Below are 57,671 nucleotides of genomic sequence, written 5' to 3'. Positions count from 1 at the left end.
ACCGTTTTACTGGTGCTGTTGTTTGGTCAAACACGGTTGATTTTCTCCATGTCACGTGATGGTCTTTTACCCGTTTTTTTATCTAAAATAAATGCCAAAACTCAAACACCGATTCGAAGCACTTGGCTGGTAGGTAGTATTATCGCATTGGCTAGTGGATTGTTCCCGTTACATGCACTGACCAATTTGACGAGTATTGGAACCCTGTTCGCTTTTGCTGTGGTATCGGTAGGGGTTATCGTTCTGCGCAAGAAACGCCCTGATTTGAAAAGAGGCTTTACTGTGCCGTGGGTTCCGTTGCTCCCGCTTTTAAGTGCGTTGGTTTGCATCGGTCTGATGCTTCAGCTTCATATTAGCACCTGGATTGGATTCATTGTGTGGCTCCTGCTTGGATTGCTGATCTATTTCTTCTATGGATACCACAAAAGTTTGTTGAACCGTAAATCCTAATAAATTTTAGTATAAAAAGCCGGCATCCTGCACTTTTGTGAAGGGGCCGGTTTTTTTTGTCATTACGCGAAATGTGTCACATAGAGGTGTTTATGGTATAATTCTGTTTCAGATAAGCTTTTGGCACGTGATTACAGCATGCCATCGAGGGAGGATTTTTATATGAAACTGCGCTGGCGTGCGCTCTTGGGGGGAGTACTACTGCTGATAGGTATTCTGCTGACTGCCTGTTCTGCTGAAGCCCCAGAAACGTTAACAAAACCTCCGATTGAGGAACCTGATGATCAGGGTCAGACGATTACTATTAATCCACCAGTGACTCCAAAGGTGGGCGATCCCAACGCCAAATATGTAGTTCAGACGCGAATAGCGGATTTTCATTTGATTGATAATAATAAAGGGTTAGTTTGGGGAGTTACCCATAATGAGCTCCGACTTTATGATACTCATGATGGCGGAAAGACATGGAATAATATTTCCCCCTCCGAAAACGTCCAATTTCAAGACAAACTTGAATATGGAAAGGACATCAGTTTCACTGATTCGCGTCATGGTTGGGTTGTCCGCCAAAATTTGGACAAAACAGCAACCGTCATTCTGAGAACAGCAGATGGAGGACAGAGCTGGGATGTTTCAGCGCTTCCAAGCGGGGATCATGTGAGCTCGATCCAATATGTAAATCCAACTACTGGCTGGATCATGGCATATGTAAAACTGAATGAGCAGGATCAACAAAAACTGTTGTATCACACCACTGACGGTGGAGCCACGTGGAATAAAGTTGCGCAAAGTTCTGGTATGACATCCAACAAATCAGGCTCAGGTTTACCCGATCGGGGCAGTCTGGCCGGGATGAGCTTTTCTTCCAACAAGCAGGGATTTGTAGCGATCAATCTAGATAACAGTGTTAAGTTGTACAAGACTTTGAATCAAGGGAAAACCTGGACGCCGGTAGCTAACAGAATTCAGGGCTGCCCTCAGGCCAAAGCAGAAGCCCAGCAGTCTCTGAAAGGGAGCAGTACCTCGTATTGGATTCCAGTTCTTTGCTCTGGGGTTAACGGCACAAAATATAATGGACTGTTTACAAATGATACAGGGGCCCAATGGAGCGATGTATCTTTGGGTCTGAGTAGCAACATTAATTCTATTATCCCTGGCCGTACGTTTCTAAACGAAAAGGAAGGGTGGATCATAACCGAAACCGGATTGACCCGTACATTGGATGGGGGGAAGACGTGGACAAGTCTCACAGGCAACAAAGTGCTACCCTTGAAGCTAAAAGACTACCCACGATCGGTCAAGCTCCGTTTCGCCTCTTCTTCGGTGGGTTGGCTGCTTCTGGAACGCCTTGATGACAAGAAGTCACTGCTGCTGAAAACGACGGACGGCGGTGCGAACTGGAGAATTTTATAATCGCTATAAAGGTGATTGCCCTGGGGTATTTTTCTCAGGGCGTTTTATTTTTAAAAAATTTAAATTTTATACGACTATATGTGAAAAAAATCACAAACTAACGAATAAGCCGCTGTTATACTAAACCTGTAAACAACGATAGGAGTGATAATCATGAGAGCGAATCAGGATCATATGTTAACCCAATACTACCTACAATTTTGTTATACTTGCCAGGATGCCTATGGTTGCACGACTGAAGAGGACTGCAAGCAGTGTGCAGAGCGTTACGCTGAAGACGAAGATCATGAAGCTCTGGATGAAACACAACGTTATCTCCAGCTTGTACATGTGTAAATCAATGAATCATTCTGATATCGCCATATCTTGAGCCTCCCGGATTATTCCGTGGGGGCTCTTGGCGTTCTTGAGGGTTGCTATCAAATTTGGGCAGGAACATACATATACTGTTATGGAAAGCTTAGGTCAGGTCAGGATGCCCGGTCGTTTCCCTGTGGAATGCCTGGCGGAGAGGAGTGCGGTGCATGGGTTTTGAATCATTATGGATGTTCGATTGGCTGGGCACGGTACTGCCCGTATTTTTCGTTGTCGTGTTGGGTATTGTCGTGTTGTCTGCAGGCAGGGAAGTCATGGAATGGAGTCGGAATAAAAGGCAGCCTGTACTGACGGTCGGTTCCCGAATTACGGCCAGAAGGACACATCTCCAACAGAGGCGGCAGGAGGAACAAGGGACTCGCACCTATACTTTCTATTACGTAACCTTCGAAGTGGAAAGTGGCGACCGGATGGAGTTTAAGGTATCTGGGGAAGAATATGGTCAATGCGCTGAAGGGGATGAGGGACGGCTTACTTTTCAGGGTACAAGGTATATCGGGTTTCAGCGTCTTAATCGCTATAGCTTGGAACAGGTTAAAATGTAGAATTCAGTCTAATTATTTTTGGATTCATTTACAGCCTTCTGTAAGAAACCAGGGTAGGGGGCTGTAGATGTTTCTTGTTCAGCACATTTTGGTACATATATACTAGAACAGAGTAGTTCAGAGGAGGAATGATTCGTGTCATTTGAGGGACAAGTTGTTATTGTAACAGGAGCGGCGCATGGCATTGGGAAAGAGGTCGCTTTTGCCTACGCTGCTCAGGGTGCCCATGTTGTATTTGCGGACTACAATGAGGAAGAGGGTGCCGCAGCCGCTGCAGTAGCCCGGAACGAGGGCTATCAGGCCATTTTTATTCCTTGTGATGTACGGAAGGAAGAAGATATTGTGGCGCTAATCCGTGCCACGGTAGAAGAATACGGCACGATTCATACGCTAATTAACAACGCAGGCGTATCCAAATGGAAATCTCCATATGAGTTAACGCTAGCAGAATGGGATGACATTTTGAATACTAACGTACGCAGCTGTTTTATTGCCACTAGGGAAGCAGCTAAGGTGATGAAACGAAACGCAGAAGGTGGCTCTGTGGTCAATATGACCTCTACACGAGCTTTCATGTCAGAGCCGAATACAGAAGCCTACGCGGCATCCAAAGGAGCCATTGTGGCTCTTACGCACGCGATGGCCATATCACTAGGAAAGGACGGGATTCAGGTCAATTGCATCAGTCCAGGGTGGATTGAAACCGGGGATTATGAGCAATTGCGTACAGAAGACCATCAACAGCATCCGTCTGGGCGAGTAGGAATCCCTAAGGACATCGCACGGGCCTGTCTGTATTTGACACAACCCGGCAATGATTTTGTAACTGGTACGAATCTGGTAATAGATGGTGGCATGACGCGTAAAATGATTTACGAGCCGTAGTAAAAGCCTAAATGAGTAGTCCCAATTTTGGGGCTATTTTTTTTGTTTTTCTGGACTGTCACCCATTGGGCATTTGTACCATATGATAGGGTATGTGATGGAGAAGCGAGGAGGGGACGCGTTGGCTGTAATCAAGACCAACTCAGAGGATGTAAGGACACTCGCCCGATTGATGCGGGCAGAGGCCGAAGGAGAAGGAGAGCAGGGGATGCTCATGGTTGGCAATGTCGGAGTAAATAGGATTTTGGGCAATTGTCTGGATTTTCAGGGGATTCGCCTTATGAACGATATGGTGTTTCAAAGTCCAGGCGGATTTGAAGCTACCCAAAAGGGGTACTTTTATCAAAGAGCCCGTGACCGTGACATTCGTCTTGCCCGTCGTGTCATTAATGGGGAAAAAATACGCCCGGCGTCCAATGCATTATGGTTTTTCAGACCGGCAGGAGACTGTCCGAACACCTGGTATAACCAGACCAATACCGGACGTTTTAAAGCCCATTGCTTTTTTAGCCCGTCTGTACAGGATTGTCCTGCCGTCTATTAGAACGCTTCAACATGAGTTTGAATAATTTAAAACCATTTTAGGAGGAATTTACATGATTTCACAGCAAGCTTACCGTCCTGTTTCTTATCCTGCTGGTAGCGGGTATCCCGAATGGCCCAGAGGGATGAATCCGGTCGGAACTATGCAGCCCATCAGCACCTTCCCCCCTCAGGTTAACAGCGGTAGTGCGATGACACCGGCTGGTATGGTGGTACAGAGCCAGACTCCACAATTTGAGCAATCATATATTGAAAACATTTTGCGCTTGAACTTGGGTAAAACAGGTACCTTTTATATGACGTATGAAAATAACCGGGAATGGAATGCGAAAATATTCAAAGGTATTCTGGAAGCAGCGGGTCGTGACCACATTATTATCAGTGATCCGGCTACGGGCAAGCGGACGATTTTGCTGATGGTGAATCTGGACTATGCTACTTTTGATGAGCCATTGTTGTACCAATATCCCGGCGTCATCGGGAATCCGGGTGCATCCCCGGTTCGCTGATGCCTTTATATATATGAGTCTACATCCTCTGCCAGACGGCAGGGGATGTATTTTGTTTATAATCTTTCTTAAATATAGTAGCTTTCTTGGTGGTAAGCGGCGAAAACGAGAGCTTTACGACCTAAATGATAGTGGAGCTGTTTTTTCTGACATTGCTTGTGGTTTGACTGTATAGAGTATAGTTATATAATTAAATATAAGCTGATGAATAATCTAATCATTTATGCGGAATATGGCTTTGGAAGCCGGAAGGAGTGAATGTGTTGGGAAGTTGACGCTGCTTATGATGTGTTATCGTTCTGTCTATGATGAAACTATCCGAAGGAGGTGCGCCTGTCTGCCGTAATGACGGCTGATGGGGAGCATATTGAGTGACCCTTTACCGAGTATGTTTAACTTATTTATTGTTTTTGCATTAGTACTATTGAATGGTTTTTTTGTATCTGCGGAATTTGCCATGGTGAAGGTCAGAGGCAGCCGTATTGAGACTTTGGTGGAGGCGGGCAATAAAAAGGCCGTATACGCCGCCAATATGTTACACAACTTGGACGCTTATTTGTCTGCCTGCCAGTTGGGTATTACACTGGCATCGTTGGGACTAGGATGGATCGGAGAGCCGGCCATCGCACATTTGATCGAACCTGTATTTACAGCCGCTGGATTAGGAGCGGTATATGTGCACGGTACTGCCGTGGTTATTGCATTTATTGTTATTACGATTCTGCATATTGTGTTGGGTGAATTGGCGCCCAAAACGATAGCTATTCGTAAATCTGAGACCATTACGCTGTATTCAGCCATGCTGATGACTTGGTTTTACAAGTTGATGTATCCATTCATATGGGCGTTAAATGGAATGGCGAACAGCCTGCTGCGTTTATTCCGTCTGGAGCCGGTATCCGAGAATGACGATTCCGCGCATACCGGAGATGAAATACGCATTCTGATGAAAGAAAGCAATAAGAGCGGACTAATTGATAATACGGAATTGGCGCTTGTTGATAATATATTTGATTTTACCGACACGACCGCCAGGGAAATCATGATTCCGCGAACTGAGATGATCTGCTTATACAGTAATGAGTCCACAGAAGAAAATCTCGCGATTGCGACGGAAAGCATGAGAACCCGTTATCCAATCTGCGCCGAAGATAAGGACCATATTATCGGCTTTATCCATATTAAGGACCTTCTGCGGGCGAACACACTGGATACCCGTACGATGATTCGACCGATTCTTGCTGTCCCTGAATCTACGCAAATTAGTGATCTGCTCAAACGCATGCAGCGTAGCAAGACGCAAATCGCAATTTTGATTGATGAATATGGCGGTACATCGGGTATGGTAACGCTGGAAGATATTATGGAAGAAATCGTTGGTGAAATTCAGGATGAGTTCGATCAGGAACGTCCGAGTTGTGAGCAGATTAATGACGAGGAATTTTCCATTGACGGCATGTTATTAATTGATGAAGTGAACGACCGCTTTGGGCTGGATCTTGATCATGAGGATTATGATACGGTAGGGGGCTGGCTATACTCACATGTCGAGGTTATTCCCCCACAGCCTGGTCAGACTGTAATGTTTGAGGGATGTATGTTCACGGTAGAAGAAGTTGAAAACAAGCGGATTTCACGTATTCGGCTGATAAAACAGCCTATCGTCGTGGAAGAAGCAGGAGTCTCATAACGGAATAAACCTAGAGAGCGACCTTGAACGATGTGGGGTCGCTTTTTATTTTGTCTCCTTTACAGAATGGACATGAATTGATATGATGTTCGTGTGATTGTCAACCTAATTATAATTATTTGGGTTGACAATAAAAAAGGAACTTCCTCTTCGTTGAAAATCTTATCCATTTACATGATCATTAAATTTTGGGAGGCAAGAAGGTATGAATTTACTAAACGAGGTTATAGATTGGGGCTCGTTGGCTGAAAAAGCAATACACGGCAGCCGTGTATCGCTGGAAGAAGGCATAGCGGTACTGGAAGCCGATGATGAGGAGTTATTACCGATTATGCAAGCTGCATTTCGAGTACGACACCATTTTTACGAAAAAAAAGTAAAGCTCAACATGATCATGAACGCCAAAAGTGGCCTGTGCCCAGAGGATTGCGGTTATTGCTCACAATCTATCGTATCCACGGCGCCTGTGAACAAGTATAGTATGTTGGACAAGGAATCACTGTTGGCTGGAGCTAGGGAAGCAGTTGCACGGAGAGCAGGGACGTATTGCATCGTAGCTTCGGGCAAGGGCCCAACAGATCGGGAGCTGGATCAGGTGATTGAGGCTGTACAAGAAATTACTCATACAATGCCACTCAAAATTTGCGCTTGCTTAGGGATTCTCAAGGGAGATCAGGCACGGCGGTTGGCAGAGGCTGGGGTACATCGATACAATCATAATTTAAATACAAGTAAGGCCAACTATCCCTCGATTACAACCACACATACATACGATCAACGCGTCGAAACTGTGAAAATGGCACAATCTCACGGAATGTCTCCATGCTCTGGCGTTATTATCGGGATGGGGGAAACGAATGAGGAAATCGTTCAAATGGCTTATGCCTTACGGGAGTTGGATGCTGACTCTATTCCGGTTAACTTCTTGAATCCAGTCCCCGGAACCCCATTGGAGGGAGCAAAGCGAATATCACCTATCCAAGCTTTGAAAGTGCTGGCACTGTTCCGATTCATCTGTCCATCCAAAGAAATACGCGTTGCAGGTGGACGAGAGTTGAATTTACGCTCATTACAACCGTTATGCCTGTATGCAGCGAATTCAATTTTTGTTGGAGATTATTTAACGACAGAAGGCCAAGAGGTCACATTTGATCATCAAATGATTGAAGATCTTGGTTTTGAAATTGAGATGTGTGCCCTTTCAACCGTATAATAGAAATTGTACAAACTTGGAAGGGAGAGTTAAACAATGAGCGAAAAAGTATTTATTAGTCCAGGTAAATATGTGCAAGGGAAAAATGTGATTGATAAAACAGGTGAGTATGTTAAGCCATTAGGCCGTACTGCCTTGGTTATTGCGGACAAGCTGGTTTGGGAGATTGCAGCCGACCGCGTGGTAAAAAGTCTGGAACTGGCTGATATTACAGCAGTTAAAATTGAATTTCAAGGGGAAGCCTCCAAAAACGAAGTCAACCGTATTGTGGATCAGGGACGAAGCGCCCAGGTCGACATTGTCATTGGTGTAGGTGGCGGTAAAACGCTGGATACCGCTAAAGCTGTAAATGAACTTCTCGGTTCCTCAGTTGTGATTATTCCAACGACTGCTTCTACAGATGCTCCTACTAGTGCACTATCCGTTTTGTACACCGACGAAGGTGCATTTGATACGTATTCCTTTTTCAGTAAAAATCCGAGCCTGATCCTGGTGGACACAAAAGTCATATCTCAAGCACCGCCCTTATTCCTCTCCTCAGGCATTGCAGATGCCATGGCGACGTGGATTGAAGCCCGTGCGGTCATTGAAGCTCGCGCAACGACAATGGCTGGTGGTTTGCCAACCTTGGCGGCAGAAGCCATTGCGTCCAAGTGTGAGGAAGTTCTTTTCGATTACGGACTGCAGGCATACGAATCCGTGAAACGTAAAGTCGTTACACCTGCGCTTGAAGCGGTAGTGGAGGCGAATACGTTGCTAAGCGGTTTGGGCTTTGAAAGCGGCGGTTTGGCAGGCGCACATGCGATTCACAATGGTTTTACCGTTCTGGAAGGAGATATTCATCACCTAACACATGGTCAGAAGGTAGCTTTTGGCACCTTAGTCCAGCTTGCCTTGGAAAAAAGACCTTTGTCCGAGGTGGAGCGGTATATTGACTTTTATCTAAAACTCGATCTGCCTGTCACGCTGGAAGACATTAAGCTACAGGAAACTTCCCGAGAGGATTTGTACCGGGTAGCTCAGGCTGCTACCAAAGAAGGCGAAACTGCTCACAATCTACCATTTGCTGTCACAGCGGATGATGTGCTTGATGCAATTTTAGCGGCTGACCAGTATTCACTTGCCTATAAGGCCAAAATTGGACATAGAAACTAACTCCATACGAAATAAAGTAGATTCAAAGGCCGCTGATCAGCGGCCTTTTTTCCATTATTTAACTTGCAACTTATGTTATGATTTTTATGGTACATAATCAGGAAATGCCGGGAGTATATTTAGGGCTCCCCTAAAATTTGAGAGGAGTTTAGCGATGGCAAAATGGAACGTAGAAGATCAAGGTATTCAATATACTATTGAGTACAAGCGTGGCTTAACTGGCGGGAGAATTATTGTGAATGGAAGCGAGCAGAAGGTTAAAAGCCAGAATGCATTTTTGAACTTGATTGATTTTCCTATTAAATTGAAAGAAAAAGCTGTAAATGTTGTTGTCATTGGTAACAAAGCGGATTTAGCTGTGGACGGTGTATATCTTGGGTCCAATCAACCTTATGTTCCTGTGAGTAAAGTTCCGGGCTGGAGTTGGGCTTTTGTCGTGGTCAGCTTGGTTATAGGATTGCTATTTTCGGGGATTTTCGGTGTGTGTATAGGAATATTGGGCAGCATGTTTTACGTGAAATCATCTTTATCCATGCATCAAACCACCAATCGAAGAGTTGTAAATTGCTTTATTGTCTTTTTCATCATCAGCGTGATACAAATTGTTTTTGGAATTGCAGCGAATTCTTGGATTAACACGTTGTAAAATAGATCAACTTAGCCTAAGGTTGAAGCAAGAAGGCTCTCACGCATGAAGCGGTGAGAGCCTTTTGCTGTGTTAGATCGCCCAATTTCCTTTACGGAAGATAGGTTCCTCAGTACCGTCCTCAGTAACGCCGTTGATGTCCATTTCACCTGAACCGATCATAAAGTCGACGTGAGTCAGACTGGAATTCAGGCCGTTGGCAGCCAACTGCTCTTGAGTCATATCCTTGCCGCCTTTAAGGTTAAATGCATAAGCATTACCGATGGCCAAGTGGTTAGAGGCATTTTCATCAAACAACGTATTATAGAATAAAATATTTTTATCAGAGATAGGTGACTTGTGAGGTACAAGAGCAACCTCACCCAGGTAGTGTGAACCTTCATCCATTTCTACGAGATGCTGAAGAGTTTCCAAACCGGTTTCTGCCTGTACATCGACAATACGTCCATTTTCAAAAGTCAGTGAAAAGTTGTCGATGATATTTCCGCTGTAGCTAAGTGGCTTGGTGCTGCTGACCTTACCGTTCACTCCCGTTTTAAGCGGAGCTGTAAACACTTCCTCAGTAGGCATATTGGCTACAAAAGTATGTCCCTGTTGGTTGACGCTTTCAGCCGCTACCCACAGATGATCTTTTGCCAATTCGATGGTGAGATCTGTGCCTGGAGCCAGATAATGCAGCTTTTTATAGCGTTTGGCATTTAAAATATCAGATTTACTGGAAAGGGTTTTCAAATGCTCTTTCCATGCCTCCACGGGGTTATCCAGATCCACACGCACGGTGCTGAAAATGGCATCCCACAGTTTATCCATTTGCTCGGAAGCTGGCAGATCAGGGAATACTTTGGCAGCCCATTCTGCAGAAGGATAAGCAATCAGAGACCAACTGAATTTGTCAGCCATTTGATATTCGCGGTATTGACGTAATTCATGTGACCGCACGCGCTGAGCAGCAGTAATTCGGCTGGACGGAATCCCCTGAAGCAAATCCGGATTTTCTGCAATGACATGGAGGACAGCTGCGCCATTTTCGACCTCTTCAGTCATTTCGGCTGCGTACCATTTGGGAGCAATATTAAAAGTTTCATCAGGAGCTAGTTCATACTGTAATCGAGTAATGGTCTCATCACTCCATTTTACTGTAACCAGCTTGGCTCCGGCAGTATACGCTGATTTGACGATAAGTCTCACGAGTTCGGCGGACAAAATTGGTGCATGAACGATGAGTGTCTGCTCAGGATGGACATTGGCGCCGACCCGAACGGCTAACTCGGCATATTTTTGCAATTTTTGTTGAAAATCTGACATGTAACTTTCCTCCATTTCACGAAAAGCCTTAAATAAGGCTTGGGTAACTTGCACAGTTTTTTTGCAAATTCCACACATAGCTTATATATTGTACAATGTAACGAAAAGGTTCACAAATTAGTTTTGGTACTATTTAGTGAAAATGAAAGGGCGGATAGATGAATGACAGAGCAAAATTCACCTCAGGAAGTGAAAGAAGTACATATTCAACAGGCACAAATGACAAGAGATGAGAATGGTGCTTATTTGGGCCAAGTGGTATTTGGAGTAGACGGGCAGAGTTCTGTATATGAAATCACATTCCACAGTAAAAGGGGAAAGGAATGGGATTACAGTCTCCATTTTGCGGGAGAGCCACGGGTGGAGGAAGAGATGCTGCAAATGGATAGCTGGATTGAAGAGAACGATGATTTATTCGACTATTTGCTAGATACGGCATGGAGCAAATTACCCGAGTAATGTAAACATGGTCTATTTTCGTGACAAGCGGATTATATTTAGCAGTGTCCGCATAATCTGCTGACATGGGGGAAGCCTAAAGGTCGATATTAACAGTAAATTCCATGTGAATAGGAGGGTGAAGCTTTGGCAAATCATCTGTTCACCGAAGGAATGACGGCAAATGAAGAGGCTGCTCCCGATCTCCTGAGCTTACGGACGCTATTTGTAAATATGTGTTTTATTGGGGAGCCAGGAAGCCGTTCCTGGGTGCTGGTGGATACGGGGATGACAGGATTTACGGACTCGATTATACGCCTGGCAGAGGAACGGTTCACTGGCCCTCCGATCGCTATTGTGCTTACACATGGTCATTTTGATCATGTAGGTTCGGTTATTGAGTTGGTACAGCATTGGGGTACACCTGTTTATGCACATCCTTTGGAATTACCTTATTTGACGGGAATGAAGGATTATCAAAAACCTGACCCTAGTGTAGGGGGAGGTTTAATGTCGGGCATTTCCTTCTTATACCCCAGTGATGCTATAGATCTCGATGATCGCATCACCTCCCTGCCCCAAGATGGCAGTGTCCCTGGTGCCCCTGGTTGGAAGTGGCTGCACACGCCAGGACATACGCCTGGTCATGTATCGCTTTTTCATGAGCGAAGAAGGTTAATGGTGGCCGGTGACGCTTTTATTACGGTGAAACAGGAATCGGCACTGGCCGTTATTTTACAGGAAAAAGAAATACACGGGCCTCCTGCGTATTTTACAACAGATTGGCAAGCTGCGCAGCGCTCGGTGGAAATGCTGGCCAAGTTAAAGCCTGAGATTGCAGTTACAGGACATGGTCATTACATGCATGGTGCTGAGCTGACAGATCAGCTAGAGCGACTGGCAGGAGATTTTGAGCACATGGCTGTACCCAAACAAGGGCGTTATGTGTAGTCATGTGTGAAGGACGATGCCTTGCGGGGCATCGTTTTTTTTGTGGACGTGGAATTTTTTTGCTCAGCATGGTATAGTCAAGCCAAAAGCTAAACGCTTTCATTAAACATCGTCATTTCATCAAGGAGGATTTTTTGATGACACAACAACATGCTGCAATTGGTGATCTTTATTATGGAATACCGGCGATTCGTCTTAAATTTGGACGATATGAAGCGGTTGCCCTGCCGGGAAACGGCGCAAATCTGATTTCTTTTCGTGACAATGAAACGGGATATTCTTTTCTGCGTGAGCCAGATGCTGAGAGCATAGAGGCTTTTAAGCAAAGCCCGTCCGTTTACGGAATTCCTTTCCTGTTCCCTCCGAATCGGTATGAGGATGGAAAATTCCTGTGGAATGGTGTTACATATGAGCTGCCGATAAATGAAGAGGCGACCCACAACCATCTGCACGGCTTTTTACACACTGTTCGGTGGGAGGTCGAGGACTACGGTTCCGGGGAGCAGGGCAGCTATGTGGTAATGAATCAGCATGTAAGGGAAGGACATCCCATGTTCCGCTATTTACCCTTCACCTTTACCATGAAACTAACGTACAGTCTGGACGAATTTGGCCTGCATCAGCGTTATGTGATCCATAACGAGGGCGATCAACCGATCCCCAATTTATTTGCCTTTCACACAGCGATTCGCGTTCCGTTCGTACCCGATAGCTCGCCTGAGGACTACAAGATTAAGGTCACAATCGGTGAGCGTCGTGAGCTGACGGAACGGTTGTTGGCCACAGGTCAGTTCCAGCCTTTATCTCCGGAAGAGGAACTGCTGAAGACGACGGGAGTTAGTCCTTATTTTGCCTCTATGGATAATCATTACACGGCAGCTCCGCAAAATGGACGCAACTACATGGAACTGACACACAGTAAGACAGGTGCTACCCTCGTATACGATGTAGGTACAGCTTATAAGCATTGGATGATCTGGAATAACAAAGCGAACAAGGAATTCGTCTGTCCTGAGCCGCAAATGAACATGATCAATGCACCGAATCGTCCGGACTTGCCTGCGGAGGAGATCGGATTGATAGCACTGGCTCCAGGCCATATTTTTGAAGCAACCAGCCGTTTGTATTGTATTACACCTAATAAATCGAAATCCTAGCATTTAAATTTATCCTTATAGGCCTGTATCGTGTCCAACGGTGCAGGCTTTATTTGGGGTTGTAAAGCACAGGTAAGGGCCAATGGGGAAGGAGGACGAAAAAGGTTGCAGAATGCCAAGCAGTCATAGTATGATACGAAACAGGAGATGATCAGATGAATTTTCCTTTTCAAGCCGTCAAACGCAAGCAAATCGCCGATGAAGTAGCTGAACAGCTGCAACGAAAAATTGCTGCTGGTGAATGGGATGTGGGCACTAAGATTCCAAGCGAACCTGAGCTCATGAAGCTATTCGGAGTCGGGCGATCTACAGTACGTGAAGCGGTTAGCGTTCTGGTGCATGCCGGTCTATTAGAGAAAAAGCAAGGACACGGAACTTTTGTTTGCCAACCGACAACTTCTCATGAGCCATTGGATTACCGTCTAAGCCGTGCTGAAATTATAGAGGTTTATGAAGTGCGGAGTGTGTTGGAACTAGAGATTGCCAGATTGGCTGCGTTACGTCGTAAAGACGAGGATCTACGCTTGATGCGTGAGGCGCTGGATCGTCGTGCTGCAACCCTGGCCGCTGGAGATATGAACGGGTATTTGGATGCGGATATCACTTTTCACTTGGCTGTTGCCGGAGCTACACGCAATAAGGTGCTTACAGATGTATATGGCAGCTTTGTAGAGGCCATTCGCAAGGCGTTGAACAATCTCATTACCGATCCGGCGATGCAAAATCATTTTACTGTGCAGCATGAAAAAATATATGAAGCAATCCGGGATCAGGATGGCAAGGCTGCCGAGCTGTATAGTATTCAACATTTGGACGGCACCAAGCTGGAGCTGCAAAAGCATATGGGAAGTTCATAATTTTTTTACTTTTAAACATCAGATGATCTGATGAATAAAATCTTTAACCTTCTACTTGAGCATCTCCTAAAATCAAACCAAAGGTGGTATCTGTATGCGCAAAATATGGGTGTTGGACACAACGTTAAGAGATGGAGAACAATCACCAGGAGTTAGCTTAACTAGCACGGAAAAGGTGGAAATTGCCCTTCAGCTGCAAAAATTAGGCGTAGATCGGATTGAGACCGGCTTTCCAGCAACCTCGCCTGGTGAGATCACCAGCATGCAGGAGATTGCCAAACAGGTTACCCAAGCGACACTGGTTGGTTTTGCGCGCTCGAAAGAACAGGATATTGATGCGGTCAGAGAGGCGCTACGAGGAGCAGAGGATGCCTGTCTTCATTTGTTTCTGGCTACCTCACCTATTCACCGCCACCATAAGCTTCGAATGGATAAAACGAAAGTATTAGAGACCGCTGCTGCTGCCATTCGTTATGGACGCAAGTATTTCAGCAAGGTAGAATTTTCAGCAGAGGACGCCAGTCGTACCGAACTGGACTTTATTTGTGAGGTCGTAGATATGGCGATTCGTGCTGGAGCGACAGTCGTCAATTTACCGGATACGGTGGGATATGCCTCGCCGGATCAGTTCGGTGAAATGTTTAGAATTGTAAAACAACAAGTGCCCGGTATCGAAAAAATACAACTTAGCACACATTGTCATGATGATCTTGGTATGGCAACAGCTAACACGCTGGCGGCCATCCGTAATGGTGTAGACCAATTTGAAGGTACCATCAATGGCATCGGTGAGCGAGCCGGAAATACACCTATCGAAGAAGTTGCACTGGCCCTTGACACCAGAACCGAGCTTTATGGTGCACAAACGAGTCTGGTTTTGGAGGAACTGTATGCTACCAGTCGCCTGGTGAGCAAACGAACGGGGATGTCGGTGCCGGGAAACAAGGCCATTGTTGGAGCCAATGCGTTTGCTCACGAGTCTGGTATACACCAAGACGGAATGCTTAAAGAGCGTACAACATATGAGATCGTGTCCCCTGAGCGTATTGGTCTGAAGACGAGTAAACTTGTGTTGGGCAAGCACTCGGGTCGACATGCATTTAAAGAAAAACTGGCGGACATGGGCTTTGATGCTTTGACGGAGGAACAGCTGCAAGAGACGTTCCGCAAATTCAAAGCATTGACGGATAAGAAAAAACAGGTGTTGGATGAAGACTTGCTCGTCCTGATGGACGAAAGCCGCAATGCCTCGCCTCAAATGTACACACTGGATTCCATTCAGGTGTCTTATGGTAATCAGTCGGTTCCAGTCGCATCCATTCGATTGGGTAAACAAGATGGGACAGCAATTGATGAAGTGGCAATGGGTAACGGTTCTGTAGATGCGATTTTCCATGCTATAGACAAGGCCAGTGGTGAAGAGGTGGAGTTGGAGGATTATTCGATCCAATCTGTAACTTATGGCAAAGACGCATTGGGGGAAGTGCACGCCATTTTGAGGCAAGGAGAGTACACAGCTCTGGGAAGAGGCACAAGTACTGATATTTTGGAAGCTAGCGCCAAAGCTTACATCGATGCGCTGAACAAGCTACTGGGCAGAAAAGAAGTGCATGCCAAAAGCAATATCACCATTAGTTGATCCTAGTGGTCAGGCTTGTAGACGAATTTTCCTTCTTCCTCCTCTGGACTCATCGTAAAAAAGCGCTTGCAAAATAAATGATAACATTTGAAATTTAATGTATAATAGGCAAGAGAGATCACCATATTTTGTCTGAATTACATAGGCCAAGAGGAGGAAATGAGTTGAACTACCGCATTGAAAAGGATACGTTGGGCGAAATCAAAGTACCGGCAGACCGTCTGTGGGGAGCGCAAACACAGCGCAGCAAGGAAAATTTCCCGATTGGCTCGGAGAAAATGCCATTAGAGGTCATACAGGCGTTCGCGGTGCTTAAAAAGAGCGCGGCGATCAGTAACTATAAGCTGGGTAAGTTATCACAGGAGAAGCAGGACGCCATTATTTATGCAGCGGACGAGATTCTCGCAGGGCGGGTTGATGACCATTTCCCGTTGGTTGTATGGCAGACAGGGAGCGGAACGCAGTCCAATATGAATGTGAATGAAGTGATTGCTCATCTGGGAAGCCAATGGTTACAAGAGCAGGGAAAAGATACGAAGCTGCATCCCAATGACGATGTTAACATGTCGCAAAGCTCAAATGATACGTTTCCTACGGCGCTTCATGTAGCGGGTGTCATTGCAGTGGAGGACCGTTTGTTGCCTGCTATCGATAAGCTCAAAGAGACTTTTCAACAGAAGTCAGAGCAATTCAAGGATATTATAAAAATTGGGCGAACCCATTTACAAGATGCGACACCGCTTACGCTGGGTCAGGAAATAAGTGGTTGGTATGCAATGTTAGACAAGAGCAAGCGAATGATAATCGACACGGTGCAATACATGAAGGAGCTGGCGATTGGCGGTACAGCGGTGGGGACTGGAATTAATGCTCATCCAGAGTTTGGCTCCCGAACCTCAGCGGAAATTTCCAGTTTCACTGGCAAAACGTTCACTTCCGCACCCAATAAATTTCATGCACTGACTAGCCACGATGAAGTGGTGGCCGTACATGGAGCAGTCAAAGCGCTCGCTGCCGATTTGATGAAAATCGCCAATGATGTTCGTTGGCTGGCAAGTGGTCCGCGTAGTGGCTTGGGCGAAATCACGATTCCTGCTAACGAGCCAGGTAGCTCCATCATGCCCGGCAAGGTAAATCCGACCCAGAGTGAAGCACTGACGATGGTCGCTACGCAAGTCATGGGTAATGATGCAGCTATCGGCTTTGCAGCAAGTCAGGGTAATTTTGAACTGAACGTGTTTAAGCCAGTAATCATATACAATTTTTTGCAGTCTGTTCATCTGCTGGCCGATTCCATCATTGCTTTTAATGACAACTGTGCCGTTGGCATTGAGCCTGATCTCACGAAGATTGAGCACAATTTGAATAATTCACTGATGCTGGTGACGGCATTGAATCCACATATCGGATATGAAAATGCCGCTAAAATCGCCAAACTTGCACATGCAGAAGGGCTGTCCCTAAAAGAAGCGGCACTCCGCAGCGGACTGTTGACTGAAGAACAGTTCGATCAATATGTTGTACCTGCGCATATGATTCATCCTAAAGCCTAAAGCACGACGATTGTCTCTGCTTAAGCCTTATAAAAAATATACAAACCAGCTCATGGAGTGCGATTTAGCACAAACCATGAGCTGGATTTTTTATTTTATTATATAATTTTTTGTTTAGAATTAGTATTCTGTGTGATTTGAGGGTATATAGATAAAAGGCGAAAAATTGAACATCTATTTTCAAGATAGGAGAAGCCGTATGGAACAGACAACCGTTATTAATTTTATTGTGCTTTTGCTGTCCGGCTTGCTGCTGGTCGGTGTGCTGACTACCAAATTTTCCAGCCGTTTCGGTATGCCTGCGCTTGTTTTGTTTATTGCCGTAGGCATGGTGCTCAGTCAGTTTATTTATTTTGATAATGCCTTTATCACACAACTAGTTGGCATTCTCGCGCTCATTGTAATCTTGTTTGAAGGCGGGATGCAGACAAAGTTTGCAGATGTTAAGCCAGTTATTCGACCTGCGTTGTCATTATCAACCTTGGGGGTCATCATTACGACTGTAGTCATTGGCGTCTGCGCCAAGTTTATTTTAGGCGTAAGCTGGATGGAATCCATGCTGTTTGGCGCTATTGTTGGTTCGACGGATGCGGCAGCCGTGTTTTCCGTTCTAGGAGGTAAAAACATCAAAAAGCGAATTACCTCGACGCTTGAAGCGGAATCCGGTAGTAATGACCCGATGGCTGTATTTCTCACAGTAACATTGATTGAGCTGATACATCACCCTGAGCAATCCATTTGGATACATATCTTGTTATTTTTATGGGAAATGGGCTTTGGTTTAGCCGTTGGTTTTGTACTCGGACGCTTAGGTGTATATGCCATTAATAAAATGAATTTTGATTCATCCGGTTTGTATCCTGTGATGGCATTGGCATTTGCGGTCTTGACGTATGCGGCGGCATCGTTACTAGAGGCAAGCGGATTGCTGGCGGTGTATGTCATGGCGATTGTATTGGGAAATTCCGACTTGACCTACAAGCGATCTATTATTCATTTTAACAATGGCTTTGCCTGGATGGTGCAGATTATGATGTTTGTCCTGCTCGGGTTATTGGTCTTTCCCGATCAATTGCTGGGCATTGCATGGCAAAGCTTGGCGCTCTCCTTCATCCTCATGCTCGTGGCTCGTCCAATAGGCGTGTTCCTAAGCTTGCTTTTTTCCAGGTACTCTGTGCGCGAGAAAACACTGTTATCCTGGGCAGGACTGCGTGGGGCGGTACCTATTGTACTCGCAACCTATCCTTTACTGGATGAGATGGATGTAGGACCTTTGTTTTTTAATGTTGTATTTTTCGTCGTGCTCACTTCTGCAATTATTCAAGGTACCACTATTTCGTGGCTAGCGGTGAAGCTTGGCTTGATGGACCCTAACGAGACGTCGTCTCCATCACTGCTGGAATTAGTTTCTCTGGGAAAAACTACTTCGGAAATCAACCACATTCAGGTACAAAATGGGATGTCGATAGCGGGCAAAGCGATTCAGGATATACAGTTGCCTGAAGATATTTTATTCACAGCCATCATTCGGAACGAGCAAATTATTGCCCCGAGAGGCACGACGGTGATTGAACCGGGCGATACTTTGTACGTGCTTAGTCCCAAACTCAAGCGACAGCAGATGAAAGAGCTGTTCATGCTGCTCGAACCGGAGGCTGCTCCGTAAATAGGATATCACCCCTACATTTCAGTCCTTCACATTTATGTGAAGGGCTTTTTAATGTATTCTTTTTCAGAGTGGATGAATCTGTTAAAAAATTGACACTATCATTCTACAAAATTAGTTTATGATATTGTCGTTAGATGTCGCAGCCTATCGTTACGGATCATTTGATGGGCAATAGTGATGAAATACGATAGAAGTCACCAAACAGGAGAGATGATAAATGAAACCGGAAGTCTTGCCACAGCGTGCAGCAGCTCGCAGGCAGAAAAATAAGAAAAAGAAACGAAAAGGAAAATTTGGTCGCTTTATGCTGCGACTTTTTATTGTATTCCTGTTAGCGGGAATTGGGGGTGGTGCATGGTTGTTTTTAACCCCTTCTGGCAAGGACATGCGCTATCTGGCTGCGGACACGCTGATTACGACTCAGCATCGTCACTGGGCGAAATATTTTATCGGCGAAGCAGAAGCGAAGAAACGAGTGGCTGAATATTCAGCCCGGTTCGAAGAGATGGGTGAGGAGAAGGATAGACATACAATCAACTTGCCTGATCTGATACCCACCAAAGTACAGCAAACGCCGTTGGTTGAAGTGGAAGAAGTGTCGGGTCGTAACTATCATGGCTATGTTATGACGGTGCATGACCCCACTAAAATTAGGCTCGGGATTCCAGCTAAAGTCGGCCGGGGAGAACATGTATCTAGCATGGTCGAGCGTTTGGGGGCTGTTGCTGGCGTAAATGGCGGTGGCTTTGCTGACCCCAACTGGAATGGGAATGGTTTTAAACCGATTGGCGTTGTCATTTCCCAGGGTAAGATATACTACAATGATATGGGGAGAAATGCCTCTGTTCAAATCGTAGGTATTGATAAACAGGGGAAAATGATAGCCGGTCACTATTCGTTGTCCGAGTTGTCCAAAATGAATGTGCAAGAAGCGGTTACTTTTCAACCACGTCTAATCGTGAATGGGAAAGGTCTGATTCGCAATGCAAGCGAGGGGTGGGGAATTGCCCCCCGTACCGCAATGGGGCAAAGAGCTGACGGTGCCATTATATTCGTGACCATCGACGGTCGTCAGCCTGGGTACAGCATTGGTGCCAACTTGTATGATATGCAAAATATTTTGCTTAAACATGGAGCAGTTATCGGTGCTAATCTGGATGGAGGTTCTTCAACGGTGCTAGTCAAGGATAATGCCATTGTAAACAAGCCTTCTTCTGAATACGGAGAGCGGTATTTGCCGACTGCGTTTCTCGTATTTGAGCATCCAGAGACCGTTAGTATCCCGAACATATGGGAAGGTTTGAATCCTGGAGACATTGACGCAGCCAAAAAGAGATAGGTCAGGAATGAACAAGTTCATTCAGTGAACGGAGACTGATGATGAAGCTAAAACGAGCAGGATTTCAGCGATTGTTTGTCGCCTTGTTAATGCTATCCTTACTCTTGACCACAATGCATCAGGCGGCTGCCGAAGCTACTAAACAGGGTGCCATAGCGTCTCAATCAACGCAGTTCATAGATATTGTTATAAACGGACAACCTATTGACAGCAAGGCTAAACCTCTATTGATCGACGGGAAGCTCATGGTTCCGCTTAAATCTTTAGCCGAAGCTGTAGGTGCAACCTACCACTGGGATGTCAAAAAGAAGCAGATTACGCTACAAAAGTGGGCAGAACCCTTGGTTCTTAAGGAGCGGTCACGTAAGAACCAGCAGCAACTTACCTTTGAGGTTGTAAGTGAAGAAGTATATATACCTCTGAGAGATGTTTCGCTTGATTTAGGTTATACGTTGGAGAAGACAAATACACAGATTCAGATTCAGCCGCCGATTCACGGTAAACTAAAAGAACAAATATATGAGGGAGATCTCGTGGCAGCACGCGAAGCGTTAATCCGCATAAACAGAAGTTCTGTCCATCCTTATATAGAACCACACCGTCCTAACACTGAGCTTCTGTCCAGTGTCTACATGTTCCCCCAAGGTGAAGCATTACGGTATTTTACAGTGAACGGGGATGTGCTGAGTCTGATTGAAGTGAAGGACGGTTTTCCGATTGTCACCTATCAAGGGTATGTGGGAGCTCCCTTTGATAAAGAATTTACAATGGAATACGACCCGCTGGGGCGTTTTTTGGAGAATAAAGCCAAAAATCAGTGGGGAACTTATCCGAAAATAAATAAGCCGCTGATCTACGAGTTCACTACAGGATGGGGAGACAGCAGTACCACTTTCTATGGGCGTATTACTACGGATAAAAAAGAAGAACTGCTGGGTACTACTGGTGATCCGATAACTGGACTCCCGGCTAATACCAAACAAATTATGAAAACCTTCAAGCTGCCGTGGGAATCGCGTACAGATGCCCAGCAGGTGATGGAATAAGTTAAAAGCAGCAATAGCAAATGAAAATATAAGTAGCGCGGATCGTTGAAGTAAAGATACTTCCGGTACGCGCTTTTTTCGATAGGATTTGTACTTTTGTTGCTTCGTGCTTGCGTAAATATCTATTAAGCATCATTATCTGCTTCGAGAAACACGGAGATCAGAATTCGGGCGTTGTTTTCTCCCACATTTTTGACATAGTGGGGGATGGCTGCTCTCCAGCTAAAGGAATCTCCTGCTTCCAGGGTAGCTGTATCCTCGCCTTGCTCCACGTATACCGTGCCCTCCAAGATAAAATGAATCTCATCCCCTGCATGAGCATGCTCTTCTTCTGTAGATGAGCCGGGCGGCATTTCAACGAGCATCATTTTGACGTTACCCTGCCCCCCCAAATGATCGACCTGGAGCTTGTTTTTACCATATAAGGTTTTACGGCGCTCGTCCTTGCGAATCACTTGCATCCGTTCCTCATCTTTAAGAAGCAGAAAAGCGAGAGGTACGTTTAGCGCATTAGCGATGCTGTCCAATGTAGCGATGGAAGGGGAGGTTTTATTATTTTCTACTTGACTCATAAACCCTTGCGATAGTCCGGTTCGTTCGCATATTTGCTGAATGGATAAATTTTTACGTTTACGAGCAGCGCGTATGTTGCATCCTATACTCATAGAGCGTTCCTCCTATAAGGAAATATAATATATACTAATGTAATATTTATCATACCAAATATTTTGTTGACAGACCACTGTTTCTTATGATAAATTCACATTACAAAATAATTATTTCTATTACTAATAATTCGACTTTGATTCACAGTCATGTGTAGCGGCATAGATTCAGACAGTATTATTTTTTCAACCAAATTATTAGTAATATAAATTAATTATTCATATGCACTTGTGTGAGTGTAATAAACAAACAGAATGGAGAGATAAATATGAGTTCAGCAAGCAAAAATATTTCTACAATTATGCGGGTGGCACTGGGAATTTTGTTTTTGGCACACGGAATTGCTAAATTCCAAATGGGGTTGGGTAATGTAGCAGGCTGGTTTTCCAGCATTGGCGTTCCAGGATTTTTAGGTTATGTCATTGCGGTGATTGAGTTGGTCGGCGGAATTGCATTGATTCTTGGATTACTTACCCGCTATGTATCTGGGCTATTTGTGATTGTTTTGATCGGCGCTATTTTTACAGCAAAATTGTCCGGCGGGTTGATGGGGAATGGCCAAGGAGCTGGCTATGAACTGGATATTGCTTTTATTCTTGTAGCACTTCATCTGGTATTTGCACCAACGACTCGCTTGTCTCTGGATTCGTTGATCGGCCGTCGTGAGTCAACCGAACAATAATTTTTGAATAGCTTTAGTCCTCCAATCCATGTAGAAAGAGGGAAATCTCATGACAGCACATATTCATGACAACACCAAAATCGGGCAGGTTTCATTAAAAGTAAGCAACTTGGAACGTTCTATTCAATTTTATACAGAGGTCGTTGGTTTTCAGCTGCTGCGTCAAACGGCGGATACCGCTGAATTGACTGTCGATGGGAAGCATGCGTTACTGATCCTTAACTATATTGAAAATGCAGTTATTCTGCCGCGCCAGTCCGCAGCCGGATTATACCACTTTGCTATTCTTCTACCGAACCGTGTAGCTCTGGGCCTGTCTTTACGTAATCTGCTGGCTCATGAGATTGAAATCGGACAGGGAGACCATGATGTAAGTGAAGCCCTATATATCCATGACCCCGATAATAACGGAATTGAAATCTATACAGATCGTCCCCATGATCAGTGGAAAAAGGATGAAAATGGATTTTACATGATGGGAACAGATCCCGTGGATGCAGAAGACTTGGTTGCGATTTCCGAGAATTTACCTTGGCAGGGACTACCTCAGGGAACGGTAATCGGGCACGTCCACTTCCATGTGTCTAATTTGCTCAAAGCACAGCAATTTTATTGCGATGTGCTTGGCTTTGACATTACGTGCCGGTATGGCTCTTCAGCCTTGTTCGTTTCCGCAGGTGGTTACCACCACCATATGGGCTTGAATATATGGGCAGGTGAAGGAGTCCCACCAGCTCCTGAGCACGCTGCCGGACTGGATTATTTTGAATTGATCGTACCAGATCAGAATGAATTGAATGCCGTTGTGGCTCGTTTAGAGGCAGCAGGCTATGGGGTGCAAGAACGCGATGGCGCCAAGTATGTAGCTGATCCGTTCCGCATTCAAATTAAACTGGTTAACGGTCAAATCTCGTAACATAGAAGGAACTCAACAGAAACAGAAAAGGGTATTCCTATAAGCCGTAAAGGCTGGGAATACCCTTTTTTCGTATACCTAGAACAAGCTCCAATCCAAATCCCGAGACATCGTCTCCAGCAAGTGTACACCAGCTGTACTGTTTCCCATACGGTTCAGAGAAGGTCCAACCAGTCCAATGCCATAGCGTCCAGGTACCATCGTCATAATACTGCCTGATACGCCGCTTTTGGCAGGTAGTCCGACTTGAATGGCGAATTCCCCTGAAGCGTCATACATGCCGCATGTCGTCATAAATGTTTTGGCGATCTGTACATAGCGGCGGGGAATCAGCGGTATACCTGTCACCGGATCACGGCCGTTGTAGGCTAGTACAAGTCCCATACGTGCTAAATCTGTACAGTTCAATTTGACAGCACAATGTCTGAAATAAACTTCAAGCACATCCTCCACATGACCTCTTAAAATACCTTTTTCCATTAGAAAATAAGCAAGAGAACGGTTCAAATGGCCTGTAGCTGATTCTGAGTCGTAGACATCCTGATCATATTCCAATGTGTCATTGTGGGTAAGCAGGCGGAAAAATTGGAGAACACGGGCAAATTTCTCTTCTGGACTGTTTCCGCGAATCAGAGAGGAGATCGCGATTGCCCCCGCGTTAATTAGTGGGTTAAACGGAATCCCCGGCTCAACCAGTTCTAGTTTCAACATGGAATTAAAACGGTCTCCGGTAGGCTCCATACCCACCTTAGAGAAGACAACGTCCTCTCCATTATCCATCAAGGCCAGAATGAGCGTAAATACCTTTGAAATACTTTGCATCGTAAATTGGATTTCCGTATCCCCGGCTACCACGGTTTCACCTGCACCGTTCATTACAACAACACCAAGCGCGTTGGCCGGGGCTTTGGACAGTTCGGGAATATATGCTGCTACCTTGCCATGAATATACTCATGACGGCTTTGTTCTACCCATTCCGGCAGTTTGGTCTGTAATCTCTGCCACTCCGATGTCATTTCTTTTCCTCCAGTCGAGTAACCAATCTGTGGTATTTTATTGTAGAGCAAAAAGTAGCTATATACTTATTTTAAAGAAATTTTCAGTCAAAAAACAAGCTCTGATGTCATTTCTTTTTCTCCAGTTAAATACCCAACCTAATGTAATATCGGGATTATAGTTTATCCCCTGTAGTCTTCATTCTCTTCATCCAACTGCCTATCCAGAAATCACTTCTAAGTGGCACATATACCTTTTTTAGCATTGGTTCATAAGAAAGTTTCCCATCTTTAAAAAAGTTAATAGGAGAAGGAGATGAAGTGAAGCATGGTACACGGTATGTTAGCGGATTACCCGCGTGAGAAAACGATTCATCAACTGTTCGAAGAGCAGGTTGAGCGCACACCGGATCACATAGCAGTTGTATTTGGGGACAAGCACTTGACGTATGCTGATCTGAACAAACAGGCTAATCAACTAGCACATGTTTTGCGGGCTAAAGGTTTAGAACAAGACGAGGCTGTCGGAATTATGGTCGAATGCTCATTGGAAATGATCATCGGAATTTTCGGGATTTTAAAAGCTGGGGGAGCCTATGTTCCGATTGATCCTGAATACCCGAGGGAACGTATACGCTATATGCTGACGGATTCTGGTGCAAATCTCCTGCTGACCCGGCTTCCAATCCACCAGCAAACAGAACTCGCCAGTGTTGTACTGGATTTGATGGACGAGCGGAACTATGGGAAAGAAACAGGGAATCTCTCATCTAAGCAAGGTTCCGACACCCTTGCTTGCATTATGTATACGTCTGGCTCTACAGGCGTACCTAAGGGCACCCTGACGATGCACTACAATATTACACGTGTTGTTAAAAAGCCGAATTACATCCAATTCTCGACAAAAGATAGGATATTACAAGTGGCCAGTTTTTCGTTCGATGGTTCTACATTTGGTATTTATGGAGCTTTGCTTAACGGAGGCACTCTCGTTTTGAACTCACAAGATCAAACCATGAATGCACGTGAGCTATCAAGCGTCCTACGGACACAAAAGATCACGAAATGCTTCGTCACGACAGCACTTTTTAATGCATTGGTGGATGTGGATCCCGATTGCTTTGCAACAATTGAAACCTTGCTATTCGGTGGTGAGAAGGTTTCAGTCAGCCATGTGCGTAGAGCGTTTGCCCGTCTAGGTCCGGGCCGCTTAATTCATGTCTATGGACCGACGGAGAGCACGGTATTTTCTACTTATTATCATATCGATCATTTGGACGAAAATGCAAATACCGTACCGATCGGCAAACCCATCAGCAACACGAAGGTTTACATCTTGGATCAAGAGCAGCATCCTCTGCCACAGGGAGTTGCAGGTGAACTGTACATCGCTGGCGATGGATTAGTTAAAGGTTATTTGAATCGTCCAGAGCTGACAGAAGAGAGGTTTATTCAGTCTTCATGGGTACCTGGAGGCAGGTTGTATCGAACCGGAGATTTGGTGCAAGAGCAAGCGGACGGAAACATCGAATATATCAGCCGGATCGACGATCAAGTGAAAATACGGGGTTATCGAATTGAGCCTGGGGAAATAGAGTCGCATTTATTAAAAGTAGATGATATACAACAAGCGGCAGTTATTGCCCGTGAAAAGGAGGCCGGTCAAAAGCAACTGGAAGCATACTTTACGGCGACCAAAAAACTGACAGCAGATGAAATTAAAACGGCTCTCTCTATAAAGCTGCCGAATTACATGATTCCATCTTTTTATATACAACTAGAACAAATGCCATTGACACTGAATGGTAAGCTGGACCGCAAGGCACTGTTGGCCCTTGAAGAGAATATGCATGGTGGAGCAGAATATGTGTCTCCTAAGCCAGGACTGGAAACGAAGCTGATGGACATCTGGCAGGATGTATTGGGTGTGCAGCAGTTCAGTGTTTTAGATAGCTTCTTCGACCTCGGTGGGCATTCTATTCATGCGCTTACATTAATGTCGAGAATGGAGCGTGCAGGATATCACGCCACTTTAACAGACATTTACCACTATAAAACGATTCGGGCACTCGCTGATTATCTTCATTCAACTCAGAATAATATTGTAGGGTCCGAAAAGCAACAGGACATCATAAAAACAACTCAAGAGTTGATATCTTGGCTTCACCAAGAAACAGATGGTGTTTACGAGCTGGTGAAATACCAAGTAAGGGATTTTATTCACGAAGTTAGAGATATTCAGGTGCTTTACTGCGACACGGTGGCTGACGTTAACCATATCATGCGGATCATGGACGGGAAAATAACTCAAGAGCTACTGCCACACTACATTGTACCACTGCATCAAAAAACTAAAATGGCTGATCTATACTGGACCATGGATGAAGAGGTATTTTTCCAACGTCTGGGCTTAAAAAGCATGGATCTGGATCAGGTGGAAGGTTTACGCAAGCTTCTGGAAAACGATTATTTGAAAAAAGATCAGTGGATTAAAACAGGAGCAGTGGCACAAGAATATCCGCTAAGTGGAATTCAGCAAATGCAAATTTCGTTTGATACACCTCCAAGTTTAGGTATATTTAGGCTGGATGAGTGCGTGAATTACGATTTTTTGGATCAGGCTTTCGCTCATTTTGTACAAAGTCAAGGATTACTGAGAAGTGTCCCGGTCCAAAGAGATGAATGGACTTATTGGAGGGAATACGTACCTTCTAGCGATGGTTTACCAAAACTCAACATCATTGATGTGTCGGATTACAACCCATGTGGTCCCATTACGGACATGATAAATGATTATGTTACGAACACCCGTTTCGCCGAAGAACATACTTTGTTCCACATGTTTGTGCTGAAACGAAACCTTCGTGAACATTATGTCATAACTATTTATCATCATGCGATATGCGATCGGGTGACCTCGGAAGTAGCTGAAAGACAGTTGGTTGCTTACTACAGGAGTCTGCTTCAAAATCGACCCCTTCCTACGGATGAAGTGAAGCCCTATGTGGAGTATGTCAATCTAATCCAAAGTGGACCGAAAGGAATTACGGAACAAGAATTGATATCAGCCTTTAATCTGGAAGCGTTCCAAAAAAGCAAGCAAAATGTCTTCCAGGCACCAAATCTTCGAACGTGCACAGAAGCCTACCTGTTTAACGTAAGCATCCCTGCTGAAAATCCTTCTTTGGAGTTTGCGCTTTCTGTCTATACAAGGGGCTTGCAAACTTATTTAGGTATGGATAAGCTACCATTGTTATTTTTATATGATGGAAGAAGGTACGAGGAGGCGGCTTATTATAACACGGCCGGTGAATTTATTGATTTTGTACCTATGCTGATCGAACTGAAACAAAATCCGGATGAAATGATGCAGTCTGTCAGAAGCAGACTGGAATTATTAAAACACCATACGATTAATTTTATGCATCTTCTTACAAGTCCTGATTACAAAGACAAGTGGGAACGTGCCAGAACATTTGCACAGTTTGGGAAGCAGTACGAGCAACTAGACTTATTCATGTTTAACTATTTAGGAAACAGCGCTAAGGCAGACTCAAAATACAGCAATTATTATGATGAAACTATCATAAAGCAACCCAATCCGCTGCCGATCTATTCACTGTTCAATTGCATTGCTTCTTCCTACACGGACGGCCTTATTTTTTCTATACGATGCAGTTACGAGATAGAGGTTGAGGAAGTCAGGGCTGCATTTTATCAAGCTGCCGGTATGGCATCCCGGATAGGGGAGGTTTAATAACGTGATGGAATCAGCTAATACATCTAATCAGAGTAGTTCTGATAGGCCGCGACGTTACTTGCCTTTATTTTCTCAGCAAAAAGGAAATGCCGGATTGCCCAAAGGCGATGATCAAGCACTTTACAAGATTCGTTTGGGGACAAGACAGGTCAAAACGATTATGGGTTTTGTACAGCATCATCAGTTGGGTATGCCTTCTTTTATAACAGCCATATGGTCCGTACTGCTATCCCATTACTCCAATCAATACGCTCTGCCTGTTTTATATTCCGTGGTATCAGACAAGGAAGGGAAAGAATGTCGTCTGGATTATCCATTACTCATTCATATACAGAAGGAAGATCATCTTCTCTCTTTGATACAAAGGATACAAATGGAATGGAACAAACAACATAGTAGCGACGAATTGAGAGAGGATTTTTCGCAGCAAACTAAAGTTGATCCTCCATCAGGGGCAGGGAAGGATTTCTTCAATGTGTGTATCGCAGAGATTTATGGTGACTTTCCTTCTCCAAGTTTAAATGCGGAAAAGTCCCCTCCCCTTTACGGTATAGATCAGCCAGAAATCGCGCTCTGCTACCGGTATGACCCGGATATATTGGAGTGCGCAATACAGTATGATGGCAGCCGTTTCGGAAAAATGCAGATCGCTAGATTCGCAGGCCATTTCAAAACACTGCTGGCAAATGCACTCCTTCTTCCGGAGAAGACGGTACTATTTCACCCCATGCTGACCACAAGAGAACGCAGACAGATGCAACAATGGAATGATACGGAACAAGCCTATCCTTTGGATAAAACTGTGGTTCAATTGATCGAGGAGCAGGCTAGCCGAACACCCGATGCAATCGCTTTAGAGTTTGGAGAGCAGAAGCTGACCTACTATGAGTTAAATCACCGGGCAAATCAAATCAGCCGCATGATTTTAGAGTCGTATTCGATACAGGGGCATGACGTTCTGCCGACCGGCACGCTGATTGCCATCGTCTTGGATAGAAGCGCAGATGTGATCCCGTCGATGTTTGGAGTTATGAAAGCGGGCGCTGCTTATCTTCCGATCGATCCCCAATATCCTGGGGAACGGCTGCGATTTATTTTAGAAGATGCACAGGCCCAAATGATTATAACGCACAGCCAATTAGTAAGTAGGCTAAATCCATATATTTCTCAAATGGGTAGGGGAGCATATTCGCTGATTTGTGTGGATGAATGCTTGGTGCAGCAGGACTACTATCCCTACGAAAACTTGAAGATCAAGGTTACACAGAATGATCTCGCTTATGTCATCTACACATCCGGTTCTACTGGAAAACCGAAGGGAACCCTTATTGAACACGCGGGTCTGGTTACGTTGATCCCTTATCTTGTTGAAAAGTTTGGAATCACCTCAGATTCAAGAGTCATGCAATTCGCCTCCATTAGTTTCGACGCTTCAGTCTATGAATGGATCGGCACGCTATCAGTAGGCGGAACAGTGGTTGTTCTGTCAGACGAGGAACTGCCTCCTTATGCAGACATTTCAGATATTCTTGAAGAGAAAAATATCCACGTTGCGATGCTAACGCCATCTGTGCTGCGAACGATGAAACATAGAGAACTGCCAAGGTTGCGGACAATTGTATCTGCTGGAGAACCCTGTACGCCTGATATTGTGGACTATTGGGGAAGAGGAAGACGATTCGTGAACGCTTACGGGCCGACCGAAGTGACGATTATTTGTTCTACTTCCGTCTGCAGACCGGGAAAAGAAATTACAATCGGCAAACCCGTCTATAACAAACGTTTATTCGTTTTGAATCCATTCGGCAGTCCTGTGCCTGTCGGCGTTCCCGGTGAATTATGGGTGGGCGGCATAGGGCTTGCCAGAGGATATTTGAATCGTGAAGAACTGACTCAGGAACAGTTCGTTCACAAAGAGGTTGTAATTAGCAGTGAATATCCGCCACACAGTGAGCGGCTATATAAAACCGGGGACATTGTGAAATGGACGCCGGATGGTGAATTGGTTTTTATCGGCCGTAGTGATGAACAAATTAAAATCAGAGGGTATCGTATCGAGCTAGGTGAAATAGAACATCAGCTCCGCCAACATCCTGACATCGGTCAATGTGTCGTTCAAGCCTGGAAGGACGGGGCCTACCATAAACTGGTGGCCTATTATACTGCTGTAGAAGAGCTGAAAGAGGCCGATCTGACACAGCACTTAAACTCTGTATTACCAGCTTATATGGTTCCTTCATATTTTTGTTATCTGGAGTCAGTTCCAGTAAATACAAACGGTAAAGTCGACCGTGGAGCTCTCCCTGATCCGAGGGGTACCTTATTTAATCAAGCTGATGAAATTGTGGAAGCAGACGAGGACGGTTTCGAAAAGCGCTTGCTTTGGATTTGGCGGCAGATTTTAAAAAGAGGAGATATCGGGGTTAACGACCATTTTTACGCGGTTGGGGGAGACTCAATTCTTGCCATTCAGGTCGTATCTATGGCCAGGGATCATGGTATCATGCTTACTCCAAGACAAGTTGCGGAGTATCCAACCATTCAGAAATTAGCTGCTGTGGTTACTTGGACAGACAATGATCAAAAGGAAGATCTCAGCATTGACTTGACAGGCGAATTTGGTTTGACACCGATCCAGCACTGGTTTTTCGAGCAACAGTTTGTAGAGCCGCATATATTCAACCAATCCCAGCTGTTTGTACTCCGTGATTGTGATCCTGTGAAGCTGGAAACCGCCATTAATCAATTGATTCGATTACATCCAGAGCTGTCGATGGAGATCGTAGTCAAGGAACATGCGTATTCGCAGCGCTACCGAAAGGATGCTTCCATTCAACTGGCTAGCTACACCCTTCAACAAGTCGATTATCCCGAATCCGAAATTTCAAGCATATGTGATACGTGGAACAGACAATTGAATTATGAGACGGGCGCCATGATGTATGCAGGAGTAATTCAAGGCCACCCTGACGGTAAAGCCCGTCTGTTTATGACTATACATCATCTGGTCATTGATGGAGTGTCTTGGAGAATATTGGTTCAGGAATTGTATCAATTGTATCAGGGTACAGCGTTGCCTCCCGTTTTAAATCCATACAAGAAGTGGCATTCTGCATTGATGAGTTATTCTAGACATAAAGATACTTTACGTCATATTGAATATTGGAAAAAAGTACAGCATCAAACTACAGCATTTGTACTGCCAGTAGACCATTACCCGGATCGTAAAAAGAGCAGTGAGTCTTCGGAATTAGTTACAATGCTTACTCCTGACGATACGGAACTGCTTTTGCACCATTGCTCTCAGGCTTATCATACCGAGATTAACGACCTGCTACTTACAGCCTGGTCCCTGGCGCTCTCCGCTTGGTCTGGGCAGAAGACGATTTCGTTTCGCTTAGAAGGCCATGGACGTGAGCACTTTGTATCCGATATAGATCTGACAAGAACCATCGGTTGGTTTACCTCCATGTTTCCGGTATGCATTCAGATTACGGACAGTTCCCCCTTGGGAGCGACGATTAAATCTGTCAAAGAGCAGTTGCGTTGTATTCCTCACCGCGGCATGTCATATGGCGCTTTGAGATACTGCCATCCGAATACAGAAGTCCGTTCCGAGTTATCAGCTTCTGAACCTCAGGCTCTTTTCAATTACTTGGGCCAGTTTGATCAGGGGAATGCGAGCGAATTAAACCAGTGGTTAGGGTTTACAAGTGACGCAGCACAGGATTATAGCTCGCCGCTTAATCATGGAACAAGCCTATTGGAACTCAACTGTTCCATTGTTCATAGCAAGCTGCATTTGTTTATGAAATATAGCAAACGTCACTATGAAGAAACCACCATTACTCAGTTGTTAGATACTTTTATAACACGTGTGCTTGCTATTATCGAACATTGTAGCCGGACTGAACACCAAGAGTTCACACCTAGTGATTTTCCATCCGTGTCACTGGAACAACATTCGCTTGACGAGATCGTAAAGACATATCATTGGCAATATGGTTTGGATAAAATGATGTACCTAAGTCCCTTACAAGAAGGACTGCTGTTCCATTATTTAGATCATCCTAGTTCCGATCAATACTTTGTGCAGGTTAGTTGGAAATATCATGGTAGGCTAGAGGTTGACCGTTACCGGGAAGTCTGGAACAGCATTATTTCTGAAAATGATAGCTTGCGGACTTGCTACATTTGGGAGGCGTTGGACAAGCCCATACAATGTATTATCCGAAATGCAGAATGGGATTGGACATTTTTGGATTTTGAAGTAGAGCAACCAGAGCAGCAACAAGAGTGTATCGAACGCTGGATGACAATGGATCGTAATCGCCGTTTTGATCTGAGTCAGCCTGCATTCCGCATAACACTGATTCAGACTGCTTCAAACGAATGGACGATGATCTGGAGCTACCACCATATTTTGCTGGACGGTTGGAGCCTGCCGCTACTAATAAATCGAGTTCATGAGCTCTATGCTTGTAGCCTGCAAAACCGGATGCCACAGCGCAGCTTGACCCGTTCTTATGAAACTTATATTCGTTGGTTAAACAATAAGGATCGCACAGAGGCCGAGTTATTCTGGAAGGCATATTTAGCCGACGTAACGGAGCCAACCCAACTACCGATAGAGAAGGGCATACTTCCCGAGGCACATCAACCGATTGAGAACCAGCAGATCGAGACTCTTTGTATTGATCCGAGACGAACCAAGCGGATCGCTGATTTTGTTAAGCAAGCGCAAGTTTCGCTAAATACGTTGGTGCAGTTTGCATGGGGTAAAGTGCTACAAGTCTATCAAGATGCGGATACAACCATATTTGGTATGGTCGTTTCCGGAAGGGGATCGGATCTTGCAAAAGCGGATCAGATCACAGGTATGCTGATTAATACGCTGCCTTTGGTCATGCACTGGAATGTCGAGCAAACCATCACTGAATATGTACAAAAGCTGCACCAAACCATTCAGAAACTAAATGACTACAGCTATGTGAGTCTGAATGAACTGAAGAGCTGGACTGGTATTCAAGGACATGTCATGTTTTACAGCATCGTAGCATTCGAAAATTATTTGAACGACTATCGGCAACCAGAAAATGAATTGAAGATGTCAGCTATGGAGGAACGAGAGAAAACGAATTATCCAATGACGATCACCGTTGCCAATGACGGGGAACAGATCACCATCAAGTTTATGTATGATGCAGATCGATTGAACCAAGAAACGGTTTGTCGACTAGCAGAGCATCTGCTAAATACGCTGGAATATGTGCTGGAATACCCGAATTACAACGTCAGAGACGTTTGCTTCATGAACAAGGATGAATATGAACGAATCGTCTACGACTGGAACAATACGTATACAGCATATCCCAGAGAGTGTTCAATTATTGATCTATTCCAAGAGCAAGTGGAGCTGCGGTCTTCACAGCCTGCAGTAATTGCGCACAATCAGGTTATGTCCTACCACACCCTAAACCTCATGTCCCAGTACGTTGCCAAGATGTTAACGGATGATGCTGATGATAACAATCATGGAAAGTTTATTGGAGTTTACTTGCCGCGCTCTCTTGAATTCATTGTCTCCATCCTGGCGATCATGAAAGCGGGATATGCCTATGTTCCCATTGACCCCGATTTTCCGGCAGCAAGAACCCGCGAATTAATCAAGGACGCTGGACTGGACACCATTATCACTTCACAGGAAGGAGCGGAACGTATCTCGGAAGCCTGTAAGGGAATCCGTTTAACACTGATGGATACAAAGTATTTTGACCAAAATGGAGTTGTGGAACAAGAAGAGAAGGAGAACATGATTGCTCCCAATGACCTTGCTTATCTAATGTATACATCCGGATCGACGGGAAAACCGAAAGGCGTTATGGTGGAACATCGCAATGTCATTCGCTTGGTCAAAAACACCTGTTATTTTCTGTTTTCTTCTGATATCAGATTGCTTTATACAGGTTCGCCTGTTTTTGACGCTTCTACGTTTGAAATTTGGGGGACGCTGCTGAATGGAGGACAGCTGTTTGTAGTTTCAAAAGATGATCTTCTAAATATACATGTGCTGGAGCAGCGGATGAAGGAGTGGAGAATTAATACACTATGGCTAAGTTCTGCACTGTGTAATCACTGGATTGAAGAAAATGAAAAGATATTTGCTGGAATCCAATGGTTGCTCATAGGTGGGGAAGTTTTGTCGGTTAAGCATATCAATCGTATCCGTCTTGCCAATCCGGAACTTTCGATTCTCAATGTATACGGTCCTACGGAGAACACCACCTTTTCGACGAGCTACCGGATCGAAAAGCCTTTTGAGCAGAATATCCCTATTGGCAAGCCCATTAGTAATTCAACTTGTTATATTCTGGACAAACGGGGCCGTGTTCAGCCTGTCGGAGCAATCGGGGAATTATACATGGGAGGAGACGGGGTTGCAAGGGGTTATTGGCGGCAAAACCAAATGACACAGCAGGCGTTTTCGCCGAATCCATATCGTTCTGCCAAAGATGGTGAAAGAGGTACGAATTCAATTCTATACCGTACGGGAGATCGGGCAAGATGGCTGCCAGACGGGAATATCGAGTATATCGGACGGGCTGACGATCAGGTAAAACTTCGCGGCTATCGAATTGAACTCGGAGAAGTCGAGTTCCGTCTTAGCAGCTATCCTGTAGTGAAAGAATGTCTGGTCTTTATCCGGGAGGTTTATGGCGATTTGCGGATGATCGCTTACTATACAGCGGAAGAGGAGCAACGAGTGGAGCAGCTTCATACTTTTATGGCCGAAGGTCTTCCTTCTTATATGTTACCGTTTCGTTACGTTTGGCTGAAATCGTTCCCATTAACGGCTAACGGGAAAATCGATCGCAAAAGTCTTCCTTTACCTGAAATCCATAGCAGCGATAAGGAAGCAAATGCTGGACCGAAGACTGAACTGGAGCAAACCATAGAAGCAGTTTGGTGCACGGTTCTGAAGCTTGATTACATTGGCAAGGCTGAAGATTTCCACACGTTGGGAGGACATTCGCTCCATGCACTACGCATAGCCAGCCTGTTGCAAAAAAGTGGATATCCGGTTACGGTCAACCAAATATTTCGCGAACAGACGATCGAACGTTTGGCCCTCTCATTGATCAATGCAATGACGGATACAGCAACTGACCTTTGTCCGAACATGGATATCCCATATCAGTCTATAAGAAAAGAATACCCGGATGACGGATTTCCGCTGTCTGCTGTACAAAAACGTTTTTTCCAAAGAGATCTCGTGAATTATAACATGTTTAATGTACCTTACTTGGCTCGGCTCAAGAATTACATTCCTACAGAATTGCTGAACGCGTCGATTGAACCACTATTGAACAAACATGCGGCGTTGCGGCTGTCGTTTGCTCAACTGGATGATGAATGGTATCAGTTTGAGCAGAAAATAAGTGCAGGACAGGTAGTTTCTTACGTAGATTTGCACATGGTCTCAGGGTCACATGACGCCTACATTTCGGAATACTGCTCGAAAGTGCAGCATGAATTCGATATCAAGGAAGGACCTTTATGGAAAGTTGTGTTGTTTGATCATTATTGCGAAAAGAGACAACAGGTGATATTACTTCTGTTCCATCATTTAATTTTTGACGGGATTTCCATAAACATTTTTTTAGAAGAGTTGAGACATCTTCTCTTGCCGGGAAAAAGGAGTGATTTGGCGTTACATGCGGAGGAGAAGGAAAGCAGTTATCGGGATTGGTGCATAGCGTTGTCGCAATATGCGGCAAAGGACCCTTTTCCTAAAGCATCCACTTTCTGGAGTAAGGTTGTGGAAGGCGGCCAATCTTTACAGGTTGACAGGGAATCGGAGATACAGCCTCTTCACCGACACATGAGAACTATAACGTATGATTTACTTGAAGGAGAGGAGCATATTCTTCTTCTAAAGGCATTGGCTATGAAGCATCATACTACTCCACTGAGCATCTTACTGACGGCGTTGTCACAAGCTTGTTTCCAATTGAAAAAGCAATCGGATTTGCTGCTGCATGTGATGTCTTATCAACGTGAGTCTTTTTTGCCGGGTATTATGATTGATCGTACTATCGGTTTTTTTGCCGGTGCATACCCCCTTCGAATTCAGATCCCAGAAGGAGAACTATTGGGGAATTGGGAAACGGCACTGAGACATGTCACACATACGTTGCGGCATATTCCATCTGAAGGCTTGGATTATTTTATTTTACGACATATGATACAGGGAATTTATCTAGATAAGGAACCACTAAGGGACGGAACACACATGCTTTTCCATTACCAATCAGAGGAAATGAACGGGATAGCTGATGATTTGTTTGAGCCTTTACCCATATCTTACGGAAATACGAACGCGGCGGACAATCCCTCTGCTTACAAGTTAAATATGACGGCAGGTCTTAGATGCGACAGATTAAGTTTAACCTGCTATTATAGTTCACTGCATTATAAGGATCAGACGATCGCTGAGCTAATACGCCTCATATCCGGACATCTGTGCCAAAGCATCAGTGTTCGCCCATATACCATGATAGCGGAGGTGAGCTTCAGATTATGAAAATATATGAATTTTGTCCATTTTTCAATGAAAATCGCATTGCAGATATTAAAATAAAAGAAAATTCCGGCTGGATTGATGAGTTGCACGTGATCGAAGCTAACAAGACGTTCAGCTATTTAGATAAGCCTCGGAACTTTAATCCAGATTATGTTGGTCCCAAGGTCATTTATCATCCATTTCATGCGGATCAACTGTTTCGTGAACCTGAGAAGCACTCATTGTACTTTGATGTGGATAGCTGCGGTGCGGACAACTTTGACCGCTGGTACTGGCGTCTGCTCAGCCATAACAGTGCGTTTCATAATGAGGCTTGCCAAAGAAACAAGAGTACCTCTATCTTGCAGGATAAGGTTGAGGATGATGATGTGATCATTTTGGCTGATTTTGATGAGATCATTGATAACCGGATGGCGGATCGTATTGTTTCGGAAGTGAAGAAACATCAAGTTATTACAATTAAAATGCACTACTCTGTATTCTTCCTGAATCTTTTTTGCCAATCTAATCACGGTGCTCCTTATTGGAGCTATCGCGTGTTTGCCATGACCGGCCGGTACTTCAAAAGTATGCCTTTCTTACCCGACTATCTCAGGAAGAAAGGGATTGCTGAAGCGCTGTATCATGACATTTATTGTCTGGAGGAGCCAGCTGGATTCCATCATTCATGGCTTGAATATCAGAAAACCGCGCTTCCCAAACTGCAAGCTTTTGCCGCCAATGTAGAAGATAAAAGTATTTTAAATGCAGAGTATATTGATCAATGCTTACATGATAAAAAGCTGTACTATATTGATACTGAACTTTATGTTGATAACTCAAAATCGTTTTTGAGCAGTCTACAGGAACTTAAAACAGATGATCTTTGGTACAATTAAAGGGAAAAGAGATCAAATAAAAACTGCCGACGGGGTCGGCAGTTTAGTTTAAAGACCTTCTGATGTATCAGATTGATTTATCGGAAGGTTGTTTTGCTATGTACTTGGAATCAATAGTAGCTGCTTGAATTCAATGAACTTATGAGTGCAGGCAACAGAGCAACAGCCATAATGATATAGATCACGATTACAATAGCGGCCCAAAGAAGGCCTGCTTTAGCGTAATTAGCTTTGCTCGGATTAGTCGAGCCGCTAAATGCCCACACAAACAGCATGATAAGTCCAACTACCGGTATAGCCATCAGAAGTAAACTGATCATCCATTCCTTGAATGAGACTGGAGGCGGGTACACAGGGGCTGGTCTGGATGGTGCTCCTTGTTGATTGTTTTGCGGATTAAACTGGTTAGACAATTGGATCTTCTCCCTACGTGATTAGTATGTTGTGTTTCCTATATTGACCAAAACATCATACATGATATGACAATAAGCAACAAGTAAAATTCAGTAAACAGTCTAATAGTACTATCAAACGATTAAAAATAGGTCTATACACCCTATTGACGAAGCAGTTTTTATATATTATTGTATTGATATTAACATTTTGTTTTTATCAATTGATTCAAATTAAAAGTTACATAGAGCATTCGCCACTTTTGACTCAAAAGCGATGAAATACCCATATATGAACAGGTAGGTGACGCAAGTGACAGATGGATTGAAACATAATTACAGTGGCTTGACGGAAGAGGAATTTTTGGCCGCTTATGATGCGAGTGAATATGAGCGCCCATCCGTAACGGTAGATATGCTGCTATTTACGGTAATGGATCAGCTCCAACAAAATTACCGTAAGCTACCGGAGAAGACCCTACAGCTTCTTTTGATCCAAAGAGGGGAGCATCCCTATATAGGACAATGGGCGTTGCCAGGTGGTTTTGTAGGCATAGATGAAAGTCTGGAAGAAGCTGCACGACGCGAGCTTAAAACGGAAACGAATGTGGATCAGATTTATATGGAGCAGCTATATACTTGGGGAGATGTGGCACGTGATCCACGTATGCGGGTGATCAGTTGCGCTTACATGGCTTTAGTTGACCACGATTCCTTGGAGGTACAGGCGGGGGATGATGCCGCTGATGCCCAATGGTTTGAGCTGGATTACAGCGTAGCTCAGGAGACGCGGACGAATCAGCCGGAAGGTTACACATGGGAACAAGACATTGACATCACATTGAAGCATGGGGACATCCATCTGTCAGCCAAAGTAAAAATAACTGAAATTCTTAAGGGAAGAACCATTGAAATCAAGCGAGAAGTGCTGGAGTCACAGGGAATTGCTTTTGATCATGCCAAAATTATTGCGTACGGTATAGAGCGTCTGCGCAGCAAAATAGAATACACAGATATCGCATTTCACCTGATGCCGGCTCTATTTACACTAAGTGAGCTTCAGCAGGTGTATGAAATTATTCTAGGTAAGGAGCTGTTGGCCGCAGCTTTTCGTCGCAAAATAGCTGATCTCGTGGAAGAAACCAATGAGTATAGAAAAGCGGCCGGACACCGTCCATCCAAGTTATACCGATTTAAGCCTCGGTCGCGTTTTATGTAACATAAGGAATATGAAATGAGGAATCATCATGGAAAAGTTTACGTTTTTTTATCGCAGTCATTCGCCATTTTCGCAATGGTATCCTTCTGATTTTGTCGTGGATGGAATGGAGTTTAACTGTGCCGAGCAATATATGATGTTGAAAAAAGCACAGCTTTTTGGGGATGAAGAGGCGGCCTTGAAAATTATGCAAGCCCCTACTCCAAGGGAACAAAAAGCCCGCGGCCGCAGTGTGCGCGGATTTGACCAATCCTTGTGGGAGGCCAATTGCCGGCAATTTGTGTATGACGGTAATTACGCCAAGTTTACACAAAATCCGAATTTGCTCAAGCACCTGCTTAAAACGAAAGGAACCACTCTGGTTGAGGCTAGTCCAACCGACACCATTTGGGGTGTAGGCTTAGCTGAGAACGATGCTCGTATACGGAACCGCAAGCTATGGCGTGGCACGAACTGGCTAGGAGAAATATTGACGAATTTACGTGAGGATGTATTGCAAAAGGAGGAATCGTCATCATGAAAAATACAATGAATTCCCGGAGCAACCGAGATGCCCGGTCGCATATGGCGCAGGAAACACTATCCATTTTGGAACATGGGTATTATACGAATAACAAACAGGCTCAAGTAAATATGACAAATGACATAGGGAATGCGGTCACAGGCTCGAAGTTATATACACCTTCTCAGCTGGTAACTGTAAAACAAGAGGCAGAGCAAAGATTAAAAAGTATATTGGAGCCTTCTTCTCGCATAGACGAACAGAGGATCATTGCAAAATTGGAGGTTACGGGAGAAAGCACGTTACAGGCGGCATACAGACTCCAGGTAGAGGAGAAGCTGACCCACGTGGCGTGTTTGAATTTTGCATCAGCCAAAAACCCGGGAGGTGGATTTCTCGGAGGCAGCCAGGCTCAAGAGGAAAGCTTGGCTCGTTCGTCAGCGTTGTATCCTTGCATTTCACAAATGGAAGAGATGTATGGACATAATCGGAAGCTGCGGAGCTGTTTTTATTCAGATTATATGATTTATTCGCCTGAAGTTCCGGTATTTCGGGATGATCAGGGAACATTGTTGGAGAAGCCGTATCAAGTCGATTTCCTGACCGCACCTGCTGTAAATGCTGGAGTGGTGCGAGAACGGGAGCCAGAGCAGGTGAATCGGATTGGTGAAGTGATGCTGGAGCGAATCCGTTACATTCTTGGAATGGCTAAGCAAAACGGCGTAGAACATCTTGTGCTGGGAGCCTATGGTTGCGGGGTATTCCGCAATAAGCCGGAAGAGGTTGCCCTCTGGTTCAAGCAAGTGCTTGTAGATGAAGGATATGGCTTGCTGTTTGACCGGATTGTTTTTGCAGTGTTGGATCATAAAGCAGAGCAACGTACTTTAAACAGCTTTAAAAATGTTCTATCCTGAAGCTGGAGCTGTGCATAAAAACTGTTTACTATAATATCTCATGAAAAAGGAAGGTGCTGAATGAATCCATCTTCGAATATAACCTGGCATGTGTCCGATGTTGATAAGCAAGCGCGCCAGCTTTTGAATGGCCATAAAAGTCCGGTGCTTTGGTTTACGGGGCTGTCTGGTTCGGGAAAATCAACGGTATCCTCCACACTTGAAAAAGCGTTATACGCACGAGGCATACGCACGTTTATTTTGGATGGGGATAATGTTCGGCATGGTTTAAATCGGAATCTAGGTTTCCTGCCCGCTGATCGTAAAGAAAATATCCGCCGTATTGCTGAAGTTGCAAAGTTAATGGCACATGCGGGTGTTCTAACGATTTGCGCCACCATTTCCCCTTATCGTGAAGATCGTGAAATGGTAAAGGAGATTTTACAGCAGGAAGGTTGCTATGAGATTTATATTCAGTGTAGCCTGGAGGAATGTGAGCGACGCGATCCAAAAGGAATGTACAAGAAAGCGCGTGCTGGAGAAATTCATCATTTTACGGGGGTTGATGCTCCCTATGAAGCACCGCTGGAACCTGATCTAATCGTATCCACAGAAGGCCGGGAGGTAATCCAGTCAGTTGAGGCTATCTTGGATTTTCTCGATAGGAAGCAGCTGCTTTTATGATTTTATGATGAATTCTACATGAATATTGTCTGAAAGCCTCAATGGCAAAACTTCGAGAAGTGATCGAAGTAATCATCACAGAACGTGAAAGTTGAAGCATACTTATTAGTAAATAAATACAGTAGTGCATATACGGCAAGCCTTATAGGGCTTGCTTTTTTATTTATGATTTTAAACTAATTCTAAATCCTAAATTATAATAATTATAAAAAAGTATTGATTTTTGTTTGTGCACAATTTATAGTGAAAGGCACATAGTCAACCAATTCATTCAAGAGGTGATTTCAATCATGAGTAACCAACCAACGAACCTGACTACAAGCTGGGGCGCTCCTGTTGGAGATAATCAAAATTCGATCACAGCAGGCTCGCGGGGTCCCGCACTAATTCAGGATGTGCATCTGCTTGAGAAACTGGCGCATTTTAACCGGGAGCGTGTGCCGGAACGTGTCGTTCATGCAAAAGGCGCAGGAGCACACGGATATTTTGAAGTCACTAATGATTTGTCTGCATATACAAAAGCAAGCTTCTTGTCTGAGGTGGGCAAGCGCACACCGATGTTTATTCGCTTTTCTACTGTGGCGGGTGAGCTGGGCTCGTCCGATACTGTACGCGACCCACGTGGTTTTGCGGTGAAGTTTTATACAGAAGAAGGCAACTATGATCTCGTGGGCAATAATACACCTGTGTTTTTTATTCGGGATGCCATTAAATTCCCTGACTTTATTCATACGCAAAAGCGTCATCCCCAAACCCATCTGAAAAACCCGAATGCGGTCTGGGATTTCTGGTCCCTATCTCCTGAATCGCTGCATCAGGTAAGTATCCTTATGTCTGACCGCGGTATTCCAGCTACACTTAGACATATGCATGGTTTCGGTAGTCACACATTCAAGTGGGTCAACGCCGAAGGGCAGGCAGTATGGGTGAAATATCATTTTAAAACAGAGCAAGGTGTGCAGAATCTTGATGTGGATTTGGCTGCGAAAATTGCCGGTGAAAATCCGGATTATCATACAGAAGATTTGTTTAATGCCATCAAAAAAGGTGATTTTCCTGCATGGAAACTTCATGTGCAGATTATGCCGGTAGAAGATTCAGATACGTACCGCTTTGATCCATTTGATGTGACAAAAGTATGGTCTCAAAAGGATTACCCGCTGATCGAGGTTGGACGCATGGTGCTGGATCGGAATCCTGAGAACTATTTTGCTGAGGTAGAGCAGGCGACATTCTCCCCGGGTTCATTTGTTCCTGGTATTGAGGCATCCCCGGATAAAATGTTGCAAGGACGCCTGTTTGCCTACGGCGATGCACATCGCTACCGTGTAGGTGCAAATCATAATTCGTTGCCGATCAACCGTCCGCATGCGGAAGTACACAACTACCAACGTGATGGTGCATTACGCAGTGACAGCAATGGCGGAGGATCTGTTTATTATGAGCCTAATAGTCTCGGTGGACCCAAAGAATCACCTGCGCACAAAATTGCTCCTTTTGAAGTGTCTGGCGAGGCTCAAAGTGTAGCCTATGATCATCACGATCACTACACACAGCCGGGCGACTTATACCGCTTGCTCAGTGAAGAAGAGCGTGCACGTCTGGTCCGAAACATCGTAAATGCGATGAAGCCCGTAGAAAGTGATGAAATCAAACTGCGTCAGATCGGACATTTCTACAAAGCTGATCCTGAATACGGACGCCGTGTAGCCGAAGGTTTGGGCTTGACCGTTCCTCAAGGCCAGTAGAGGTATCTGCAAACTCCTAACCTGAAAGCTGTCTGAATAAATAATAAAAGGATGTCCCAACACCACGTACATGGTTGATAGGACATCCTTTGTTTTTGAGAGCGAAATAAATCAGATGCTGCTATTTCCTCTGTAAGCGAGGTAAATAGATTACAAGAAACAGTGACCGTCCTAGTGCAAACACGATAAAGGACAACCAAAGTCCGTGATTCCCATAATGGGGAACGCACCAGAAGAGAGCGATCAAAAAGCAGAGCAATGAAATCAGCATCGAATTACGGATCGGATACGTTACTGTCATCCCTGTAAATACACCGTAGAATACCAGTCCCAGCCCGGCTGCCAGCGGAAAGACCACAAGCCATCCATTATAAGGGCCTGTAAGACTAATCACTGTAGCATTATCCGTAAATAGCGAGATAAGCGGCTCTTTCAGTGCGAAATACAATCCTCCCGTCACTACGCTGGTCACCAGTGTCCAGAACCAGGACAAGTGAATAACCCTTTGCAGCATTTCACGATTCCCGGCGCCCCGAGCCTGACCCGTCATGATGCTACTGGCGTTGGCGAACCCATCAAAAAAGTAAGCCATAATGTAATGGATCTGCAACAAAATAGCGTTTGCCGCCAATTGATCGGTTCCAAAGCTCGCACTGCGCGCCGTAAACAGATTAAACATCGTCAGCAGACAGGCTGTACGAATCATAAGATCAAGGTTTGTTGCCATGACACTTTTCAACTCTGAAGCTCCAAACCATCCTCGCCAATTCATCTGTCCGCTTTGCTTCCATTCTCTCCAAATCGATGAGCGGAACACCAGAACTAGACCCAATATACATGCAAGAGCCTCCGCAATCAGAGTAGCGCTTGCTACACCAGTGACATTCCAATGCATCATCTGTGTAAATACAATAGCTAATACCATATTGATTACGTTCATTGTAATTTGCAAAAATAATGTAGCCTTCACACGGGATAATCCCATCAGCCAGCCGAGCAGCACATAGTTCACCAATGTAAGAGGGGCTCCCCAAATACGAATGTTAAAATAAATTGCTGCCTGCGCCGCCACATCCTGAGCCGGATGGATGAGCTGAAGAGAAGCGAGCAGAATTGGCTTTTGTAACACAATGAATCCCGCACCAATGAGTAGAGCAATGGCCAGTGGGCGCATGAGAGCAGCTATGCTCTGGTCGTTATTTTGTGCCCCCGCGGCTTGTGCCGTGAAAGCTGATGTGCTGACTCGCAGGAAGCCAAACAGCCAATATAAAGTATTGAAAATAAGAGTGCCCACCGCTACACCGCCTAAATACGCGGAATCGCTCAAATGACCGATTACAGCTGTATCCACCGCACCGAGTAGCGGGGTTGTAATCGTCGAAATAATTAAAGGGATAGCTAAAGCAAGATAGGCTCGGTGGGAAGGCAACATGTTGAAAAAACCTCCAGTAATGATTGTGTATAAGGATGGCGATCCGAATGAAATAATGCTTCTTTGGGAAAATGTTCAAGCACACTGCCTTCTTTCATGACCATGATTCGATCACTCATAAAGTGCACAGCCGCCAGATCATGTGAGATAAACAGATAAGCCAATCCTAGCTCATCCTGCAAATCCTTGAGCAGATTCAAAACGGTGGCTTGTGTGGTCACATCCAGACTTGCTGTTGGCTCGTCCAATACGATAAAATTTGGCTCTGTGCTGATGGCACGTGCGATGGTTACACGCTGCTTTTCCCCACCGCTGAGCTGATGTGGAAACTTGTCCAGATAGCTGGCTGGAAGCTTTACTATATCAAGCAAATGTTCTGCTATATCCCGACGTTCTGAGGACATACCCGCCATAAAGGAAGGAACATAGTACTTAAGCTGGTCCAGTGGCTCCAGCAGGGATTGCAGGATAGTTAGTCTGGGGTTCAAAGCCGCAGACGGATGTTGAAATACTGCACCCAGCCTGCTGCGAATCCGTTTTAATTCGCTCCGCTTTAGCCCTCGGATAGACTGTCCATCCAGTCTAAGCTCACCTTGATCAAATGGGTCCAATGTCAATATACAGCGAGCGAGTGTGCTTTTCCCACTGCCGCTTTCCCCGACAATGCCCAGACATTCTCGAGGGGAGATCGACAGAGCAACATCTTGCAGCACCGTTTTGCCTCCAGTGTAAGCCTTCGTCAAACCGGAGACGGTCACGACAGGATTAGACGTGTCTTGCCGCTGAGCGCAGGCGGCTTGATTATTCATGTGCAGCGCTCCTTTCCATTGCGTCCTGTTCTTCAGTGCTGTTGTAAGGTAAACGTGCTGGAGCGCCCGGAGACAGCGGCGGAATAGCTGCCAATAGACGACGAGTATACGGGTGGTCCGGATGGTTCAGCACCGCTTGCGTTTCACCTATTTCAACCAGTGAACCTTCGCGCATCACTGCGATTCGATCTGCATACTTGCGTACATGACGCAGATCGTGAGTGATCCACAAGACGGAAATACCCGTTTCCGTCCGGATTTGGTCAATGAGCTGCAGCACCCGATGAGCTGTGAGCGTATCCAACGCTGTTGTAGGCTCGTCGGCAATAAGCAGCTTCGGCTCCAGCAGGAGTGCAGCCGCAATAGCTGCCCGTTGCAATTGACCGCCGCTGAGTTGGAACGGATAGCTGCGGTACACACGCTCGGCGGGAAGCTGTACGCGCTCCAGCACCTCGATACAGCGCTGCTTGCGCGCCCTGCGATCTTGTTTGCCGTGGGCGCGCATCAGCTCGTCCAGTTGGCTGCCCACACGCAGAAAGGGGGTGAAAGCCCCATGGTAGTCTTGAAAAATGTAAGATATTTCACTACCAAGCAAAGAACGTCTTTGTTTAGCGGATAGATCCAGCAAATTATTGTCCTTCCACGCAATAATTCCTTCCGCTTTAACAGAAGAGGGGAGAAGTCCGCCGATAGCGAACGCCGTCATGCTTTTGCCGCTACCGCTTTCGCCGGCTAGAGCACACCATTCCCCCGGACGAACGGCAAGCTCCAGTTGCTTTACAATCGTTTTTACATTGGTCCGAATCGTTAAGCCTTCAATAGTCAGCATGTACCAGTTCACTCCTCTGTCCGGGTTTTAACATCATAACGGTCGCGCAGCTTGTCTCCAAATACGTTCGCCAGTAGCACGGTTAGCACGACAGCTATCCCAGGAACCAGCATCAGGTGGGGAGCCATTTGAAAATACGCTCGTCCTTCATTCAACATAGTACCCCATTCCGGAATTGGCGGCTGTGGACCTAAGCCCAAAAAAGATAGGGAGGCAATCATTAAAATAATTTTGCCGACATCCAGCGTAGCCAGCACAAGAACATTCCCTATTGCATGGGGGAGAATATGTCGCATGACAATCCGCAGGGAGGAGGTACCCGCTAGTATGGATAACGAAATGTAATCCTTTTGCTTTTCAGCCAGCACGGTACTACGAACTAGGCGTGCATAACCAACCCATTTTACCGCCGTTACCGCGAAAATAAGATTTACTAAGCCTGGTCCGAGCAAACCGCTCAGCACAATGGCAAAAATATAATCTGGTAATGTCATGAAGGCATCGACCACCCGCTTGAATACACGATCCATCCAGCCTCCAATAAATCCTGAAAACAGACCAAGAGGGACCCCGACAACCAGCGAAACTGCCAAAATCAACAAACTGGTTCCGACAGTCGTCCGAAGTCCAGCTATGACTCTCGATAGTACATCTCTGCCCAAATGATCCGTTCCCAGCCAGTGCGTAGCGCTGATCGATTGTAGTCGATTCCCCATCTGGATACGATACGGATCTTGCGGTACAAGAAACGGAACGACTGTAATTGCTGAAAGAATGAGCAGGATGGAGAGCGACACGATCCATGTTTTGGACAATCGCGTTCTAGTGAGCTGCCCGTTTTCCGCATGTACGGATTTTATCATGATAAACGTTTCTCCTTCAAAGCGATTTCAGGATTGACCCAACGGTAGGACAGCTCTACCAAAATATTGATACATACAATGAATACAGCCATAAATACGGTATAGCCCTGAATTATGGGGTAATCCCTTGCAGCAATGGCATCCACAATCCATTTTCCCAGCCCCGGATAGGCGAATAGCACTTCAATTACGACTGTGCCTCCCAGTAGACTGCCTATACTCTCACTGAATACCGTAATGAGTGGAACTAGACTGTGACGAAGCATGTGTCTGAAAAAAATGCGGATGGGGCTGATTCCACGCGCTTGCGCCGCTTTGATAAAGTCTTGCCCCGAGCTTTCAATCAGACTTGCGCGAATCATTCGTACATAAACGGCCGCCATTGCTAATCCCAAGGTAAGAGAAGGGAGTACCAAATGAAAAGCGGTTCCTTCGCCCATAGACGGCAAAATGCGCAATTTAACTGCAAACCATTCGATAAACAAAAGCCCCAGCCAAAAGCTGGGAATCGAGGAGCCGATTAAGGCAAACACACGACTGGCGCTGTCAATCCAGCGGTTACGGTAGAGCGCAGCCATCGTTCCCAAGGGTAGAGCTATTAGCAGCAAAATGAACAGAGAGCCTCCGGTCAGCAGCAGCGTATAAGGCAGTTTTTCCATAAACTCTGTGAATACCGGACGATGGGTTAAATAAGATTGTCCAAAATCAAACTGAAGCAACTGAACCAGCCACTTACCATATTGCACAGGTAATGGTTGGTCCAGCCCTAGTTGGCTGCGCATATCCGTAATTTGCTGATTGGACACAGCTACATCATCGACTCGGAGAATGCTCCGGACGGGATCGCCCGGAACAAGCTTAAGCAGACAGAAGCTCACAAAGGAAAGAATAAGAAAGAACAAAACCAGTTCAAGAAACTTTTTGGCCATGGATTTGAACATGCTAGTTCACATCCAGGTCCTGGGTTAGCAAGTAATATTCACTTTGGCTAGTTACCCAGTTATGTACGTAATCGCGATAGGCCACTACGTTGTTTGGATGGACCAGAAAGGATTGCAGATTTTCTTGGTCAATCAGTGTGACAGCTTTCAGCGCCAGCTTGTTGCGTTGTTCCTCATTCACGGTTGTGTTCAGCTGTGAAATCATACTCGCGAGTTCCGGTACATGCACACGCCCATAATTTAGTGCTCCTTCAGGCATGTAAGCCGCATTTAGAAAATAGCTTGCATCGCCGCGCGGGGCTGTAATGCTACTATAAGTCGCTAAATCCCAATCCTGATGAGCGGCAAGATATTCGTCAATATTATCAACCTGACGGATATCAATCGTAATGCCAAGTTCTTTAGCATTAGCCTGAATCAGCTGGGAAATGAGTGGAAGTTCCGCTCTCGACTGGTAAGTTAGTAATGTAAGTTGAAGCGGCTTGCCGTCAGGGGTTGCAACTTTTCCGTTCTGCACTGTATATCCAGCTTGCTTGAAGCCTTCTCGTGCAGCATTTAAATCAAATTTTTTCGTAATATATTCCGGCGAAAATGGAAAGTCGGGCAAGAATGGCCCTTGAGCAGGGGTTCCCTTGCCGGACATGATACCGCTGGCAATCTCATCACGGTTGATCAGGTTATCGAATGCCTTACGCACAGCCGTCTTTTTCAGATCGTTATTGTTCATATTATAAATAAGTTGATGCGTTCGCAAACTAGGAAGTGAGTCAACCTTAACGGTAGAATCAGCTTTCAATAGCTCCAGGCTTTCAATTGGCGGGCGATACACAATATCAGCAGTTTTGGCTTGAAAAGCAAGCTGACGTGCATTGGCGTCTTCGTTAAACATGAATTTGGCATGTTTCAACTTTACTTCACCGTTCCAATATTGTTCATTGCGATCTAAATTCAGTTCACTTCCAGCACGGAAGCTGGCAACCTTGAACGGTCCCGTCCCAGATGGGAGGTCACCTGTAGCTGTGGTGTCTATAATAGCCGTATTCGGATGAACCAGCTCAGACACAAATTCTGGGAAAGGCTTGTCTGTCGTAATGGTCAAAATCTGTCCATCCGCATGAATATCACGGATATGTAGCGCATTTTTGACCGATGGATTGAGCTTTAACGCTCTTTCCAAAGAGGCTTTGACAGCAGCAGCATTGACGGTTTTACCGCTGTGGAAGTTCACACCTGATCGGATGTTGAAGGTCCAGTGCTGTCCGTCCTTGCTGTTCCATTTGTCTGCAAGCCAAGCTTCCAGCTTAAGATCCTTGTTCACTTTGATCAGTGTTTCACTTACTCCAGCACGAACAGCTGTGTAATTTACATCTGAATGGGGGTCTATAGTAGGGCTTTGCACGTTGAACAATAAGGTGACACTTTTATCTTGTGGTGCAGCAGATGGAGAGGGTGAAGCTGACGGAGATGAAGCGCAGGCTGCCATCATCACCGCCATTACCGCAGGTATAAATAGTTTAAAATAAGAACGTTTAAACAACAGGGAGTCCTCCTTAATAGTAATCGTAATTTTTACGCTTTAACTCATAAATCATATCGTAACCAAATGAAGGTGCTTTGTAAATATGTAATTGACGAATGTGTATGTAAATTCATATCAAAAAGACTGCTAACCAATAGTGATATGGTTAGCAGTCTTTAAGTTTATTCACATATTTTTAATTTGGGGTCACATGAAAATTATGAATTAGTGCATGGGAGCTTTGGCAGTGCCATGTTCAACATGAACTCTGCGGATGAAAAAGGCAAGGATCAACCCGATCACACTGATGATCATCGCAAAGAAAAATGAATTTTGTGATCCGATTGTCATGGCATTGGCCATTTCATTTACGGATTCAGGCATACTGGATTGGCTCAAATAGCCTTCCATACCTTTGGAGAGAATGCTTACCGCTACAGCTGTACCGATTGCACCAGCAACTTGTTGGAGCGTACTCATAATGGCTGTTCCGTCTGGGTATAGATCCATAGGGAGCTGATTTAGGCCGTTTGTCTGAGCTGGCATCATAATCATGGAAATGCCGATCATCAAGCAGCTATGAAGCACAATAATGAGTACAAGAGTTGATGTTGTTGTAATGCCGGACAGGAAAAACAAAACAGCAGCTACAATCACAAGTCCTGGAATGACAAGCCACTTGGGACCGAATTTATCGAACAATGAACCCATAATAGGAGACAAGAGGCCGTTGATAATCCCACCGGGCAGAAGTACTAAACCTGCTGTTAGAGCAGACAGAGCCAGCCCCTTTTGCAAAAAGAGTGGAAGAATCAGCATCGTAGAAAGGATCGTCATCATACATAGGAACACCATAATAACGCCAATAACAAACATAGGGTATTTAAATACACGCAAATTCAACATAGGCTGCTTCATTTTCAATTGACGTACAGAGAACAGTATCAACGATATCAGACCGACAATCACAGGAAGCAGAACCATCAGGCTAGCCCAACCTTCGCCACCTTCTCCGGATTTACTGAAACCAAACACGACACCGCCGAAGCCAATGGAAGATAACAGGATAGATAAAAAATCAATTTTGGGCTTGGTCGTTTTTGAAACGTTTTGCATAAATAAAATACCGCAAATCAGTGAGAGAACCAAGAACGGAAGGGAGATCCAGAAGATCCAGTGCCAAGACAGATTTTGCAGTACCAGTCCTGCAATGGTAGGGCCCACTGCCGGTGCGAACATAATGACCAATCCGATGATCCCCATAGCCGCGCCTCTCTTTTCAGCCGGGAAAATGATCAAGATGGTGTTAAACATCAATGGCAATAACAACGCCGTGCCAATGGCCTGAAGAATACGTGCGATCAATAGCACTGAAAAAGTAGGTGCAAGCGCAGCAACGAGACAACCAGCTATTGAGAACAGCAACGATGTAACAAACAGCTGTCTTGTCGTAAAGGTTTGAATCAGCAATCCCGATACAGGTACTAAAATACCGAGTGTAAGCAGATAAGCGGTTGTCAGCCATTGGGCTGTTGCAGTTGTAATATGCAAAATCTGCATCAAATCATTCAGTGCAATGTTAAGTGCCGTTTCACTGAACATCCCAATAAAGCCGCTAAGGAGCAGCGCAATCATAATAGGTAGCACCTTGAACGTTTTGGGTTCAGAGGGTGAACTTGTTTGACTCATTGTACTCATGTTGTTTTTGTTCCTCCAAATAAATTAATAGTGTTGAATTATAACAATCGGTCTATATATAATAAACATGTTGTTATTTTTTTGTCAAAGTATAAGTTGTAAATATTAAATAATGAAGGATGCTGTATATGGCTGCTAAACCCGAATCATACGAGAATATCGTACAAACCGCATCGAAGCTCTTTTTTCATCAGGGGTATCACGCGACCGGACTGAATCAGATTCTTGCGGAGAGTGGATCACCGAAAGGGTCACTTTATTATTATTTTCCGCGTGGTAAAGAAGAATTGGCTTTGGAGTGCATAAGAAGAGGGAATGAGTTTATAAAGCAAAAATTAAAACAGACACTGGACGGGAATGATAATCCAGTGCTAGCCATTCAGGATTTTATTCGTAATACAGCTGAGGAGGCAGACCGTACCGGCTTTAACGACTTCATGCCGATTGGCTTCTGGGCTGCTGCGGAAACTTCCTGTATTAGTGAATCGCTACGTCATGCTTGTGTGAATACGTTTACAGATTGGCAGCACATCTATATGGAGCGTCTTCAGGAATCGGGCTGGGACGAGGAAAAGGCACGCAGTCTGGCGGTACTTATCATTTCGATGCTCGAAGGTGCATTGATTTTGGCCGTTACGCAACAGAGCAGTGCTCCTATTTATAATATCGTGGATTACATTCCACAGTTGGTCAAATAATCCTGTCTCTTCAATTTTCAATCTCTCCTAATGAGCTCCAACAAGTAACTTTAGAGAGCCGATGTTCTCGTTTTTGAGAACTCGGCTTTTTTGTGGTTCTGAGACGTAATTTTACTCACATTACCAGCACCAAATGATGAAAAGTATGGTAAAATAGAATGAATTTGATTTTGATTTTGCACGAAAGGAAGGGTGATAGCAAGTGGCAAAAGCGAAGGTACCCAAACGGCCTACTCGGGATGAATTTGTACTGGAGGAAATCGGGAATCAGCTTGTAGAAGCACAACGAGAGCAATCCGAGGTTGTATTGACCGTATGGGGACGCGCAGAAACAACCCGCGGACAGATTGTTAAAATGGACCCAAGAACAGGGAAGGTTCATGTAGAGAGTAATGGAGAAACGGATAAAGTTCCTTTTATGGATATTATGAGTGTAAATTACCCGAGAGATTAGTTGTTGTGATTACATAAATATAGCAGAAAGGGACAACAAGAATGACAAAGTTAGAGTCTCCCTTACTGCGAGGGAAAGTAACAATTTAAAATTCGCGTATACAAAAACAACCGAGTGGTTTAGAGCCATCGGTTGTTTTTGTATACTGCTGCATGAGTGGGAAGAGAAAGCCGCGTTGTTGTATTGGCACTTGCCCTTGTATATGCTTATGCAGCTTTTATCGGGCTGGTATGACTCGCACGTGCTTCGGCTTTCTTAAGCACCTTACGATCAAAAATGAAGGGGCCAAACGGCAAAAGTGAGGCAATCAAGGCAGCAAGACTTTGCAGTAGCGTTATTTTCCGCATAATCAGCATGACCACAGTCGCTACAACATAAGCCACGAACAGTACCCCATGGATCATACCCACCCAGCTTACCATTTGCGGTATTCCAGCTGCGTATTTAAGTGGCATAGCGATACACACAAGCAGTAGATATGAAATTGCTTCAATATTACCAATGACACCAAACATCTTAAAGGCATTTTTGAACATAATACACCTCTTTCTCTTATTACTTAAAATTTAATATATCCTATAATGCATTGTTATTAAACGGTAGAAAGTTACGATATATCGAATATTTACGGCAGATGCCAACGTCACACAGCTTAGCGCTCCTGGAAACGATAATTGTAATTTCATTTAACTTGTCAAAATGTGTATCCCTATTGTATGCGCGACCCCCTATCAGTAAAAATACGGTGTGAAGCCTAAACATTTTGTATGCAAATTCCGATAACAGTTAAATGAACGTGTGTACATTATGGTACATATTTTAAAAGCTGGATTGCAGCAGAAGGGCTTGTAAGCTTAACTTATTAGTTTTTGACAAATAAAATTTCCATACTGGTATCAAGGAGAGCATAGAATATGAATAAAAAACGTTTGCGTCAATGGATGGCTCCGTTCGCAACGGCTACACTGATTTTGAATACGGGATATGGCATTTTGACACCCGATGCAGTGGCTAGCGCGTTGCCGACTGAGAGGCATTACTCAAATCTGACAGGCCTAAATACAACACAGTTACATACCAAATTAGCAACCGCTCAAGGTAGTCAAGTGCCTGTTACTTCAGGTCCGAAAGTGACTACGTTAACCAAAGGTTATGGTCAGAACACCTATCTTAACCAAATGCTAAAAGTAATGTCGAGCCAAATGGTGACTGCGAATATCGCGCCGGCAGAGGTAAGCAATCTGACAGCGGTTCCTACAGAAACAACAAAAGTAAATTTGTCCTGGAACAATCCGTCGGACATCAATTTTGACCACGTAAAAGTGGTGGGTGTTACTAACGATGTGTATGTAGATAACATTAGAAGTAACTCTTATATGTTAAGCGGTTTACAGCCGAACACGACATATACCTTTCGCGTGAAAACGGTGAATAAGAGTGGAAATGAATCTCTCGGTACAACAATACAGGCTAAAACGGCTTCCGCTGATGGTCCTGTGGATAAGACACCACCAGGAGAAGTAAGCGGACTGGCAGCGACGAATGTAGGATATAATGGATTTACCATCAATTACATATTGCCTAAGGATGCTGACTTAAGCCAAGCGATTGTCTATTTAAATGGTACAGAAATTCAAAGAACCACAGGCACGTCTTACACGTTTAATGTCTTGAATGCTGCCACAGCCTATACCGTAACGGTCAAAACGATAGACAAATCCGGAAATATATCTCAAGGAGTTAGTATTCCAGTTACAACTTCTACGGTCTCTACCGATATCGTGCCCGATGTGACAGGTGCTTCAGTGACATCAGTTAATAACTATAGTGTTACTGTTTCCTGGACAAGGCCTAGCGGAATTAGTACGGTCAGTCTGTATAAGGACGGGCAACTGGTAACCGATTCAACAGGAACATCCTATACTTTCAACAATCTTTCGGCAAGCCAGACCTATACGTTCACGATAAGATCTAAGCGAAGCACAGGTACATTGTCCTCCGGTGTGAGACTAACTGCCACAACGGACAGTACGTCTTCCAATTCGTCAGAAGTGTCCAATCTTGAAGTAGATAGCAAAAGTGACACCTGGATCAAAATCACCTATGATATGCCGAGTCGAGCCGACAAGGTGAAGATATATGTGGATGGTGATTATAAGGGGACTACAAGCTCTGAGTCCTATAAAATCACGGATTTGCGAGAAGGACGCTGGTATGAGATTAAGGTCGTGACTGTCAATAGCAATGGAAGAGAATCTAGCGGTGTAAAGATATCAGAACGCACGGATTCGGATGGTTACTACTCTTCTTCATCTAGTTCATCGAACTATGAGAAAGCAAGAGATTTGATGCGAATTGCGGAAAACAGTCTAAATGCGTCCGACTGGCGTTCTGCCAGAGATGCAATCAGTGATCTGCCGAGCGGAACCCGTAAAAGCGATCTGCTGGATCGGCTAGAAGCTATTCGCAATAGAGCGATTGGTACCGGTAGTTCATCATCCGGGACGAGTTCTACTACGACAACCACTTCTGGTACAACGTCTTCATATCCTAACAATGCGGTTTCCTCCTATTCATCTTCGTTCACCCTGACACCAGGAGCTAAATCAGCTTATGTCGATGGTCGTGCTACGACGATGGCTCAGGCTCCTCGGATCATTAATGGGGCGACGATGGTCCCGCTGCGCTTTATCAGTGAACGGATAGGTTACGAGGTGAATTATGAAAAATCGACCAAAAAGATTATTCTGAATCGACCTACAGACGGCAAACAGGTAGTGCTTCAAGTCAAGAATTCGACCCTTGCCGTATATGAGTTAAACAACTCCCGAAGTTATTCGACGAACATCACAGCTCCGGTTATTGTTAACGGCTACACGCTGGTTCCATTACGAGTGATTAGCGAGCTTTCGGGGTATCAGGTGAACTATAATACTGCATCCAAACAAATTACGATTACCAAATAAATGCATCTGTTAAAAGAGTTCTAAAGTGAAAACTTTAGAACTCCTTTTTGTCTACTATCCAATAAGTGTACGTAAAATGCGAAAAGGGGCGCTTTATAAGCGCCCGCTAATAGAGTTATAAATTGACAATCAGCTACTCTGTAAACAAGTTATTTTGACTAAAATGATATTAAGCTGCTTAAGATCTTCTACAGTTAGTTGAATACTCAGCGTTTGAAGATTAGTTTCGATCTGATCAGGCTTGGTCGCACCTGGAATGATTAAGGTATACGATAGGATTGATTCTCGCTTGTATGATTCATGCACTGATTGGTATCTCAATGCTTACCTGTCCGCCGCTTGTCTGGGTGGAGTTGGTGATGATCAGTTGTCCGCCATGTAGGTTGACAATGGATTTTGTTATATACAGGCCCATACCGTAATGTCCACTCAATCTTCTGGATGAATCACCCATATAAAACTGCTCGGCGGCCTGTTTGAGACCTGCTGGAGAGAAGCCCGGGCCTTCGTCTACGATGCTGAACCGAATACAGTTTTCAACAGACTCTACGATCAGCTGGATTTCGCTGTATTCAGGCGCCTGATCTACCGCATTAGAAGCAACATTCATAATGGCACGCTCAAGTAGCACTGGGTCTGCATACAGCGTCTTAGGGAGGTTATATGCAGCGAATGCTACAGATATTTTTTTGACAGCAGCCAAGGCCATTATCTGATCTTTCACTTTCGATAAATAGAAGTCAGCATCCATCGTTTCCGCCCGCAGGGTGACTAGTGTTTCCGCTTTTGAAATGTCAATGAGAGTTTTAATATACTGCTCCATCTGCCTGGTGCTTTCCGCAATATAATCCGTATAGTTCTTTTGCTCTTCGGACTGTTCGGTCTCGGACAGTAGCTCTACGTTTCCACGAACGATAGTGAGTGGTGTTTTGACATCGTGTGCTAGAGCGGAAATTTGCTCGCGGCGGGATTTTTCGAGATTCCACTGTTTCTGAAGCGATGCCTTTAAAGTTTCTTTCATTTTATCCATGGAATGCAGCACCTGATCGATCTCCATCACGCCACTGAACTTGATTGAGAAGTCCAAATCCTGTGCTTGAATTTGTTTGGTAGCCTGCTGCAATCCGATCATCTTACGTGCCAGCTTTCGTCCGAAGGAGGAAGCCAGTAAAGCACCTCCCCCCAGGAAGGCGATACAGAACACGGCCAAAAAGGACAATTCTGCGTTCGGCAGATATTGACGCAGGATAGGAAGTTCAAACTGTGCCGAGACAGAATAGCGCATCACAGTAATTTCATCATGATGTGGAACTTTTACATAGTTATAGGGAAATTGATACACAGTATTGCTCTGCTGCGTAACACTCCAAGCGGCTTGGGCCTGGTTTTCAGAAAGATTTCCTTCAATGAGGCGGCCTTCCGAAGTGAACAACGCGTACTTATACAGTTTTATCTGAGAATTCGGTTGCAGGGTCTTGCCCGCTTCAATGATTGACTTGTCCTCCCGTACCTGCTTCTCCGCATAGTTCGCGGGAAGAATGGCCCCATAAGATATCAGGGCATAGAAGATGAGGACCAGGAACAGAGCGAGCGCAATCGTCCCAATACAAAACATAACTAAATAACCCAGGAAAATGGTTCGTAATTTGGTAGTCTTGCGTGCTTGTTGTACTTTGGTTACTTCCATCGGTAGCCGATCCCCCAAACCGTCTCCACTGGAGAAACCTCTACTTTGCCAAGCTTGGCCCGGATATTTTTGACATGCTCCACAATGGTGGCGGAATCGCTGTCCCCATCCAAGCCGAAGACCGCTTCGTAAATCTGCTCCTTAGAGAATACCTGCCCCCAGTTCAAAGCTAGAAACTTACATATCTCATATTCACTTTTGGTAAACGGGACTACAACATTCTGAACGGTGATTTCCTTGCCAGACAAATTGAAATGAACTTCCCCGATGCAGAATACATTACGCCGTTCACGATTCTCCCGTCTGAGATGGGCGTTGATTCGTGCGCGCAGCTCTCCAGTGCCGAACGGTTTGACAATATAATCGTCGGCTCCATCCCCAAGCCCCAACATCACATCGTTCTCCATGGATTTTGCGGTAAGAAACAGTATCGGACAGTCTACCTTGCTGCGAATTTCCCGGCAGAGTGTGAATCCG

47 protein-coding genes (2 of these 47 running past the window's edge) are annotated in these 57,671 nt (G+C 44.8%); 33 read left to right on the top strand and 14 right to left on the bottom strand.

Features of this window, described 5'->3' with window-relative positions:
- The 11 genes from MKX46_RS03055 to MKX46_RS03005 form a co-directional block, all read left to right on the top strand.
- Window positions 1–450, top strand: partial view of an amino acid permease gene (locus MKX46_RS03055; RefSeq protein WP_029517497.1) — the 3' end only. The gene continues 942 nt to the left of window position 1, outside the view; 450 of the gene's 1,392 nt are visible here — the last part of the coding sequence; its start codon lies off the left edge, out of view; its stop codon occupies window positions 448–450.
- 162 nt (window positions 451–612) lie between these two features.
- The gene (locus MKX46_RS03050) at window positions 613–1,863 is read left to right on the top strand and encodes a WD40/YVTN/BNR-like repeat-containing protein (RefSeq protein ID WP_029517498.1); all 1,251 of its coding nucleotides are present in this window, start codon (window positions 613–615) and stop codon (window positions 1,861–1,863) included.
- 153 nt (window positions 1,864–2,016) lie between these two features.
- Complete coding sequence (locus MKX46_RS03045) at window positions 2,017–2,199, top strand: hypothetical protein (protein WP_029517499.1); 183 nt, start codon at window positions 2,017–2,019, stop codon at window positions 2,197–2,199.
- A gap of 188 nt (window positions 2,200–2,387) precedes the next feature.
- Window positions 2,388–2,783, top strand: coding sequence for a DUF2500 domain-containing protein (locus tag MKX46_RS03040; protein ID WP_013371386.1), 396 nt, complete (start codon window positions 2,388–2,390; stop codon window positions 2,781–2,783).
- A gap of 135 nt (window positions 2,784–2,918) precedes the next feature.
- Window positions 2,919–3,668: an SDR family NAD(P)-dependent oxidoreductase gene (locus tag MKX46_RS03035; protein WP_340932305.1), complete on the top strand. Its 750-nt coding sequence runs from the start codon at window positions 2,919–2,921 to the stop codon at window positions 3,666–3,668.
- A gap of 121 nt (window positions 3,669–3,789) precedes the next feature.
- Window positions 3,790–4,212 carry a cell wall hydrolase gene (locus MKX46_RS03030; protein WP_029517501.1) on the top strand — a complete coding sequence of 141 codons (423 nt, stop codon included), beginning with the start codon at window positions 3,790–3,792 and terminating at the stop codon, window positions 4,210–4,212.
- A gap of 52 nt (window positions 4,213–4,264) precedes the next feature.
- A complete protein-coding gene (gene gerQ / locus MKX46_RS03025) occupies window positions 4,265–4,720 on the top strand; it encodes a spore coat protein GerQ (RefSeq protein WP_029517502.1) in 456 nt (151 codons plus the stop codon).
- Between the two features lie 388 nt (window positions 4,721–5,108).
- Complete coding sequence (locus MKX46_RS03020) at window positions 5,109–6,410, top strand: hemolysin family protein (protein WP_193373352.1); 1,302 nt, start codon at window positions 5,109–5,111, stop codon at window positions 6,408–6,410.
- Window positions 6,411–6,615: 205 nt separating this feature from the next.
- Window positions 6,616–7,623, top strand: coding sequence for a biotin synthase BioB (gene bioB / locus MKX46_RS03015; RefSeq protein ID WP_029517504.1), 1,008 nt, complete (start codon window positions 6,616–6,618; stop codon window positions 7,621–7,623).
- Between the two features lie 36 nt (window positions 7,624–7,659).
- Entirely contained in the window at window positions 7,660–8,778 is a 1,119-nt protein-coding gene (locus MKX46_RS03010; RefSeq protein WP_029517505.1) for a glycerol dehydrogenase, read from the top strand.
- Window positions 8,779–8,932: 154 nt separating this feature from the next.
- Complete coding sequence (locus tag MKX46_RS03005) at window positions 8,933–9,424, top strand: hypothetical protein (RefSeq protein ID WP_341070893.1); 492 nt, start codon at window positions 8,933–8,935, stop codon at window positions 9,422–9,424.
- Between the two features lie 72 nt (window positions 9,425–9,496).
- On the opposite strand, the gene MKX46_RS03000 is transcribed toward MKX46_RS03005, so the two are convergent.
- Window positions 9,497–10,729 (bottom strand): aminopeptidase, encoded by a 1,233-nt coding sequence (locus tag MKX46_RS03000; protein ID WP_341070892.1) that lies wholly within the window; start codon window positions 10,727–10,729, stop codon window positions 9,497–9,499.
- A 162-nt stretch (window positions 10,730–10,891) separates the two neighbouring features.
- Here MKX46_RS03000 and MKX46_RS02995 point away from each other — a divergent pair, with 162 nt between their 5' ends.
- From MKX46_RS02995 to MKX46_RS02955, 9 genes are all read left to right on the top strand, one after another.
- A complete protein-coding gene (locus MKX46_RS02995) occupies window positions 10,892–11,188 on the top strand; it encodes a hypothetical protein (protein WP_023988878.1) in 297 nt (98 codons plus the stop codon).
- 126 nt (window positions 11,189–11,314) lie between these two features.
- Entirely contained in the window at window positions 11,315–12,118 is an 804-nt protein-coding gene (locus MKX46_RS02990) for an MBL fold metallo-hydrolase (RefSeq protein WP_039273163.1), read from the top strand.
- Between the two features lie 137 nt (window positions 12,119–12,255).
- A complete protein-coding gene (locus MKX46_RS02985; RefSeq protein WP_165146551.1) occupies window positions 12,256–13,275 on the top strand; it encodes an aldose 1-epimerase in 1,020 nt (339 codons plus the stop codon).
- A 155-nt stretch (window positions 13,276–13,430) separates the two neighbouring features.
- On the top strand, window positions 13,431–14,132 hold the full coding sequence (locus MKX46_RS02980) for a FadR/GntR family transcriptional regulator (RefSeq protein WP_340885588.1): 702 nt from the start codon (window positions 13,431–13,433) through the stop codon (window positions 14,130–14,132).
- A gap of 94 nt (window positions 14,133–14,226) precedes the next feature.
- Window positions 14,227–15,771, top strand: coding sequence for a 2-isopropylmalate synthase (locus MKX46_RS02975; protein ID WP_165146545.1), 1,545 nt, complete (start codon window positions 14,227–14,229; stop codon window positions 15,769–15,771).
- A gap of 164 nt (window positions 15,772–15,935) precedes the next feature.
- Complete coding sequence (fumC, locus tag MKX46_RS02970; RefSeq protein WP_165146542.1) at window positions 15,936–17,324, top strand: class II fumarate hydratase; 1,389 nt, start codon at window positions 15,936–15,938, stop codon at window positions 17,322–17,324.
- Window positions 17,325–17,523: 199 nt separating this feature from the next.
- A complete protein-coding gene (locus MKX46_RS02965; RefSeq protein ID WP_029517512.1) occupies window positions 17,524–18,990 on the top strand; it encodes a potassium/proton antiporter in 1,467 nt (488 codons plus the stop codon).
- Between the two features lie 220 nt (window positions 18,991–19,210).
- Window positions 19,211–20,332 (top strand): phosphodiester glycosidase family protein, encoded by a 1,122-nt coding sequence (locus tag MKX46_RS02960; protein WP_029517513.1) that lies wholly within the window; start codon window positions 19,211–19,213, stop codon window positions 20,330–20,332.
- Between the two features lie 41 nt (window positions 20,333–20,373).
- Window positions 20,374–21,378 carry a copper amine oxidase N-terminal domain-containing protein gene (locus MKX46_RS02955; protein ID WP_029517514.1) on the top strand — a complete coding sequence of 335 codons (1,005 nt, stop codon included), beginning with the start codon at window positions 20,374–20,376 and terminating at the stop codon, window positions 21,376–21,378.
- A 125-nt stretch (window positions 21,379–21,503) separates the two neighbouring features.
- Here MKX46_RS02955 and MKX46_RS02950 read toward each other — a convergent pair whose 3' ends face one another.
- On the bottom strand, window positions 21,504–22,043 hold the full coding sequence (locus MKX46_RS02950; protein WP_029517515.1) for a helix-turn-helix domain-containing protein: 540 nt from the start codon (window positions 22,041–22,043) through the stop codon (window positions 21,504–21,506).
- Window positions 22,044–22,312: 269 nt separating this feature from the next.
- Here MKX46_RS02950 and MKX46_RS02945 point away from each other — a divergent pair, with 269 nt between their 5' ends.
- On the top strand, window positions 22,313–22,726 hold the full coding sequence (locus MKX46_RS02945; protein ID WP_029517516.1) for a DoxX family protein: 414 nt from the start codon (window positions 22,313–22,315) through the stop codon (window positions 22,724–22,726).
- A gap of 49 nt (window positions 22,727–22,775) precedes the next feature.
- Entirely contained in the window at window positions 22,776–23,642 is an 867-nt protein-coding gene (locus MKX46_RS02940) for a VOC family protein (protein ID WP_029517517.1), read from the top strand.
- Window positions 23,643–23,720: 78 nt separating this feature from the next.
- Here the strand turns inward: MKX46_RS02940 and glsA are convergent, their stop codons facing one another.
- Complete coding sequence (glsA, locus tag MKX46_RS02935) at window positions 23,721–24,659, bottom strand: glutaminase A (protein WP_029517518.1); 939 nt, start codon at window positions 24,657–24,659, stop codon at window positions 23,721–23,723.
- Window positions 24,660–24,966: 307 nt separating this feature from the next.
- Between glsA and MKX46_RS02930 the strand changes: the two genes are divergently transcribed.
- The 3 genes from MKX46_RS02930 to MKX46_RS02920 are packed head-to-tail and all read left to right on the top strand — an operon-like array spanning window position 24,967 to window position 37,860.
- Window positions 24,967–28,395, top strand: coding sequence for an amino acid adenylation domain-containing protein (locus MKX46_RS02930; protein WP_341070891.1), 3,429 nt, complete (start codon window positions 24,967–24,969; stop codon window positions 28,393–28,395).
- A gap of 7 nt (window positions 28,396–28,402) precedes the next feature.
- Complete coding sequence (locus MKX46_RS02925) at window positions 28,403–36,982, top strand: amino acid adenylation domain-containing protein (protein ID WP_341071895.1); 8,580 nt, start codon at window positions 28,403–28,405, stop codon at window positions 36,980–36,982.
- A complete protein-coding gene (locus MKX46_RS02920) occupies window positions 36,979–37,860 on the top strand; it encodes a hypothetical protein (protein ID WP_029517521.1) in 882 nt (293 codons plus the stop codon). Before MKX46_RS02925 ends, MKX46_RS02920 begins: the two co-directional genes overlap by 4 nt.
- Before the next feature lie 110 nt (window positions 37,861–37,970).
- Here MKX46_RS02920 and MKX46_RS02915 read toward each other — a convergent pair whose 3' ends face one another.
- On the bottom strand, window positions 37,971–38,273 hold the full coding sequence (locus MKX46_RS02915) for a hypothetical protein (RefSeq protein WP_069011801.1): 303 nt from the start codon (window positions 38,271–38,273) through the stop codon (window positions 37,971–37,973).
- 292 nt (window positions 38,274–38,565) lie between these two features.
- Between MKX46_RS02915 and MKX46_RS02910 the strand changes: the two genes are divergently transcribed.
- The 5 genes from MKX46_RS02910 (at window position 38,566) to katA (ending at window position 43,298) form a co-directional block, all read left to right on the top strand.
- Window positions 38,566–39,471 carry an NUDIX hydrolase gene (locus MKX46_RS02910; protein WP_029515141.1) on the top strand — a complete coding sequence of 302 codons (906 nt, stop codon included), beginning with the start codon at window positions 38,566–38,568 and terminating at the stop codon, window positions 39,469–39,471.
- Window positions 39,472–39,499: 28 nt separating this feature from the next.
- On the top strand, window positions 39,500–39,991 hold the full coding sequence (locus MKX46_RS02905; RefSeq protein ID WP_029515139.1) for an NADAR family protein: 492 nt from the start codon (window positions 39,500–39,502) through the stop codon (window positions 39,989–39,991).
- On the top strand, window positions 39,988–40,887 hold the full coding sequence (locus tag MKX46_RS02900; protein ID WP_341070890.1) for a TIGR02452 family protein: 900 nt from the start codon (window positions 39,988–39,990) through the stop codon (window positions 40,885–40,887). Before MKX46_RS02905 ends, MKX46_RS02900 begins: the two co-directional genes overlap by 4 nt.
- Before the next feature lie 60 nt (window positions 40,888–40,947).
- The gene (cysC, locus tag MKX46_RS02895; RefSeq protein WP_341070889.1) at window positions 40,948–41,550 is read left to right on the top strand and encodes an adenylyl-sulfate kinase; all 603 of its coding nucleotides are present in this window, start codon (window positions 40,948–40,950) and stop codon (window positions 41,548–41,550) included.
- Window positions 41,551–41,840: 290 nt separating this feature from the next.
- Window positions 41,841–43,298, top strand: a complete 1,458-nt coding sequence (gene katA, locus MKX46_RS02890) for a catalase KatA (protein WP_341070888.1) — start codon at window positions 41,841–41,843, stop codon at window positions 43,296–43,298.
- 121 nt (window positions 43,299–43,419) lie between these two features.
- On the opposite strand, the gene MKX46_RS02885 is transcribed toward katA, so the two are convergent.
- From MKX46_RS02885 to MKX46_RS02855, 7 genes are all read right to left on the bottom strand, one after another.
- Window positions 43,420–44,730 carry an MATE family efflux transporter gene (locus MKX46_RS02885; protein ID WP_250238937.1) on the bottom strand — a complete coding sequence of 437 codons (1,311 nt, stop codon included), beginning with the start codon at window positions 44,728–44,730 and terminating at the stop codon, window positions 43,420–43,422.
- A complete protein-coding gene (locus MKX46_RS02880; RefSeq protein WP_341070886.1) occupies window positions 44,697–45,539 on the bottom strand; it encodes an ABC transporter ATP-binding protein in 843 nt (280 codons plus the stop codon). The genes MKX46_RS02885 and MKX46_RS02880 overlap by 34 nt, the downstream gene beginning before the upstream one ends.
- Complete coding sequence (locus MKX46_RS02875) at window positions 45,532–46,368, bottom strand: ABC transporter ATP-binding protein (RefSeq protein WP_341070885.1); 837 nt, start codon at window positions 46,366–46,368, stop codon at window positions 45,532–45,534. Before MKX46_RS02875 ends, MKX46_RS02880 begins: the two co-directional genes overlap by 8 nt.
- Before the next feature lie 8 nt (window positions 46,369–46,376).
- Window positions 46,377–47,231: a nickel transporter permease gene (gene nikC, locus MKX46_RS02870; protein WP_340932291.1), complete on the bottom strand. Its 855-nt coding sequence runs from the start codon at window positions 47,229–47,231 to the stop codon at window positions 46,377–46,379.
- Entirely contained in the window at window positions 47,228–48,172 is a 945-nt protein-coding gene (gene nikB / locus MKX46_RS02865) for a nickel ABC transporter permease (protein WP_165146512.1), read from the bottom strand. The genes nikC and nikB overlap by 4 nt, the downstream gene beginning before the upstream one ends.
- Window position 48,173: 1 nt before the next feature.
- On the bottom strand, window positions 48,174–49,709 hold the full coding sequence (gene nikA, locus MKX46_RS02860) for a nickel ABC transporter substrate-binding protein (protein WP_340932290.1): 1,536 nt from the start codon (window positions 49,707–49,709) through the stop codon (window positions 48,174–48,176).
- A gap of 207 nt (window positions 49,710–49,916) precedes the next feature.
- Window positions 49,917–51,380, bottom strand: coding sequence for a DHA2 family efflux MFS transporter permease subunit (locus MKX46_RS02855; protein WP_069011926.1), 1,464 nt, complete (start codon window positions 51,378–51,380; stop codon window positions 49,917–49,919).
- Between the two features lie 137 nt (window positions 51,381–51,517).
- On the opposite strand from MKX46_RS02855, the gene MKX46_RS02850 reads away from it, so the two are divergent.
- Together MKX46_RS02850 and MKX46_RS02845 are read left to right on the top strand one after the other, a co-directional pair.
- Complete coding sequence (locus MKX46_RS02850) at window positions 51,518–52,087, top strand: TetR/AcrR family transcriptional regulator (protein ID WP_029515149.1); 570 nt, start codon at window positions 51,518–51,520, stop codon at window positions 52,085–52,087.
- A 202-nt stretch (window positions 52,088–52,289) separates the two neighbouring features.
- Window positions 52,290–52,541 carry a YolD-like family protein gene (locus MKX46_RS02845; protein ID WP_029515150.1) on the top strand — a complete coding sequence of 84 codons (252 nt, stop codon included), beginning with the start codon at window positions 52,290–52,292 and terminating at the stop codon, window positions 52,539–52,541.
- Window positions 52,542–52,747: 206 nt separating this feature from the next.
- Here MKX46_RS02845 and MKX46_RS02840 read toward each other — a convergent pair whose 3' ends face one another.
- A complete protein-coding gene (locus MKX46_RS02840) occupies window positions 52,748–53,077 on the bottom strand; it encodes a DUF3817 domain-containing protein (protein WP_069011816.1) in 330 nt (109 codons plus the stop codon).
- A 378-nt stretch (window positions 53,078–53,455) separates the two neighbouring features.
- Here MKX46_RS02840 and MKX46_RS02835 point away from each other — a divergent pair, with 378 nt between their 5' ends.
- Window positions 53,456–55,507: a stalk domain-containing protein gene (locus tag MKX46_RS02835; RefSeq protein ID WP_069011818.1), complete on the top strand. Its 2,052-nt coding sequence runs from the start codon at window positions 53,456–53,458 to the stop codon at window positions 55,505–55,507.
- A gap of 298 nt (window positions 55,508–55,805) precedes the next feature.
- Here the strand turns inward: MKX46_RS02835 and MKX46_RS02830 are convergent, their stop codons facing one another.
- Both MKX46_RS02830 and MKX46_RS02825 read right to left on the bottom strand, forming a co-directional pair.
- Window positions 55,806–57,194, bottom strand: coding sequence for a HAMP domain-containing sensor histidine kinase (locus MKX46_RS02830; protein WP_069011820.1), 1,389 nt, complete (start codon window positions 57,192–57,194; stop codon window positions 55,806–55,808).
- Window positions 57,185–57,671, bottom strand: the 3' portion of a protein-coding gene (locus MKX46_RS02825; protein ID WP_029515155.1) for a response regulator transcription factor. Its footprint extends 173 nt past the window's final position; 487 of the gene's 660 nt are visible here — the last part of the coding sequence; its start codon lies beyond the right edge, outside the window — the gene reads right to left on this strand; its stop codon occupies window positions 57,185–57,187. The genes MKX46_RS02830 and MKX46_RS02825 overlap by 10 nt, the downstream gene beginning before the upstream one ends.

Origin of the sequence: Paenibacillus sp. FSL P4-0113, assembly GCF_038009305.1 — a bacterium.
Classification (GTDB): Bacteria; Bacillota; Bacilli; order Paenibacillales; family Paenibacillaceae; genus Paenibacillus; species Paenibacillus polymyxa_D.
Note: the sequence above shows the minus strand (reverse complement) of the source record. Positions and strands in the feature narration are given on the sequence as shown.

Excerpts from the sequence above, each read along its gene's own strand:
- MKX46_RS03050 (WP_029517498.1), top strand. The coding sequence starts at position 613 with ATGAAACTGCGCTGGCGTGCGCTCTTGGGGGGAGTACTACTGCTGATA.
- MKX46_RS03045 (WP_029517499.1), top strand. The coding sequence starts at position 2,017 with ATGAGAGCGAATCAGGATCATATGTTAACCCAATACTACCTACAATTT.
- MKX46_RS03040 (WP_013371386.1), top strand. The coding sequence starts at position 2,388 with ATGGGTTTTGAATCATTATGGATGTTCGATTGGCTGGGCACGGTACTG.
- gerQ (WP_029517502.1), top strand. The coding sequence starts at position 4,265 with ATGATTTCACAGCAAGCTTACCGTCCTGTTTCTTATCCTGCTGGTAGC.
- MKX46_RS03020 (WP_193373352.1), top strand. The coding sequence starts at position 5,109 with ATGTTTAACTTATTTATTGTTTTTGCATTAGTACTATTGAATGGTTTT.
- bioB (WP_029517504.1), top strand. The coding sequence starts at position 6,616 with ATGAATTTACTAAACGAGGTTATAGATTGGGGCTCGTTGGCTGAAAAA.
- MKX46_RS03010 (WP_029517505.1), top strand. The coding sequence starts at position 7,660 with ATGAGCGAAAAAGTATTTATTAGTCCAGGTAAATATGTGCAAGGGAAA.
- MKX46_RS03005 (WP_341070893.1), top strand. The coding sequence starts at position 8,933 with ATGGCAAAATGGAACGTAGAAGATCAAGGTATTCAATATACTATTGAG.
- MKX46_RS03000 (WP_341070892.1), bottom strand. The coding sequence starts at position 10,729 with ATGTCAGATTTTCAACAAAAATTGCAAAAATATGCCGAGTTAGCCGTT.
- MKX46_RS02995 (WP_023988878.1), top strand. The coding sequence starts at position 10,892 with ATGACAGAGCAAAATTCACCTCAGGAAGTGAAAGAAGTACATATTCAA.
- MKX46_RS02985 (WP_165146551.1), top strand. The coding sequence starts at position 12,256 with ATGACACAACAACATGCTGCAATTGGTGATCTTTATTATGGAATACCG.
- MKX46_RS02980 (WP_340885588.1), top strand. The coding sequence starts at position 13,431 with ATGAATTTTCCTTTTCAAGCCGTCAAACGCAAGCAAATCGCCGATGAA.
- MKX46_RS02975 (WP_165146545.1), top strand. The coding sequence starts at position 14,227 with ATGCGCAAAATATGGGTGTTGGACACAACGTTAAGAGATGGAGAACAA.
- MKX46_RS02965 (WP_029517512.1), top strand. The coding sequence starts at position 17,524 with ATGGAACAGACAACCGTTATTAATTTTATTGTGCTTTTGCTGTCCGGC.
- MKX46_RS02960 (WP_029517513.1), top strand. The coding sequence starts at position 19,211 with ATGAAACCGGAAGTCTTGCCACAGCGTGCAGCAGCTCGCAGGCAGAAA.
- MKX46_RS02955 (WP_029517514.1), top strand. The coding sequence starts at position 20,374 with ATGAAGCTAAAACGAGCAGGATTTCAGCGATTGTTTGTCGCCTTGTTA.
- MKX46_RS02950 (WP_029517515.1), bottom strand. The coding sequence starts at position 22,043 with ATGAGTATAGGATGCAACATACGCGCTGCTCGTAAACGTAAAAATTTA.
- MKX46_RS02945 (WP_029517516.1), top strand. The coding sequence starts at position 22,313 with ATGAGTTCAGCAAGCAAAAATATTTCTACAATTATGCGGGTGGCACTG.
- MKX46_RS02940 (WP_029517517.1), top strand. The coding sequence starts at position 22,776 with ATGACAGCACATATTCATGACAACACCAAAATCGGGCAGGTTTCATTA.
- glsA (WP_029517518.1), bottom strand. The coding sequence starts at position 24,659 with ATGACATCGGAGTGGCAGAGATTACAGACCAAACTGCCGGAATGGGTA.
- MKX46_RS02930 (WP_341070891.1), top strand. The coding sequence starts at position 24,967 with ATGGTACACGGTATGTTAGCGGATTACCCGCGTGAGAAAACGATTCAT.
- MKX46_RS02925 (WP_341071895.1), top strand. The coding sequence starts at position 28,403 with ATGGAATCAGCTAATACATCTAATCAGAGTAGTTCTGATAGGCCGCGA.
- MKX46_RS02920 (WP_029517521.1), top strand. The coding sequence starts at position 36,979 with ATGAAAATATATGAATTTTGTCCATTTTTCAATGAAAATCGCATTGCA.
- MKX46_RS02905 (WP_029515139.1), top strand. The coding sequence starts at position 39,500 with ATGGAAAAGTTTACGTTTTTTTATCGCAGTCATTCGCCATTTTCGCAA.
- MKX46_RS02900 (WP_341070890.1), top strand. The coding sequence starts at position 39,988 with ATGAAAAATACAATGAATTCCCGGAGCAACCGAGATGCCCGGTCGCAT.
- cysC (WP_341070889.1), top strand. The coding sequence starts at position 40,948 with ATGAATCCATCTTCGAATATAACCTGGCATGTGTCCGATGTTGATAAG.
- katA (WP_341070888.1), top strand. The coding sequence starts at position 41,841 with ATGAGTAACCAACCAACGAACCTGACTACAAGCTGGGGCGCTCCTGTT.
- MKX46_RS02885 (WP_250238937.1), bottom strand. The coding sequence starts at position 44,730 with ATGTTGCCTTCCCACCGAGCCTATCTTGCTTTAGCTATCCCTTTAATT.
- MKX46_RS02880 (WP_341070886.1), bottom strand. The coding sequence starts at position 45,539 with ATGAATAATCAAGCCGCCTGCGCTCAGCGGCAAGACACGTCTAATCCT.
- MKX46_RS02875 (WP_341070885.1), bottom strand. The coding sequence starts at position 46,368 with ATGCTGACTATTGAAGGCTTAACGATTCGGACCAATGTAAAAACGATT.
- nikC (WP_340932291.1), bottom strand. The coding sequence starts at position 47,231 with ATGATAAAATCCGTACATGCGGAAAACGGGCAGCTCACTAGAACGCGA.
- nikB (WP_165146512.1), bottom strand. The coding sequence starts at position 48,172 with ATGTTCAAATCCATGGCCAAAAAGTTTCTTGAACTGGTTTTGTTCTTT.
- MKX46_RS02855 (WP_069011926.1), bottom strand. The coding sequence starts at position 51,380 with ATGAGTCAAACAAGTTCACCCTCTGAACCCAAAACGTTCAAGGTGCTA.
- MKX46_RS02850 (WP_029515149.1), top strand. The coding sequence starts at position 51,518 with ATGGCTGCTAAACCCGAATCATACGAGAATATCGTACAAACCGCATCG.
- MKX46_RS02840 (WP_069011816.1), bottom strand. The coding sequence starts at position 53,077 with ATGTTCAAAAATGCCTTTAAGATGTTTGGTGTCATTGGTAATATTGAA.
- MKX46_RS02835 (WP_069011818.1), top strand. The coding sequence starts at position 53,456 with ATGAATAAAAAACGTTTGCGTCAATGGATGGCTCCGTTCGCAACGGCT.
- MKX46_RS02830 (WP_069011820.1), bottom strand. The coding sequence starts at position 57,194 with ATGGAAGTAACCAAAGTACAACAAGCACGCAAGACTACCAAATTACGA.